The organism is Pseudomonas atagonensis, assembly GCF_011369485.1.
Taxonomy (GTDB): domain Bacteria; phylum Pseudomonadota; class Gammaproteobacteria; order Pseudomonadales; family Pseudomonadaceae; genus Aquipseudomonas; species Aquipseudomonas atagonensis.
Genome location: NZ_VXCA01000025.1, coordinates 336,592 through 394,262, shown reverse-complemented (window position 1 = coordinate 394,262; position 57,671 = coordinate 336,592). Strand labels below are relative to the sequence as shown.

General features: G+C 59.4%; 52 protein-coding genes (2 of these 52 only partly in view). 32 read left to right on the top strand and 20 right to left on the bottom strand.

Annotation, left to right across the window (positions count from 1 at the left end):
• The 8 genes from F2P67_RS17395 to aspA form a co-directional block, all read right to left on the bottom strand.
• Positions 1-3,087: the 5' portion of a dermonecrotic toxin domain-containing protein gene (locus tag F2P67_RS17395; protein WP_166221961.1), read on the bottom strand. 1,485 nt of this gene lie to the left of the window's left edge; 3,087 of the gene's 4,572 nt are visible here — the first part of the coding sequence; it begins with the start codon at positions 3,085-3,087; its stop codon lies off the left edge, out of view.
• Positions 3,088-3,243: 156 nt separating this feature from the next.
• Positions 3,244-3,396: a hypothetical protein gene (locus F2P67_RS17390; protein WP_166221959.1), complete on the bottom strand. Its 153-nt coding sequence runs from the start codon at positions 3,394-3,396 to the stop codon at positions 3,244-3,246.
• Positions 3,397-3,444: 48 nt separating this feature from the next.
• Positions 3,445-4,545 (bottom strand): polyamine ABC transporter substrate-binding protein, encoded by a 1,101-nt coding sequence (locus F2P67_RS17385; RefSeq protein ID WP_166221957.1) that lies wholly within the window; start codon positions 4,543-4,545, stop codon positions 3,445-3,447.
• Positions 4,542-5,567 (bottom strand): histone deacetylase family protein, encoded by a 1,026-nt coding sequence (locus tag F2P67_RS17380; protein WP_166221955.1) that lies wholly within the window; start codon positions 5,565-5,567, stop codon positions 4,542-4,544. Before F2P67_RS17380 ends, F2P67_RS17385 begins: the two co-directional genes overlap by 4 nt.
• 259 nt (positions 5,568-5,826) lie before the next feature.
• Entirely contained in the window at positions 5,827-6,822 is a 996-nt protein-coding gene (locus F2P67_RS17375) for an AraC family transcriptional regulator (protein ID WP_166221953.1), read from the bottom strand.
• Positions 6,823-6,989: 167 nt separating this feature from the next.
• Positions 6,990-7,994 carry an asparaginase gene (locus F2P67_RS17370; RefSeq protein ID WP_166221951.1) on the bottom strand — a complete coding sequence of 335 codons (1,005 nt, stop codon included), beginning with the start codon at positions 7,992-7,994 and terminating at the stop codon, positions 6,990-6,992.
• Positions 7,995-8,164: 170 nt separating this feature from the next.
• Positions 8,165-9,610 carry an alanine/glycine:cation symporter family protein gene (locus F2P67_RS17365; protein WP_166221949.1) on the bottom strand — a complete coding sequence of 482 codons (1,446 nt, stop codon included), beginning with the start codon at positions 9,608-9,610 and terminating at the stop codon, positions 8,165-8,167.
• A gap of 606 nt (positions 9,611-10,216) precedes the next feature.
• Complete coding sequence (gene aspA, locus F2P67_RS17360; RefSeq protein WP_166221947.1) at positions 10,217-11,641, bottom strand: aspartate ammonia-lyase; 1,425 nt, start codon at positions 11,639-11,641, stop codon at positions 10,217-10,219.
• Positions 11,642-11,821: 180 nt separating this feature from the next.
• On the opposite strand from aspA, the gene F2P67_RS17355 reads away from it, so the two are divergent.
• The 5 genes from F2P67_RS17355 to F2P67_RS17335 all read left to right on the top strand — a co-directional run bounded on the left by F2P67_RS17355 (position 11,822) and on the right by F2P67_RS17335 (position 15,644).
• The gene (locus F2P67_RS17355; RefSeq protein ID WP_038359390.1) at positions 11,822-12,730 is read left to right on the top strand and encodes a LysR substrate-binding domain-containing protein; all 909 of its coding nucleotides are present in this window, start codon (positions 11,822-11,824) and stop codon (positions 12,728-12,730) included.
• A gap of 330 nt (positions 12,731-13,060) precedes the next feature.
• Positions 13,061-13,552, top strand: a complete 492-nt coding sequence (gene purE / locus F2P67_RS17350) for a 5-(carboxyamino)imidazole ribonucleotide mutase (protein WP_007954291.1) — start codon at positions 13,061-13,063, stop codon at positions 13,550-13,552.
• A 10-nt stretch (positions 13,553-13,562) separates the two neighbouring features.
• Entirely contained in the window at positions 13,563-14,645 is a 1,083-nt protein-coding gene (locus F2P67_RS17345) for a 5-(carboxyamino)imidazole ribonucleotide synthase (RefSeq protein WP_166221945.1), read from the top strand.
• A 123-nt stretch (positions 14,646-14,768) separates the two neighbouring features.
• On the top strand, positions 14,769-15,014 hold the full coding sequence (locus tag F2P67_RS17340) for a GlsB/YeaQ/YmgE family stress response membrane protein (protein ID WP_003229635.1): 246 nt from the start codon (positions 14,769-14,771) through the stop codon (positions 15,012-15,014).
• Positions 15,015-15,107: 93 nt separating this feature from the next.
• Positions 15,108-15,644, top strand: a complete 537-nt coding sequence (locus tag F2P67_RS17335) for a DUF3299 domain-containing protein (RefSeq protein ID WP_166221943.1) — start codon at positions 15,108-15,110, stop codon at positions 15,642-15,644.
• A gap of 126 nt (positions 15,645-15,770) precedes the next feature.
• On the opposite strand, the gene F2P67_RS17330 is transcribed toward F2P67_RS17335, so the two are convergent.
• Positions 15,771-16,670, bottom strand: a complete 900-nt coding sequence (locus tag F2P67_RS17330) for a D-hexose-6-phosphate mutarotase (protein ID WP_166221941.1) — start codon at positions 16,668-16,670, stop codon at positions 15,771-15,773.
• A 58-nt stretch (positions 16,671-16,728) separates the two neighbouring features.
• Positions 16,729-17,133 carry an acyl-CoA thioesterase gene (locus F2P67_RS17325; RefSeq protein ID WP_003229628.1) on the bottom strand — a complete coding sequence of 135 codons (405 nt, stop codon included), beginning with the start codon at positions 17,131-17,133 and terminating at the stop codon, positions 16,729-16,731.
• Between the two features lie 377 nt (positions 17,134-17,510).
• Between F2P67_RS17325 and F2P67_RS17320 the strand changes: the two genes are divergently transcribed.
• Entirely contained in the window at positions 17,511-18,809 is a 1,299-nt protein-coding gene (locus F2P67_RS17320) for an MFS transporter (RefSeq protein WP_166221939.1), read from the top strand.
• A gap of 14 nt (positions 18,810-18,823) precedes the next feature.
• Here F2P67_RS17320 and F2P67_RS17315 read toward each other — a convergent pair whose 3' ends face one another.
• Positions 18,824-19,315, bottom strand: a complete 492-nt coding sequence (locus tag F2P67_RS17315) for a PIN domain-containing protein (protein WP_166221937.1) — start codon at positions 19,313-19,315, stop codon at positions 18,824-18,826.
• Positions 19,312-20,370 (bottom strand): helix-turn-helix domain-containing protein, encoded by a 1,059-nt coding sequence (locus F2P67_RS17310; protein ID WP_166221935.1) that lies wholly within the window; start codon positions 20,368-20,370, stop codon positions 19,312-19,314. Before F2P67_RS17310 ends, F2P67_RS17315 begins: the two co-directional genes overlap by 4 nt.
• A 187-nt stretch (positions 20,371-20,557) precedes the next feature.
• Between F2P67_RS17310 and F2P67_RS17305 the strand changes: the two genes are divergently transcribed.
• The 7 genes from F2P67_RS17305 (at position 20,558) to F2P67_RS17275 (ending at position 29,710) form a co-directional block, all read left to right on the top strand.
• The gene (locus F2P67_RS17305) at positions 20,558-21,559 is read left to right on the top strand and encodes a phosphate ABC transporter substrate-binding protein PstS (protein ID WP_011336616.1); all 1,002 of its coding nucleotides are present in this window, start codon (positions 20,558-20,560) and stop codon (positions 21,557-21,559) included.
• Between the two features lie 423 nt (positions 21,560-21,982).
• The gene (locus F2P67_RS17300) at positions 21,983-24,016 is read left to right on the top strand and encodes an ABC transporter permease subunit (protein ID WP_178120940.1); all 2,034 of its coding nucleotides are present in this window, start codon (positions 21,983-21,985) and stop codon (positions 24,014-24,016) included.
• A gap of 16 nt (positions 24,017-24,032) precedes the next feature.
• Complete coding sequence (pstA, locus tag F2P67_RS17295) at positions 24,033-25,703, top strand: phosphate ABC transporter permease PstA (protein WP_166221931.1); 1,671 nt, start codon at positions 24,033-24,035, stop codon at positions 25,701-25,703.
• Positions 25,704-25,785: 82 nt separating this feature from the next.
• Positions 25,786-26,619, top strand: coding sequence for a phosphate ABC transporter ATP-binding protein PstB (pstB, locus tag F2P67_RS17290; protein ID WP_166221929.1), 834 nt, complete (start codon positions 25,786-25,788; stop codon positions 26,617-26,619).
• A gap of 71 nt (positions 26,620-26,690) precedes the next feature.
• Entirely contained in the window at positions 26,691-27,452 is a 762-nt protein-coding gene (gene phoU, locus F2P67_RS17285; protein ID WP_007954334.1) for a phosphate signaling complex protein PhoU, read from the top strand.
• 177 nt (positions 27,453-27,629) lie between these two features.
• Complete coding sequence (locus tag F2P67_RS17280) at positions 27,630-28,586, top strand: response regulator (RefSeq protein WP_166221927.1); 957 nt, start codon at positions 27,630-27,632, stop codon at positions 28,584-28,586.
• A gap of 227 nt (positions 28,587-28,813) precedes the next feature.
• Positions 28,814-29,710: a peptidoglycan DD-metalloendopeptidase family protein gene (locus F2P67_RS17275; RefSeq protein ID WP_166221925.1), complete on the top strand. Its 897-nt coding sequence runs from the start codon at positions 28,814-28,816 to the stop codon at positions 29,708-29,710.
• A 198-nt stretch (positions 29,711-29,908) separates the two neighbouring features.
• Here F2P67_RS17275 and F2P67_RS17270 read toward each other — a convergent pair whose 3' ends face one another.
• The 3 genes from F2P67_RS17270 to phoB form a co-directional block, all read right to left on the bottom strand.
• Positions 29,909-31,249, bottom strand: coding sequence for a hemolysin family protein (locus F2P67_RS17270; protein WP_166221923.1), 1,341 nt, complete (start codon positions 31,247-31,249; stop codon positions 29,909-29,911).
• A 122-nt stretch (positions 31,250-31,371) separates the two neighbouring features.
• On the bottom strand, positions 31,372-32,658 hold the full coding sequence (gene phoR, locus F2P67_RS17265) for a phosphate regulon sensor histidine kinase PhoR (protein ID WP_218583328.1): 1,287 nt from the start codon (positions 32,656-32,658) through the stop codon (positions 31,372-31,374).
• A 137-nt stretch (positions 32,659-32,795) separates the two neighbouring features.
• A complete protein-coding gene (gene phoB / locus F2P67_RS17260) occupies positions 32,796-33,485 on the bottom strand; it encodes a phosphate regulon transcriptional regulator PhoB (RefSeq protein WP_003229608.1) in 690 nt (229 codons plus the stop codon).
• Positions 33,486-33,636: 151 nt separating this feature from the next.
• Between phoB and F2P67_RS17255 the strand changes: the two genes are divergently transcribed.
• Positions 33,637-34,020: a COG4315 family predicted lipoprotein gene (locus F2P67_RS17255; protein ID WP_166221919.1), complete on the top strand. Its 384-nt coding sequence runs from the start codon at positions 33,637-33,639 to the stop codon at positions 34,018-34,020.
• A 111-nt stretch (positions 34,021-34,131) separates the two neighbouring features.
• Here the strand turns inward: F2P67_RS17255 and ubiA are convergent, their stop codons facing one another.
• Positions 34,132-35,022: a 4-hydroxybenzoate octaprenyltransferase gene (gene ubiA, locus F2P67_RS17250; protein ID WP_166221917.1), complete on the bottom strand. Its 891-nt coding sequence runs from the start codon at positions 35,020-35,022 to the stop codon at positions 34,132-34,134.
• Complete coding sequence (locus F2P67_RS17245) at positions 35,022-35,582, bottom strand: chorismate lyase (RefSeq protein WP_166221915.1); 561 nt, start codon at positions 35,580-35,582, stop codon at positions 35,022-35,024. The genes ubiA and F2P67_RS17245 overlap by 1 nt, the downstream gene beginning before the upstream one ends.
• Before the next feature lie 201 nt (positions 35,583-35,783).
• On the opposite strand from F2P67_RS17245, the gene F2P67_RS17240 reads away from it, so the two are divergent.
• The 3 genes from F2P67_RS17240 (at position 35,784) to F2P67_RS17230 (ending at position 37,587) form a co-directional block, all read left to right on the top strand.
• Complete coding sequence (locus F2P67_RS17240; protein WP_007954349.1) at positions 35,784-35,951, top strand: rubredoxin; 168 nt, start codon at positions 35,784-35,786, stop codon at positions 35,949-35,951.
• Between the two features lie 21 nt (positions 35,952-35,972).
• Positions 35,973-37,121: an NAD(P)/FAD-dependent oxidoreductase gene (locus tag F2P67_RS17235; RefSeq protein ID WP_166221913.1), complete on the top strand. Its 1,149-nt coding sequence runs from the start codon at positions 35,973-35,975 to the stop codon at positions 37,119-37,121.
• Between the two features lie 190 nt (positions 37,122-37,311).
• Entirely contained in the window at positions 37,312-37,587 is a 276-nt protein-coding gene (locus F2P67_RS17230) for an HU family DNA-binding protein (protein WP_003213368.1), read from the top strand.
• 95 nt (positions 37,588-37,682) lie between these two features.
• On the opposite strand, the gene F2P67_RS17225 is transcribed toward F2P67_RS17230, so the two are convergent.
• Genes F2P67_RS17225 through tssI form a run of 3 tightly spaced genes read right to left on the bottom strand, consistent with a single transcriptional unit; the run spans position 37,683 to position 42,775 of the window.
• Positions 37,683-38,750 carry a hypothetical protein gene (locus tag F2P67_RS17225; RefSeq protein WP_166221413.1) on the bottom strand — a complete coding sequence of 356 codons (1,068 nt, stop codon included), beginning with the start codon at positions 38,748-38,750 and terminating at the stop codon, positions 37,683-37,685.
• Between the two features lie 13 nt (positions 38,751-38,763).
• The gene (locus tag F2P67_RS17220; protein WP_166221911.1) at positions 38,764-39,429 is read right to left on the bottom strand and encodes a DUF2931 family protein; all 666 of its coding nucleotides are present in this window, start codon (positions 39,427-39,429) and stop codon (positions 38,764-38,766) included.
• A complete protein-coding gene (tssI, locus tag F2P67_RS17215) occupies positions 39,422-42,775 on the bottom strand; it encodes a type VI secretion system tip protein TssI/VgrG (protein WP_166221909.1) in 3,354 nt (1,117 codons plus the stop codon). Before tssI ends, F2P67_RS17220 begins: the two co-directional genes overlap by 8 nt.
• A 714-nt stretch (positions 42,776-43,489) precedes the next feature.
• Here tssI and tssA point away from each other — a divergent pair.
• The 15 genes from tssA to tagH all read left to right on the top strand — a co-directional run.
• Positions 43,490-45,052, top strand: a complete 1,563-nt coding sequence (gene tssA / locus F2P67_RS17210) for a type VI secretion system protein TssA (RefSeq protein WP_166221907.1) — start codon at positions 43,490-43,492, stop codon at positions 45,050-45,052.
• Positions 45,053-45,084: 32 nt separating this feature from the next.
• A complete protein-coding gene (tssB, locus tag F2P67_RS17205) occupies positions 45,085-45,588 on the top strand; it encodes a type VI secretion system contractile sheath small subunit (RefSeq protein ID WP_003229587.1) in 504 nt (167 codons plus the stop codon).
• Positions 45,589-45,613: 25 nt separating this feature from the next.
• Complete coding sequence (gene tssC, locus F2P67_RS17200) at positions 45,614-47,089, top strand: type VI secretion system contractile sheath large subunit (RefSeq protein WP_102356313.1); 1,476 nt, start codon at positions 45,614-45,616, stop codon at positions 47,087-47,089.
• Positions 47,090-47,098: 9 nt separating this feature from the next.
• On the top strand, positions 47,099-47,506 hold the full coding sequence (tssE, locus tag F2P67_RS17195; protein WP_166221905.1) for a type VI secretion system baseplate subunit TssE: 408 nt from the start codon (positions 47,099-47,101) through the stop codon (positions 47,504-47,506).
• Positions 47,507-47,517: 11 nt separating this feature from the next.
• Positions 47,518-48,018 (top strand): PAAR domain-containing protein, encoded by a 501-nt coding sequence (locus F2P67_RS17190; protein WP_166221903.1) that lies wholly within the window; start codon positions 47,518-47,520, stop codon positions 48,016-48,018.
• Positions 48,019-48,032: 14 nt separating this feature from the next.
• A complete protein-coding gene (locus F2P67_RS17185; protein WP_166221901.1) occupies positions 48,033-48,857 on the top strand; it encodes a hypothetical protein in 825 nt (274 codons plus the stop codon).
• Positions 48,847-49,191, top strand: a complete 345-nt coding sequence (locus F2P67_RS17180) for a hypothetical protein (protein WP_246226517.1) — start codon at positions 48,847-48,849, stop codon at positions 49,189-49,191. Before F2P67_RS17185 ends, F2P67_RS17180 begins: the two co-directional genes overlap by 11 nt.
• A gap of 25 nt (positions 49,192-49,216) precedes the next feature.
• A complete protein-coding gene (locus F2P67_RS17175) occupies positions 49,217-49,618 on the top strand; it encodes a hypothetical protein (protein ID WP_246226516.1) in 402 nt (133 codons plus the stop codon).
• Positions 49,615-50,049: a hypothetical protein gene (locus F2P67_RS17170; protein ID WP_166221899.1), complete on the top strand. Its 435-nt coding sequence runs from the start codon at positions 49,615-49,617 to the stop codon at positions 50,047-50,049. The genes F2P67_RS17175 and F2P67_RS17170 overlap by 4 nt, the downstream gene beginning before the upstream one ends.
• Positions 50,050-50,103: 54 nt before the next feature.
• Entirely contained in the window at positions 50,104-51,891 is a 1,788-nt protein-coding gene (tssF, locus tag F2P67_RS17165; RefSeq protein WP_166221897.1) for a type VI secretion system baseplate subunit TssF, read from the top strand.
• The gene (tssG, locus tag F2P67_RS17160; RefSeq protein WP_166221895.1) at positions 51,855-52,862 is read left to right on the top strand and encodes a type VI secretion system baseplate subunit TssG; all 1,008 of its coding nucleotides are present in this window, start codon (positions 51,855-51,857) and stop codon (positions 52,860-52,862) included. The genes tssF and tssG overlap by 37 nt, the downstream gene beginning before the upstream one ends.
• Positions 52,863-52,873: 11 nt before the next feature.
• On the top strand, positions 52,874-55,531 hold the full coding sequence (gene tssH, locus F2P67_RS17155; protein WP_166221894.1) for a type VI secretion system ATPase TssH: 2,658 nt from the start codon (positions 52,874-52,876) through the stop codon (positions 55,529-55,531).
• Between the two features lie 10 nt (positions 55,532-55,541).
• Entirely contained in the window at positions 55,542-57,062 is a 1,521-nt protein-coding gene (locus F2P67_RS17150) for a sigma-54 interaction domain-containing protein (protein WP_166221892.1), read from the top strand.
• A gap of 159 nt (positions 57,063-57,221) precedes the next feature.
• A complete protein-coding gene (locus F2P67_RS17145) occupies positions 57,222-57,362 on the top strand; it encodes a hypothetical protein (protein ID WP_003229566.1) in 141 nt (46 codons plus the stop codon).
• Between the two features lie 18 nt (positions 57,363-57,380).
• Positions 57,381-57,671, top strand: the beginning of a protein-coding gene (tagH, locus tag F2P67_RS17140; protein ID WP_166221890.1) for a type VI secretion system-associated FHA domain protein TagH. It continues 906 nt past the right edge of the window; only the first 291 of its 1,197 coding nucleotides appear in the window; it begins with the start codon at positions 57,381-57,383; the stop codon falls past the right edge of the window.

Here is a 57,671-nt window from a genome sequence, read left to right as displayed (position 1 = left end):
GGATATATGTTTCTGCAGTTCGGTATTCAACCGCAGCATGTTGTAGACATACCCGGTGGTGCCGTCATTGGCGCGATATTCCTTGAGGTTCTTTAGTGCCTGTTCGTAGTCGAGCATTCGCACTTCGAGTGCGGCAGCGTAAAGGTCGATCATTGCCGCCAGTGTCTGTGGTGTGGCCGTTTTGATATTGGCCTGTGCCAGTAGCAGTTCCTGCTTTTTGTTCACTTCGTCGGCTTTGAAAGTCTCGAATTCTTTTTCCAGTTCGAGCCTGCGTTTGGCTTTCTCTTTTTTCTTCACCTCGCGGCGACTTTTCGGGCCTCCGCCACGCAGGCGCAAGCGTAAATCAACATCCCAGAGACCATGAGCCGCCCGTTTGAGCGAGGGGCCGCTGCGTGCGGGATCGCCGGGATAGTTGATGGTGATCTGCTCATCCGCGTCCACGCTGACTTCGAACCAGCGCTCACCGACGCTGGCATAGGTCTTGTCATCAAGCTGGTATAGGTAAGGCGGCTGCTCGTTGATGCGCGAGAGGTTTTCACTGGCGAGATCGGGTTTGTCTACTTCGAGCGTGTCCAGAAAGGCGCCCATGGCGGTAGGCGCGCGACGGGGCACCGAGCCGGCCACTTCAATCGAGGAGCAATGCTCGGGCTTCAATTCGGCACGTAGCGACGCCTTGTCGAAGGTGACAGTGACAGACACTGCTTCGGGTTTGACCGGGGTCTCGACCTCCACCGAGCGGCGCGGGGCTTTCCCTGAGGCCGCCTGCCGACGCATGACCGCGTGATGTGTGAGGATGATTCCCAACGTAAGCAACATGTCGCCCAGCGATGTCCATTCGGCAAAACGGTCACCGCGCTCGTGGGCATCCAGCGCCTGCTGAAGTGCGTCGATACTCTGCCACACCCATACCGCCGTCCCGAGCGCACCGCTGAGAAAGTTCGAGGCCACATTGAACAATGCCCAGCCGCTGTCCCTGAGCAACGCCCAGCGTTGTTCGGCATTGGACTGCGACTCACGGTCAGCCAGGGCGACGAGTGCTTCGGCATTGTTGTCGAACAGCGCGCGCAGGCGATCGCCGTCGATGGCTTCGTTGCCAAGCGTCACACGGCCCAGGCCATTGAGGCTGAGCAGCGGGTCGTTGAGTTGCTGGGTGATCAGCCACGGAGAGGGCAGGCCAACAGGAAATACGTATTGCGCGTATTCGAAACTCATTGCCTTGTCGGGTAGCCATGCCAGCACCGAGTCGCGCAGCTCGCCGGGCTGGTGCAGGGCGTAGAGCAGATTCTGCCGGGAAGGGAATTGCATCAACGGACGTTCGGACAACGGTCGATAGAGCAGGCACGGTCCGTTGGCGGGATCGGTCGGCCCGATGATGAACATGTTGGTGACCGTGTCTTTACTGCTGATCACCCGATGCTGGGGGATCAGTGTCAGCGGGCAGATGCTCAACGCTTGCAAGTCGCTGGCAATCTCGTCCATCAATTGGACGATGTAGTTGTAGCCGGTTTCATCGACGCCGTTCTCGTGTCTGACCTTGCATTCCAGCGCGGCGAGGGGCAACAGCAGGCGCAACTGCTTTTCGTACAAACGGGCCTGGCGCTTCACCTCCACCGGGTCATCGATCAATTTGCGTTTGAGCATCTGCGGATAGGTTTTGCCGACATCGATCTGCCTCGACAGGCGTAGCAGCAAGTCGGCCGTCAGCCACTCGGGCACTGTTGTGGCATCTTTGAAGCGCAGGCTGGTGAGGTAGGGCGCCGCATTTTCCAGAGCAAATTCGGCGAGGGTTTCGGTGTGCGTATCCAGTGGGTTGGGCAAGGTCAGATTGCCGCCGGTGAAGCTGTTGGTGATGGTGATTTCCAGCTCATCCAGCGGCAATGCGGCGGCACCTTCGGCCTGTTTGTCCTTGACGATTGCTTCGCGCATTTCGCGCTGAGCGTATTGGCTGATCGATTCGATTTCGTCCTTGGCGCTTTTTTGAGTGGGCTCCTGATACAGCTGACCCAGCCGGGTGATGTATTGACCGTAAGCGGCGATATCTGCGGGCGAGGCGCTGAGCAGCCATTCGGGAATGGCCGCTTCCAGCGAGTCCAGACGCACCTGTTCGTCAACTGGAGCCTTCGGCGCGAGCCCCGGAGCGGCCGCCGAAACGGGCGCTGTGTCGATGCGCCTGAGCGCATCGATGCTGTCGAGCTGAGACGCCACGAGAGCCCAGGCCATGTGATCGAAAACATTGCCGTCCGGCTCGAACAGTCGCCACTGCATGGCTCGCCCTGCCAGCTGACCTGTGATACGTGCCGGCAGCGATTCGCCAAGCTTTTCCAGCGATTCGAAGGACTCGTAACCGCTCTCGATGGTGAACATGGTGATCAGCTCACGGCTTTGATGAGTCGCCCGCAAAACCAGCGCACCGCCGATCATCAAATGCTGGCTGATGCCGTCTTCGACGGTATCGATGTCGATCAGGCAGGCCTGCAGGTTGGTAAATGCATCATCGGAGCGTTCGGACTTGTCCGGTTTCAGGAACACCTGTTGCGCCATTGCGCACTCATCGGCGTTCCAGCCCTGCACCTGCTTGACGTTCAAGGCTTTGCGCAACGACTCTGCAAGCTCCTGCCAGCGCGGCAGGCGCTTGCCGGTCTGGTTCCAGAAGTCCAGCTGACGCGCCTGATATTCGACAAACAGTAACGGTGCGTAGTCGTTGAGCAGCGCGGCGATGTCTTCGATGTCCACGGCCAGTTGCAGCGGTGTAGGCGCATCCGGTTCGGTGGTCAGAAAGTGCTCGCCAGCGATGAAGTTGGCGGTTTCATCGAACAGACTCAGTCGCACCAGTGTATGGCTCAGGGATTCGAAGCGACTGACGCCGGGGACCAGATCGTTCTGCACAATCAGCCACTGCGGAGTGGCGATCATGCTGCGGTCGGGGTCGATGGTCAGATCCGGGTACATCTCTTTGAGGGCGTCGCTCAATACTTGCGAGGCAACAGTGCCGAGAGTCGGGCCGTGGCTGGTCTGGCTGACCAGTTCGCTTTTTCCGAGCAATGCAGTGGAGGGCGGGAGGACGGCTGGCGCCGCATCATCGGTCATGGTCATTCCTTTGGCGCAGGGTGGGAGGCGGCTTGTGCCGGCCTCGTCGATGCGTCAAAAGTTAAAGAAGGGCGGCCCGAGGCGTGCGGTAGATATGTATCGCAGAGAAGAAAAACATACCTGCCAAAAGGGCACGGGTCTGCGCCTGAAGTCAGGTCAGCAGTCGGTTTCGGGAGCCGGTGCCAGCGTCGGGAAAAACAGGGCTCTGGCCGTCTGCTCTTGCAGGTAATCCTTCTTTGGGCCATTGAGTGGACGGCGCTCGTCGAGCCATTTCACGCGTGCGGCGGTCGGCAGTTGTCGCTGGCTCAATAAAAAGACCCGCACAGGCGGGTCTTGAGTGTTGCGACGTCGGGTCTGTCAGGTGCCCGACTTGATCTTCGTCCAGGCTCGGGTTCGCGCGCGTTCGGCGTCGCGCGGCAGGGGTTGCAAGGTGTACAGCGTGCCCATCGCCGTATCGGTCGGGTACAGATTGGGGTTGTTGCGAATTGCCGGGTCGACCCGTTCGGTGGCGTCCTTGTTCGGGTTCGGATAGCCGACAAAGTCGCTGACCGGTGCGATGACCGCCGGTTGCAGCAGGTAATTGATGAAGGTGTAAGCGTCCTCGGTGTTCTTCGCGCCCTTGGGAATGGCAAGCATGTCGAACCAGATCGGCGCGCCTTCCTTCGGCAGACGCATGTCGACCACCACGCCGTTCTTCGCTTCCTTCGCGCGGTTGGCCGCTTGCGAGAAGCTGCCCGAGTAACCGACGGCGACGCAGATGTCACCGTTGGCGATGTCGGCCATGTACTTCGAGGAATGGAAGTAGGTCACGTACGGGCGGATCTTCATCAGCAGCGCTTCGGCCTTGGCGTAGTCCGCCGGGTTTTTGCTGTTTGGATCGAGCTTCAGGTGCTGCAGGGCCAGCGGCAGAATCTCCGAGGGCGAGTCGAGCAGGGCGACACCGCACTGCTTGAGCTTGCTGATGTTCTCTTCCTTGAAGATCAGGTCCCAGCTGTCCACCGGCGCGTTTTCGCCCAAAGCGGCTTTGACCTTGGCCGGGTTAAAGCCGATCAGGATCGTGCCGTACATGTACGGCACGGCAAACTTGTTGCCCGGATCGTTGGCTTCGATCAGCTTCATCAGTTTCGGGTCGAGGTGGTTCCAGTTCGGCAATTTGCTGCGATCCAGCGGCTGAAACACGCCGGCCTCGATCTGTTTGGCGAGGAACACGTTGGACGGCACCACGACGTCGTAACCGGAGTTGCCGGTGAGCAGCTTGGCTTCGAGCGCTTCGTTGGTGTCGAAGATGTCGTAGACCAGTTTGGTTTGAGTGTTCTGCGCCTTGAAGTCCTCCAGCGCCTTGGGCGTGATGTAGTCGAACCAGTTGTAGACGCGCAACGTGCGTTCTTCCGCGTGGACGACACCGCTGAGCAGCGCCGCGCAGAGGGCCGGCGCGATGACTTGCCTGAGGGTTTTCATCGTTCGAAACCTTCCAGCACGTTCACCGCGTTGATGCCGATTTCTTCCACCGCGTAGCCACCCTCCATGACGAACAGGGTCGGTTTGCCGAGGGCGGCAATGCGCTTGCCCATGGCCAGATAGTCCGGGCTGTCGAGCTTGAACTGCGAGATCGGATCGTCCTTGAACGTATCGACACCCAGCGACACAACGACGATGTCGGCGCCGTAGCTGTCGATCTCGTTACAGGCCTGATCCAGCGCGGCACTCCACACGTCCCAGCCGGAACCGGCCGGCAGCGGATAGTTGAAGTTGAAGCCCTCACCGGCGCCTTCGCCGCGCTCATCGTCATAGCCGAGGAAGAACGGGAATTCCGCTTCCGGGTGGCCGTGGATCGAGGTGAACAACACGTCGCTGCGCTCGTAGAAAATCGACTGCGTGCCGTTGCCGTGGTGGTAGTCGACATCGAGGATCGCGACTTTCTTGTGGCCCTGATCGAGGAAGGCCTGCGCGGCAATCGCGGCGTTATTGAGGTAGCAATAACCGCCCATTAAATCGCCGGCAGCGTGGTGTCCCGGTGGACGACACAGAGCGAACGCACCGCGTGCACCGCGCTGGATTTCCGCTTGTGCCGTCAGGGCGACTTGCGCTGCGCTGTACGCCGCTTGCCAGGTGCCGGCGGTGATCGGTGCGCCGCCGTCGAAGCTGTAATAGCCGAGCTGGCCATGCAGGCTGGTCGGTTTGATTGCGCGCAGGGTGCGCGCCGGCCAGGTGTACGGCAGCAGATCGCCGTCGGTGTTGAATTCGGTCCAGCGCTCCCACGCGCCTTTGAAGAAGTCGAGGTAGTCGCGGCTGTGGATGCGTGCGATCGGCTCCAGGCCGAAATCCTTCGGCGCTTCAACCGGGCCGAGGTTTTGATTCTGTACGCGTTGCAGCACGTGGTCGGCGCGCGAAGGCATCTCGAAGCACGGTTTGAGCTGGCCATCGATGAGTTCGCAGCGGCCGTGGTGCAGGTGGTGATCATCTGAGTAGATCGTCAGCATTTGTTGTTCTCCGCAGGGCTGATTCGGTTGCCCCCAGTGTTGCGGCACGGAGCGCATCGGAGAACGGCAGGAAAGGCCAAAAGGGGATCGATATGGCCAAAAGAACTGACCGAAATTCGCCCCTTAACGGCGCGGATCCGGGCATGAAATACAAGTGCATTTGTGGGCGCGGGCTTGCTCGCGAATGCGGTTTGTCAGTGGATGAATCCGGTGACTGACACTCCCTCTTCGTGAGCCCGCCCGCTCCCACCTTTGAACTTCAATGTGGGCGGAATTGGCTGGGGGCCACGCCGCTCCAGCGTACAAAGGCATGGCGAAAACTCGCGGTCTCGCTGAAACCGAGGGTTTCGGCGATGCGGTAAATCGGCAACTGATCCTCACACAGCATCTGCTTGGCCCGCTCGAAGCGCAGCTCGTCGAGCAGTTCCTGATAGCTGCTGCCCATGTCTTTGAGGTGCCGGCGCAGGGTGCGCGGGGAGCACTTCATCTGCTGCGCCAGTCCTTCCAGCCCCGGCGCCGCGTTCAGTTGGGCGCTGAGCAATTGGCGGATTCGTCCCAGCCATGCCTGGCGCCCGGTGAACTCGAGGTTCTGCTTGCGGCAGCGTTCGGCCATTGCCTGATGCGTAATGACGTCGGCCAGCGGCAGCGGTTGATCGAGCCAGCGGCGGTCGAAGGCGAAAGCGTTGTCCTTGGCATTGAAATGCAACGGGCTGTCGAAGTGTTCGGCGTAACGGTCGCGGTAGTCTGGCGCGGCATGTTCGAAGCGTGTCGCGAGCAGCGGCAGCGGATGCCCGAGCAAGTCGTCGCAGATGACTTTCAATGACACCAGACAGAACTCGGCGTTGAACACCGCCATCGCCGGGCTCTCGCGATAGTCGGCGGCAACAAACCAGACGCGCTCGCCGTCGTCTTCCAGACTCAGCTCGAAAAGTGTTCCCAACAGCGCCGGATAGCGGATCGCCAGTCGCAAAGCGTCACCGAAGGTGGCACAGGTCAGCAGCGCATAACCGAGGATGCCGTAGCAGGAAACGTGCATGCGCCGGCCCAGTTCCAGGCCGATGTCATGTTTGAGCGCGACCGCGTTGGCGCAGACCTGCATCTCCTGATTGGTGGTGATGCGGGTATCGGCACGGTTCAGATCCGCCGCGCTGATGCCACTGCCCGACAGCAAGGCGTCACTGGACAGACCCTGATCCTTGAAGGTGTTGAGCACCAGAGAGACGGCATTGAGGGTGGTGAGGTGGGAGTGCAGCATAGGATCTTCCAGCCTTGAGATAGCTGGAACGCAGCAAGTTGCATGCCGGGCGAAGATCCCATTGTGGGAGCGGGCTTGCTCGCGAAAGTGTCATGTCAGTCGACATCAGCCTGTCTGACATGCCGCCTTCGCGAGCAAGCCCGCTCCCACAGGGGGAATGTGTGGTGTCAGGTCAACTCGCCGCACAGGTCGAGTTCGATCAGTCGGCGCACTTCAGCCGATTCCAGGCCAGCACCCAGCAACGCCTGCAACTTGCCGAACGCCGCCTCACGGGTCATGCCACCTCCGGACAACACGCCAACGCCACGCAAGCGGCTACCCGCCTCGTACACATCCAGCTCGACGCCGCCTTCATGGCACTGCGTCACCGCGACCACGACCACGCCGTTGTCCCGCGCCCGGGCAAGGCTGGCGAGAAACTTTGGATTGTCGCTCGGCCCGGTGCCGCTGCCGTAGCATTCCAGCACCAGACCCTGAATGCCGCTGTCGAGCAGGCCGTCGATGATCTCGGCGCCAATGCCCGGGAATAGCGGCAACACGGCAACTTTTGCCAGTTGCTTCGGTTGGTTGTAGTTCAGCGCGGCTGAAATCGAAGGCGCTTTCACGCCGCCGCCCTGACGCTCCAGACGCTTGAACGGATGGCGACCGAAGCTGCGCACTTTCGCGCAACGAGTCGGCGGCAGCAGTTCACCGTGGAAGTACAGGTGCACGCCTGGTGCCAGGCCTTGGCCCAAAGCAACCAGCGCACCGCTGAGGTTTTCCCACGCGTCACTGTCGGTGACGCCGGCCGGCAGCATCGAGCCGGTGAAGCATACGCGGGCCTGCAGGCCGAGCAACTGGAAGCTCATGGCGGCGGCGCTGTAGGCCAAAGTGTCGGTGCCGTGCAGGATCAGCACGCTGTCGCAGCCTTGCACATCGACGGCGTCGACCACGGCTTCGCGCAATTGCTGCCAGTAGGCCGGGGTCATGTTGGCGCTGTCGATCAGCGGCGCCATCTCGCGAAAGCGCCACTGCGGCACGACCAGTTCTGGCTGGCTGTGCAGGTACTCGCGCATCCGTGCTTCGAAACCGGACGCCGGGGCCAGGCCATTGGCGCTGGCCTGCATGCCGATGGTGCCACCGGTGTAGAGCACCATGATGTGCTGGGCAGCGGGGTAGGAATTGGCAATCATCTGAAGGTCTCCACAAGAGATGACATTGTAGGAGTGAGCCTGCTCGCGATGGCGTTCATTCATTCAACATCGATGTTGATTGATAGATGGCTATCGCGAGCAGGCTCACTCCTACAGGTATTGCATCACAATAACTGACGGGCGCAGGGGATGCGCCCGTCATTCACCTGTCAGCGTTGCGCTGCAGGCACGCCTTGCGGCTGAGCATCGGTTTGAGGGGCGGACGACGGGTTGGTCGGCCAGGCCTTCAGATCCAGATCCAGATCGGCAAATTTGCTGGAATCGAACACCGGCTGTTTGACGCCGGCACGACGTTGCTCGTCGTAGTCGCGCATCACACGCATGCCGACCTTGAACAGCAGGGCCAGGGCCATCAGGTTGACGAAGGCCAGGCAGGTCATGGTGATGTCGGCGAAGGCGAACACGGTCGACAGATCCTGCATCGAACCCCATACCACCAGTGCCAGCACCAGGCCGCGGAAAGTCATCAGCGCAGCGCGGTTGCGGGTGAGGAACTGCAGGCTGTTTTCGCCCAGGTAGTAGTTGTAGAGGATGCAGGTGAAGACGAACAGCGACAGCGCGACGCTGACGAACATGCGGCCCCAGTCACCGACCACGGCGGCCAGCGAGTTCTGGGTCAGGACGATGCCGTCACCTTCGAAGCCCGGGGTGTAGAAGCCCGACAGCAGGATCAGCAGCGCGGTGCAGGTGCAGATCACGAAGGTGTCGAGGAACACGCTGAACGCCTGAACCACGCCCTGAGCGCCCGGGTGCTTCACGGCGGCCACGGCGGCGACGTTTGGCGCACTGCCCAGGCCCGCTTCGTTGGCGAACACGCCACGCTTCACGCCCATGACGATGGCGCTGCCGAGCAGGCCGCCAAAGGCCGGGTCGAGACCGAAGGCGCTCTTGAAGATGGTTTCCAGCATGGCTGGCACGTGTTCGATCTGGGTGCCGATCACGTACAGGGTCACGCCGATATAGGCCAGAGTCTTGATCGGTACCAGCAGGTCGGACACCGAAGCAATACGCTTGATACCGCCGATGAAGGTGATGGCCAGCAGCACTGCCAGGACGATACCGGTGTGTTGCGGGTCAAAGGCAAAGGCGTTCTGCAGCGAGTGAGTCACGGTGTAGGACTGCAGGCCGATGAAGGCGAAGCCGTAGGTGACCAGCAGCAGGATCGAGAACACCACCGCCATGCCTTTAAGCTTCAGGCCGTGCTGGATGTAGTAAGCCGGACCGCCACGGTACAGGCCATCGCCATCGGCGCGCTTGTAGACCTGGGCCAGGGTGCATTCGAAGAAGCTGCTGGACATGCCGACCAGAGCGGTCACCCACATCCAGAACACCGCACCCGGACCACCGAGGGTCACGGCGATGCCAACACCGGCGATGTTGCCTGCACCGACGCGGCCGGCAAGGCTGAGCATCAGGGCCTGGAACGAGCTGAGTTGCCCGGCGCTGCCTTTGAGGCTGTCGCGGAATACCGCGAACATGTGGAAGAAGTGGCGCAATTGAACGAAACGCGAGCGAATCGTGAAGTAGCTACCGAGCCCGACAATGAGCACGATCAGTACTTTCCCTGAGAGGAAGTCGTTGATGACTTCGAGCATGGATTTTTCCTCGCTGTTTATTGTGTAAGCAAATGCTGGATGTTCAGAAACATCGCGTTACACCGGTCTGCGCACGGCACGACAGGCGAGGCGAGGGTTTCGTCCCGGTCCATTTCGCGGGTTTGTTATTAGTTCGGGTTTCGCATGGGTTATGGCCTCGTTACCGACGACCGCTCACGCGAAGAGGGGCGGCACTATACCGATCAGTGACGCGCCCGTCTGCACGGTAGTGGTGCAAGCGACGAAACGAGGCTTTGAAACACCCGACGTTACCGGCGTCGGGTTTGTGCAGGGACTGCCTCTCTGCTGAAGCAAACCCCGTGGCGAGGGGATTTATCCCCGTTCGGCTGCGAAGCAGTCGCAAAACCATTACACGCGTTGTGCCTGATACACGCGGTTGCAGGTATTGGGGCCGCTTCGCGACCCAACGGGGATAAATCCCCTCGCCACAAGGGCTGACCTCCACATAAAGCAATCCCCAGACATACGGGTCTCAGGATCAGAAAGTTAAAAAAAAGGGCTTGGGGACGGATCCCCAAGCCCTCAAAAGGTGAGAGGTGTCTAGTCCCTCGACCTGGTGAGCGGTGCTACAAGTAATGCGTCGGCTCAGGCTTTGAGCGGAACCAGACGCGGAGCAATCATGTTTTCCGGGCGCAGGATGTCGGCAAGACTCTCTTCATCGAGCAGACCTTCTTCGCGCACCAGTTCCAGCACGCCGCGGCCGCTTTCAAGAGCAATACGGGCGATGCGGGTGGCGTTTTTGTAGCCGATGTACGGGTTCAGCGCGGTGACCAGGCCGATCGAGTGTTCGACCAGTTCGCGGCAGCGCGCTTCGTTGGCGGTGATGCCGACGATGCAGTGCTCGCGCAGCATGTCCATGGCACGTTGCAGCAGACGGATCGAGTCGAAGATCTTGAAGGCGATCAAAGGCTCCATCACGTTCAGTTGCAGTTGACCGCCTTCGGCTGCCATGGTCAGTGCCAGGTCGTTACCGATGACCTGGAACGCCACCTGGTTCACGGCTTCCGGGATTACCGGGTTGACCTTGCCGGGCATGATCGAGCTGCCTGGCTGACGCGCTGGCAGGTTGATTTCGTTGATGCCGGTGCGTGGGCCGCTGGACAGCAGGCGCAGGTCGTTGCAGATCTTCGACAGCTTGACCGCAGTGCGCTTGAGCATGCCGGAGAACAGCACGAAGGCGCCCATGTCGGAAGTTGCTTCAATCAGGTCGGCAGCCGGCACAACCGGTTGGCCGCTGATCAGCGCCAGACGCTGTACGGCCAGAGCCTGGTAGCGCGGGTCGGCGTTGATGCCGGTGCCGATCGCGGTGCCGCCCAGGTTTACTTCAGTCAGCAGTTCCGGGGCCAGCGTCTTCAGACGGGCCAGGTCTTCGCCCATGGTGGTGGCGAAAGCACGGAATTCTTGACCGAGAGTCATCGGCACGGCGTCTTGCAGTTGGGTACGGCCCATTTTCAGGACGTGATTGAATTCTTCACCCTTGGCCGCGAACGCCTGAATCAGGCTGTCGAGGCTGGCCAGCAACGTGTCGTGACCCAGCAGCAGACCCAGGCGGATCGCGGTCGGGTAGGCGTCGTTGGTCGACTGCGCCATGTTCACGTCGTCGTTCGGGTGCAGGTACTGGTACTCGCCTTTCTGGTGACCCATTGCTTCAAGAGCAATGTTGGCGATCACTTCGTTGGCGTTCATGTTGGTGGAAGTACCGGCGCCACCTTGAATCATGTCGACCACGAACTCTTCGTGGAAATCACCGCGGATCAATCGTGCACAGGCTTCGCTGATGGCAGCGTGCTTGGCTTCGCTCAGATGACCCAACTCGCGGTTGGCGTCAGCAGCGGCCTGTTTGACCATTGCCAGACCGACAACCAGTTTCGGGTAGTGCGAAATCGGAACACCCGAGAGACGGAAGTTATTCACCGCTCGCAGGGTCTGGATGCCGTAATACGCTTGAGCCGGTACGTCGAGGGCGCCAAGCAGGTCGTTTTCTGTGCGGAAAGATGCAGCGGAGGACATGATAGAAATCATCTCGATATGGACCCGGTCTATGCCGGAACGCTGCGAATGCTAGGCTTGTGGGAAATTTTGGGCCAATGCTGTTCAGCACTGCCCTATGCACATTCGGCATAATGCCCGTGTGACGCCGCGTGCGCGGCAGACGTGTGACCTGTTTTGGTGCGTGTCCGGGAGGACGTGATGAATCTGGAAAGCAAATGGCTCGAGGACTTCAGTGCTCTGGCCGCCACCCGCAGCTTCTCGCAAGCCGCTGAACGACGCTTCGTGACCCAGCCGGCCTTCAGCCGGCGGATCCGCAGCCTCGAGGCGGCGCTGGGGCTGACGCTGGTCAACCGCTCGCGCACGCCGGTCGAGCTGACGGCGGCGGGGCAACTGTTTCTGGTGACTGCACGTACCGTGGTCGAACAGCTCGGCGAAGTGCTGCGCCATCTGCATCATCTGGAAGGCGGGCAGGGCGAAGTGATGCAGGTGGCCGCCGCTCACTCCCTGGCGCTGGGCTTCTTCCCGCGCTGGATCGCGCAACTGCGCAATGAGGGTTTGAACATTGCCACGCGGCTGGTCGCCACCAACGTCGGGGACGCCGTGCATGCCTTGCGTGAGGGCGGCTGCGATCTGATGCTGGCGTTCTACGACCCCGACGCGGCCATGCAGATGGACCCGGAAATCTTCCCGTCGCTGCATCTGGGCCAGACTGAAATGTTGCCAGTGTGCGCGGCGGATGCTGACGGCAAGCCGCTGTTCGATCTCGAAGGCGAGGCCAGTGTGCCGCTGCTGGCCTATAGCGCCGGGGCCTTTCTCGGGCGTTCGGTGAACGGCTTGTTGCGTCAGCGTCAGCTGCGCTTCACCACCATCTACGAAACGGCGATGGCCGACAGCCTGAAAAGCATGGCGCTGGAAGGGCTGGGAATTGCCTGGGTGCCGCAGTTGAGCGTGCGCGCCGAACTGGCGCGGGGCGAACTGGTGGTCTGCGGCGGCCCGCAATGGCATGTGCCGCTCGAGATCCGCCTGTATCGCTGCGCACTGGTGCGCAAGGCCAACGTGCGGCTTCTGTGGCGCAAGCTCGAAGGCGGCGCCGCCCAAAACTCTTGAACCTGTCCGCAGACCCAATGTAGGAGTGAGCCCGCTCGCGATAGCGTCAGCACATTCAGCGACGATGTGACCGACCCACCGCCATCGCGAGCAGACTCACTCCTACAGGGGATTTGTGGCGACTTTCGGCTGACCTTGAAGTCAATAAAAACGGGCATTTGCGGCAGATGACAGATGGTCGTGCAGGGGGCTGTTTATTGCTTTCTTTGCGGTATACTGCGCGGCCTTCGGCCGGTTCGTCCGGCCATTTTTCCTACAACAAGCCACGCATCCTGCGTGGCTTGTTGTTTTTGACGCGCCTGCGGGCGCCCAGAGAGAAGAGGCGCGACGATGAGTGCACTGGTTGGCGTGATCATGGGCTCCAAGTCCGATTGGTCCACCCTTAGCCACACCGCCGATATGCTGGAAAAGCTCGGCATCCCGTACGAGGTCAAGGTGGTTTCTGCCCACCGCACCCCGGATCTGCTGTTCCAGTACGCCGAAGAGGCTGAAGGCCGCGGCATCGAGGTGATTATCGCCGGTGCCGGTGGCGCGGCTCACCTGCCTGGCATGTGTGCGGCCAAGACCCACCTGCCGGTGCTGGGTGTTCCGGTTCAGTCGGCCATGCTCTCGGGCGTCGACTCGCTGCTGTCGATCGTGCAAATGCCAGCGGGCATTCCAGTTGCCACTCTGGCCATCGGCAAGGCCGGCGCGATCAACGCGGCCCTGCTCTCGGCGAGCATCCTGGGCGCCAAGCATCCACAGTTCCACGCGGTACTGAAAACCTTCCGTGCCGAGCAGACAGACAGCGTCCTGGACAATCCAGACCCACGTATTGCCTGAGGTTGTTGAGATGAAGATCGGTGTAATCGGTGGCGGCCAGTTGGGTCGCATGTTGGCTCTGGCGGGCACTCCGCTGGGCATGAACTTCGCTTTCCTCGACCCTGCGCCGGACGCTTGTGCCGCTGCGTTGGGCGAACACCTGCGGGCCGATTACGGCGATCAGGATCACCTGCGCCAATTAGCCGATGAAGTCGATCTGGTGACCTTCGAGTTCGAAAGCGTCCCGGCTGAAACCGTGGCGTTCCTGTCGCAGTTCGTGCCGGTCTACCCGAGTGCCGAAGCCCTGCGCATCGCTCGTGATCGCTGGTTCGAAAAGAGCATGTTCAAGGATCTGGGCATTCCGACCCCGGCCTTCGCCGACATCCAGTCGCAAGCCGATCTGGATGCCGCTGTCGCTTCGATCGGTCTGCCGGCCGTGTTGAAAACCCGCACCCTGGGTTACGACGGCAAGGGCCAGAAAGTCCTGCGCAAGCCTGAAGACGTGGTCGGCACGTTCGCCGAACTGGGCAGCGTGGCCTGCCTGCTGGAAGGTTTCGTGCCGTTCACCGGTGAAGTTTCGTTGATCGCCGTGCGTGCCCGCGATGGCGAGACGAAGTTCTATCCATTGGTGCACAACACCCACGACAGCGGCATTCTCAAGCTGTCGATCGCCAGCACCGATCACCCGCTGCAGGCGTTGGCCGAAGACTACTCCAGCCGTGTGCTCAAGCAGCTGGATTATGTCGGCGTGATGGCGTTCGAGTTCTTTGAAGTTGACGGTGGCCTGAAAGCCAACGAAATCGCCCCGCGCGTGCACAACTCCGGGCACTGGACCACCGAAGGCGCCGAGTGCAGCCAGTTCGAAAACCATCTGCGCGCCGTTGCCGGCCTGCCGCTGGGTTCGACGGCCAAGGTCGGCGAGAGTGCGATGCTCAATTTCATCGGCGTTGTTCCGCCGGTGGAAAAGGTCATCGCCATCGAAGATTGCCACCTGCACCACTACGGTAAAGCCTTCAAGGCCGGGCGCAAGGTCGGTCATGCCAACCTGCGTTGCGCCGACAAGGCCACGCTCGAAGCGCAGATCCTCAAGGTCGAAGCGCTGATCGCCGAGTAGCATTGCCAAGTAAATCCGGTTTCATGTGGCAACGGCGGAACCATTCAGGGGCCGCCGTTCTCTCATGGCAGGATGCCAAAGTCTGACTAGGCTTCGCATATCTACTACTGAGAGGGAATTGCCATGGGAATTATCGGAACCATCTTTATCGGCTTGATCGTCGGCCTGCTGGCGCGGTTCCTGAAACCGGGCGATGACAGCATGGGCTGGATCATGACCATCCTGCTCGGTATCGGCGGTTCGCTGGCAGCCACCTACGGCGGCCAGGCTCTGGGCATCTATCAGGCCGGTCAAGGCGCAGGTTTCATCGGCGCGCTGGTTGGCGCAATCGTGCTGCTGGTGATCTACGGCCTGATCAAAAAGAACTGATCCAAAGCGACAAAGCCCTCTCTGCCAAACCGGCCGGGAGGGCTAGAATGCTCGGCGATTCAACGTTCCCTCCTTTCTTTACCGAGCACCTTCATGCGCCGTCTTCTGTTGACTCTCCTTTTTCTGGGCAGCGGTTTGGCCCACGCCGGCGAACTGCCGGAAACCGACTGGCTCGAACTGATGCCCAAGTCGGATCAAAAGGCCCTCGAGGCCATGCCCGAAATTGACCACAACTCTCCGGAAGCCACCGGCACCTTCACCGAGAAGGGCGGGATGAAGCAGGCCAAAGGTCTGCCGGCGGTGATGTATTCGACCAAAACCGTGGCGTCGATGAACGACAAACACATCCGCATCGGTGGTTATCCGGTGCCACTGGAGTCCGACGCCATGGGCCGCAGCACGCTGTTTTTCCTCGTGCCGTACCCGGGCGCGTGCATCCACGTGCCGCCACCGCCGCCGAATCAATTGGTGCTGGTGCGTTATCCGAAGGGATTGAAGCTGGATGACATCTACACGCCGCTGTGGGTGACCGGCACGCTGAAGATCGAGAAGGTCAGCAATGATCTGGCAGACGCTGCGTATGCGCTGGAAGCGGACAAGGTGCGAGTGGTGAAAGAGTCCGATCTCTGACACCTGTGCAAAACAACTGTGGGAGGGGGCTTGCTCCCGAAGGTGGTGTGTCAGTCAATGGATTAGTTGACTGACACATCGCCTTCGGGAGCAAGCCCCCTCCCACAGTTCGTTCTGCTGTGTGTCTTAGAGCGGCTTGCTGGCGACGCTGACGCCCATGGTGTGGCTCGCCCCCGGCGCCAGGGTGACTACGTCATCCATCACATTCGCCGTCTCGATGCACAACATGCGTTGCCAGCCATCGTTATCCATATCGGCCAGCGCAGCTGCGCGGTCGATCCACGGATTCCAGATCACTGCCGTGCGCGACCCGGTGGCGGTCAGCACGATGCGTCGCTCCCATGCCGAATCAACGATGCTCAGTTGTGGTGGGGCGTCGAGGTAGATGCGGTCGGTTTCCCCGGCGAAACCCAGGTCACCTTGCTGCTGGTGGGTGTTCCAGTTGTCCAGGGTTTCGATGTAATTCAGGCCCGCCACGCCGTCGACATGCACATTGCGCACATCACTGACCGCGTAGTACGTGTGCAGCGCCTGACTCAGGCTGACGGTGTCACGGCCACGGTTGTGGCTGGTCAGGCTGAAGCTCAGTTGTTCGGACAAATGCAGGGTCAGGGTCAGATCGACTTCGTGCGGCCAGCCCGGCAGGCCACCTTCGGGGTAGGGCAGTTTGAATTCGACCTTGACGCCGTCAGCCTCTGATTCGATCCCGCCCAGCTCCCAATCCATCGCCCGCACCAGCCCGTGAGCGGGTGACGGTTGCTCACCGGTGTACATGGCCTGCACGCTCTGCGGATTGCGTTCGAACTTGCCGAACCACGGCCAGCACACCGGCACGCCAGCACGGATGCTTTTGCCGGTCTTGAACTCGGCCTTGTCATTGAGCCAGATGATCGGCTGCTGCCCATCGATCTGATAACTGAGGATGTGCGCGCCTTGCTGGGCCACCAGCACTTCGGCCTGACCGTGGCGGATGCGCCAGCAGTTCAGTTCATCCAGTTTCACGGCTTCAACGTTGGGCGTGTTCATGGGGCAACTCTCGATCAGGCACTTGGGACGACTATCGACCGCAAAACGGTCGCGAGGTTTAACGCGCGCGTGGCGGCACCGAACGCGTGCGGCCGCTGCCGTCGATGGCAACGAAGACGAATACCGCTTCGGTGACTTTACGCCACTCGCTGGACAGCGGGTCGTCGCTCCACACTTCGACCATCATCTGGATCGAGCTGCGGCCGATTTCCAGGGTCTGGGTATAAAAGGACAGTTGCGCGCCGACGGCGACCGGCACAAGGAACGCCATACGGTCGATGGCCACAGTGGCAACGCGGCCACCGGCGACACGGCTGGCCATGGCGGTGCCGGCCAAATCCATCTGCGCCACCAGCCAGCCGCCAAAAATATCGCCAAAGCCGTTGGTTTCGCGTGGAAGTGCGGTGATTTGCAGGGCCAGGTCGCCTTGCGGGATCGGATCTTCTTGTTCGAGCTCTATCATGCCGGGGGTGCCTCTGACCCGTGACTCTTCGTTGGTATTGCTGGTGGTAGCCGTCTTCGGGAAAAACGATTCAGCACCGAACATACTACGTTCGTCACGTTTTCCATCAGGCGCCTAAGGAGAAACTCTGCGAAACCGGCTAATCCCGAGCAAAGGCCGGGCCAACGACGTTTTCGCACAGCAACCCCCTACAAACCGGAGCAAGGTTGCGAGTATATCGGTCGGTAGACTCCGCGACGACCATCCGGTTCTCATTTCGACCGTCAAATACGCGCCTCTATGTGCTTTTTCGAACAATTTGCTATGGTGCCGAACCTGCCCAAGTCACAGCCAGCGTTGTTGTGGCGGTAGATCCGACTATAAGAGAAGCCCTTGCCATGACCACAGCGCCTTCGAGCCTCGCGCAGCCCGAGCAACCCGCACGACCGTTGACCCGCAATGACTACAAGACCCTGTCGCTGTCCGCCCTTGGCGGTGCGCTGGAATTCTACGATTTCATCATCTTCGTATTCTTCGCCACCGTGGTCGGCAAGCTGTTCTTCCCGGCCGACATGCCCGAGTGGCTGCGCTTGATGCAGACCTTCGGCATCTTCGCCGCTGGTTACCTCGCGCGGCCGCTGGGCGGCATCGTCATGGCGCACTTCGGCGACCTGCTGGGGCGCAAGAAGATGTTCACTCTGAGCATTTTCATGATGGCGGTACCGACCCTGATCATGGGTCTGCTGCCGACGTATGCGCAGATCGGCATGTGGGCGCCGATCCTGCTCCTATTGATGCGCGTCATTCAGGGTGCGGCAATCGGCGGCGAAGTGCCGGGGGCGTGGGTCTTCGTTTCCGAACACGTGCCCGGGAAGCACATTGGTTACGCCTGCGGCACCCTGACCAGCGGCCTGACCGCCGGCATCCTGCTGGGCTCGCTGGTTGCCACCGCGATCAACAGCATCTACACGCCGGTGGAAGTCTCGGATTACGCGTGGCGGATTCCGTTCCTGCTCGGCGGTGTATTCGGCCTGTTCTCGGTCTACCTGCGCCGCTGGCTGCACGAAACCCCGGTGTTCGCCGAACTGCAACAACGCAAGGCGCTGGCCGAAGAAGTGCCGCTGCGCGCGGTGCTGCGTGACCATCGCGGTGCGATTGCGATCTCGATGCTGCTGACCTGGTTGCTGTCCGCCGGCATTGTAGTGGTGATCCTGATGACCCCGACCGTGCTGCAAACGGTCTATCACTTCTCGCCGACCACCGCGCTGCAATCCAACAGCCTGGCGATCGTGTTCCTGAGCCTGGGCTGCATCATCTCTGGTGCGCTGGCCGATCGTTTCGGTGCCGGCCGGGTGTTCGTGTTCGGCTGCCTGGGTTTGCTGATCAGCTCGTGGACGTTCTATCACAGCCTCGCCGATCACCCGAACTGGCTGTTCCCGCTGTATGCGCTGACCGGTTTTCTGGTCGGCACCATCGGCGCGGTGCCGTACGTGATGGTCAAGGCGTTCCCGCCGGTGGTGCGTTTCAGTGGTCTGTCCTTCTCTTATAACGTCGCCTACGCGATCTTCGGCGGCCTGACGCCAATGGTGGTCAGCCTGCTGCTGAAAGAAAGCGCGATGGGGCCGGCCTACTATGTGGCGGTGCTGTGCGCGATGGGGACTCTGGTAGGGGCGTGGTTGTGGAGCAAGGGACGCTGATTCAGTTCCGGAACTCAGGGCTTTCGCCAGCGCGAAAGCCTTGTTTCACACTCGCCAACCGGCAGGCGAGCCCCGTGCTCAAGCATATGAGCCAAAGCATTTGCGGCTTCTGTTTCGTCGATGACTTGATGTTCAACCATTAAATCGAGCAACCATAGCGCGCCGTGTACCTGTAGCCCGTCTCTTTGGGCCTGACGGCGCAACCTGCCATCTCCGGTGAGTAAAGGACGGCCCGTTTCCTGCGCAAGCAAGTAGCAGGAGACGTCGGCTAAAGAGCTGTTGTTGTGCTCGATCCTCAGCCCCGACAATCGTATTACACCTTCCTCATCGAACGATTCGACAATCAACCCTCGGTCGAGCAGTTCGTCATGAGAAAAGTCGTCGAGTTCGTACATTACGAAGTCAGTGCAACACAGCGTAAACGGCAAGCTGAACATCTGCTCCAGTAATCCGGCATTTCTGAAGTCGATCCAGATATTCGTATCACTGATATAGATCAGACTCATGCACTCTCCAGTGAGCCCAGGAAATTGGGATCAAGTGCGCTCACCGGTTTGCGCAGGAGTTCAGCAGCCCGCGACTTGGTGATCAATCCTTCCGCCAATCCCCAGAACACCAGCGAATCAAAGCGCTGGGGTGGTTTGCACGGCATAGGTTCAGGCTCTGCTTTGCGCCAGCCGTTGGCACTGAATTGAATAGTGAGGGATTTGTAGCCACTTTCGCTAAGTAGCTTCAGATCCTTCAGCCGTCTCAACGCAGCGTGCATTGATATTCCGTATTGGCGTTTGGCGATCAGTAGCTCTCGTGGGTGGACTCTGGACCGGGGATGGCTGCCGAAATCGCCGGTTACGCTTTTGGCGGGGTAGAGAAATGCACCGGCAAAACGGTGACAACAGTTTTCTTTGTCTTTCTCCGGCATGTCTTCAGGCAACGCCATAACCCAATGGCCGAGCTCATGAGCTGCCGTAAATCTGATTCGCTCACCCGGACGGTCAGCATTCAAAGCAATCAATACATGGTCGCCGTCACCAGTAGCAGCGCAAGCTCCATCGAAATCATCTGGGCCGTTTAGCATTGCAACCTTGATGCTGTGCTCTTCCAATTGTTCAGTCAGATTGGCGATGGGATCGCTACCGATCCCCCAAAACTGGCGAAGCTTTTCGGCTGCTAGCTCGGCCTCTTCGAGGGTTGAAACCGGGAGCATCTGCGCTGGGGTGGCAGGGGTCTGGATATCTGCCGGGTCGAAACATTGCTCAAGTGAAATGTAGCGTTCGAGATGTTCCCGAATTTTTTCTTCAACCTGAGCTTGGCGAAACTTGGGCATTCTGGCCAGCTTTCGAAACTCAAGAGGTGCCAGAGGAATAACCTCCGCGCGGAAAAAATATTCGGGACTGACCTGAAGTGCTTTGGCCAGTTGCAGCAGGCGAGAAGAGTTTGGAGTACTTAACCCTTTCTCATATTTGCTTAACGCTTGTTTGGTGATGTCGCCAAGCTGGGCCGCCAGACCCTCTAGGGTGAGGCCTCTCTGCAGGCGGGCGCGGCGAATTCGGTCGTTTATCATGAGTTCCTCTCGTGGTTGACAAGCCTATCTTTTGCATTTGATTTGTCAACCTGCTGCGGAATTCATTTTTTGTGACACCTCGAATGCTGGCCTTTCATCCAATTGTCATATTTCAGCCATAGAGTGTTCACACGGCCTGCTGATACTTGGCCCCGACTTAACACACCCTATCTGCTAGGAGTAAGGCATGAAACTGAAGCGTTTGATGGCGGCAATGACTTTTGTCGCTGCTGGCGTTGCGACTGCCAACGCGGTTGCCGCTGTTGACCCTGCTATCCCGAGCTACACCAAGACCACTGGTGTGTCGGGCAACCTGTCCAGCGTCGGCTCCGATACTCTGGCCAACCTCATGACCCTCTGGGCTGAGAACTACAAAAAAGAATACCCGAACGTAAACATCCAGATTCAGGCTGCTGGCTCTGCCACTGCGCCACCTGCGCTGACTGAAGGCACCTCCAACCTGGGCCCGATGAGCCGCAAGATGAAGGACACCGAACTGGCGGCCTTCGAACAGAAATACGGCTACAAGCCAACCGCCATCCCGGTTGCCGTGGACGCCCTGGCTGTCTTCGTTCACAAAGACAACCCGATCCAGCACCTGACCATGGAACAGGTTGACGCGATCTTCTCGTCGACCCGTCTGTGCGGCGCCAAAGCCGACGTGAAAACCTGGGGCGACCTGGGCGTGACCGGCGACCTGGCCAACAAGCCAGTACAACTGTTCGGCCGTAACTCGGTATCCGGCACCTACGGCTACTTCAAAGAAGAAGCCCTGTGCAAAGGCGACTACAAGCCAAACGTCAACGAACAACCAGGCTCGGCTTCGGTCGTGCAGTCGATCAGCTCCTCGCTGAACGGCATCGGTTACTCGGGCATCGGCTACAAGACCGCCAGCGTGAAGACTGTTGCCCTGTCGAAGAAAGGCAGCACTGACTTCATCGAAGACACCGAAGAAAACGCCCTGAACGGCAAGTACCCACTGTCGCGTTTCCTCTACGTGTACGTGAACAAAGCCCCGAACAAGCCTCTGGCTCCGCTGGAAGCTGAGTTCGTGAAACTGGTTCTGTCCAAACAGGGCCAGGAAGTTGTAGTGAAAGACGGCTACATCCCACTGCCGGCCAAGGTTGCTGCAAAAGCACTGGCTGATCTGGGGCTGCAGGAAGGCGGCGCTGAAGTCGCAAAAAAGTAACAAATTGAGTCCGGGGTGAACCCCGCCGGACTCAAGGAAAAAGGCCGGATCTGCTTGCAGGCCGGCCTTTTCCACACCTCAAATTTTCGATCCTCTGCCAGTCCTGCTGGCGGTGGATTTGCTGCGTCACTGCACTGTCATCTTTCTGTCATACAGGATCGCTAGGGTGAGCGCATGAATGATCTGGCCAATTCCCACATGACTACTAATCCTCCCAAGCGCATTGATTTCAATACGCCTGAGCTGCAACGCAAGCGCCGCATTCGCGCGCTCAAGGATCGCTTCACCCGCTGGTACGTCCTCGTTGGCGGTCTGGCGGTACTGGCAGCCATCACCCTGATCTTTTTCTTTCTCGCCTACGTGGTTGCGCCGCTGTTCAAAGGTGCCGACCTGACCGCGAAAGATGCCATTACCCCGGCCTGGATGCAGGACGCCGGCAAGCCGCTGATGATCTCGCTCGAAGAGCAGAATCAGGTGGCCATGCGCGTTTCCGACAAGGGCCAGGCGCTGTTTTTCGATCTCGACAGTGGCGCTGAATTGAAGCGCGTCGATCTGCCGGTTCCGGCCGGCGCTACCGTGACCTCCATCGGTGAGGACCAGCCAGGTCATCCGCTGGTTGCCGTGGGTCTGTCCAACGGTCAGGCGCTGGTGTTCCGTCACACCTATAAAGTCAGCTATCCCGATGGCAAGAAAACCATCACCCCGGCCATCGAATACCCGTATGGCAATACGCCGATTGCGTTGAATGAAAGCGGTGGTGCTCTGGAGCACGTCAGCCTCAATGCCACCGATACGACCCTGATGCTGGTGGGTTCGACCGGTTCGCAACTCAATGTTTTGTCGCTGACCAGCGAAGAAAACATGATGACCGGCGAAGTCACCAACGAGCAGAAGCGTATCGATCTGCCACAGATGACTGAGCCGGTGAAAAACATCTTCGTCGACCCGCGCCAGCAATGGCTGTACGTGGTCAACGGGCGTGCTCAGGCCGACGTGTTCAGTCTGCGCGACAAGAGCCTTAACGGCCGCTACAAACTGCTGGAAAACGCCGACGCCGAAGTCACTGCCTCGACGCAACTGGTCGGTGGTATCTCGCTGATCATCGGTGATTCCAAGGGCGGTCTGGCCCAGTGGTTCATGGCCCGCGACACCGATGGCGAGCTGCGCCTGAAACAGATCCGCACCTTCCAGATGGGCACCACGCCGATCGTTGAAATCACTGCCGAAGAGCGTCGCAAAGGCTTCCTTGCGCTGGATGCCAGCGGCAAGCTCGGCGTGTTCCACAGCACCGCGCACCGAACTTTGCTGGTCGATCAGGTGGTCGAAGGCCAGGGCCTGTTCGGCCTGTCGCCACGCGCCAACCGGGTGATCGTCGAAGCCGGCGGCAAGCTGCAACCGCTGCTGCTCGACAACCCACACCCGGAAGTGTCGTGGAGCGCGCTGTGGAGCAAGGTCTGGTACGAGAACTACGACGAGCCTAAATACGTCTGGCAATCGACCGCCGCCAACACCGATTTCGAACCGAAACTGAGCCTCTCGCCACTGACCTTCGGCACCCTGAAAGCGGCGTTCTACGCGATGCTGCTGGCTGCACCGCTGGCCGTTGCCGCTGCGATCTATACCGCGTACTTCATGGCCCCGGGCATGCGCCGCAAGGTCAAACCGGTGATCGAGCTGATGGAAGCGATGCCGACGGTGATCCTCGGTTTCTTCGCCGGCCTGTTCCTCGCACCGTATGTAGAAGGGCACCTGCCGGGCATCTTCAGCCTGCTGATGTTGCTGCCGATCGGCATTCTGATCGCCGGTTTCACCTTCAGCCGCCTGCCTGAGTCGATCCGCCTGAAAGTCCCGGATGGCTGGGAAAGTGCACTGTTGATCCCGGTGATCCTGTTCGTGGGCTGGTTGTCGCTGTACATGAGCCCGTTCATGGAGAACTGGTTCTTCGGCGGTGACATGCGCATGTGGATCTCCCACGACCTGGGCATCACCTACGACCAGCGCAACGCACTGGTGGTCGGTCTGGCGATGGGTTTTGCGGTGATTCCGAACATCTACTCGATCGCCGAAGACGCCGTATTCAGCGTGCCACGCGGCCTGACCCTGGGTTCGCTGGCGCTGGGTGCCACGCCGTGGCAAACCATGACTCGCGTGGTCATTCTGACCGCCAGCCCGGGCATCTTCTCGGCGCTGATGATCGGCATGGGCCGTGCGGTCGGCGAGACGATGATCGTGCTGATGGCCACCGGTAATACCCCGGTCATGGAAATGAACCTGTTCGAAGGCCTGCGCACCCTGGCCGCCAACGTCGCGGTGGAAATGCCGGAGTCGGAAGTCGGCGGCAGCCACTACCGCGTGCTGTTCCTCTCGGCGCTGGTGCTGCTGTTGTTCACCTTCGTCATGAACACCCTCGCGGAACTGATTCGTCAGCGTCTGCGCAAGAAATACTCGTCGCTTTAAGCAAAGGTAGAAGTCTGTGAAACAGAACTCCCTGAAAGGATGGTTCAAGAGCGGCGCCCCGGGCGTCTGGATCAGCGGTGGCGCGGTGTCCATCGCGGTCATCATGACCATTGGCCTGCTGGCGGTGATCGCCGTGCGCGGTCTGGGTCACTTCTGGCCGGCGGATCTGATCCACGCCAGCTATGACGTACCGGGCCAGGGCCAGCATCTGGTCGTGGGCGAAGTGGTGCAAAAAGAAGAAGTGCCGCGTGCACGTCTGAAGAGCGCCGGTTTGCCGGTGCCGGATGCAGGCCCGGAATTCATGACCCGCGAGCTGATCAAGGTCGGTAACCGTGACTTGAACGGCAACGACTTCACCTGGATCGTCGGCGAGTGGCTGACCAACCAGAAAAACCCGCCGGAACTGATGGCGCTGGAGCGTCGCGAGTGGGGCAACTTCTACGGCTATCTGGTCAACGTCAAACAGGATGGCAAGGTCATCGCCGAAGGCGAGGCTGCCTGGCCTGAGTTGCAGGCGCGAATCAACCGTGTGAACGGTCTCGCCGCGCAGCTCAAGTCGCTGGAAAAGACTGACATCGGTGCGATCAACGCAGGTCTGGAGCGCATCCGTCTGCATGGGCGCAAGCTGGAACTGGAAGGCAAACTCGACGCCACCGCGCAAGCGGACATGGAGTCGGAGCGCGCCGAGCTGAACGCGCGTTATCAGGACATCGAAGCACGTCTGGCCGATCTGCATGCGCAGTTCAATCGTGATGCGTTGACTGCCCGCGATGCCAACGGTAAAGAGATCGAAATCGGTCTGGGCAAAGTGGTTCACGCCTACCAGCCAAACGCCATGGGCACCTTCACCAAGATCGGTTTCTACTTCAGCAAGGTCTGGGAGTTCCTGTCCGACGACCCGCGTGAAGCGAACACCGAAGGCGGGATTTTCCCGGCGATCTTCGGCACCGTGATGATGACCCTGATCATGGCGATGATCGTCACCCCGTTCGGCGTACTGGCGGCGGTGTACCTGCGCGAATACGCCAAGCAGAACGCCCTGACCCGGATCATCCGCATCGCAGTGAACAACCTCGCCGGTGTTCCGGCGATCGTTTACGGCGTGTTCGGTCTGGGCTTTTTCGTCTACGTGCTGGGTGGTTCGCTCGACCGGCTGTTCTTCCCTGAAGCACTGCCGGCGCCGACCTTTGGTACACCGGGGCTGCTCTGGGCTTCGTTGACTCTGGCGCTGCTGGCGGTACCGGTGGTGATCGTGGCCACGGAAGAAGGTCTGGCGCGGATTCCTCGCACTGTGCGCGAAGGTTCGCTGGCGCTGGGCGCGACCAAGGCTGAAACCCTGTGGAAGATCGTTCTGCCCATGGCCAGCCCGGCGATGATGACCGGCATGATCCTCGCGGTGGCTCGTGCCGCCGGTGAAGTGGCACCGCTGATGCTGGTGGGTGTGGTGAAACTGGCGCCGTCGCTGCCGGTGGACGGTAACTACCCGTACCTGCACCTGGACCAGAAGATCATGCACCTGGGCTTCCATATTTATGACGTCGGCTTCCAGAGCCCGAACGTCGAAGCGGCCCGTCCGCTGGTGTATGCCACGGCGCTGTTGCTGGTGCTGGTGATCGCCACGTTGAACCTGTCGGCGGTGTACATCCGTAACCACCTGCGCGAGAAGTACAAGGCGCTGGACAGCTGATCGCCGCCACAAGAATTGAAGGGTTGCCGGTCTAGATTCCGGCAGCCAACCGAACCGAATTTGTTAGCACAGGGGATCTCCCATGCAGCACGAAACACATACCCACGGCATCAACATGTCTGCCCTGGGCCGCGACAAGCAGAGCCTGAACCTCGAACAGGAAACCGTGGCCATCGAAGTGCCGGGGCTGAGCCTGTTCTACGGCGAGAAACAAGCACTGTTCGACGTCAGCATGAACATCCCGAAACAGCGCGTGACCGCGTTCATCGGCCCGTCCGGCTGCGGCAAGTCCACGCTGCTGCGTACCTTCAACCGCATGAACGACCTGGTGGACGGTTGCCGCGTCGAAGGCGCGATCAACCTGTACGGCAACAACATCTATCGCAAGGGCGAGGACGTTGCCGAGCTGCGTCGCCGGGTCGGCATGGTGTTCCAGAAGCCTAACCCGTTCCCCAAGACCATCTACGAAAACGTGGTTTACGGCTTGCGCATCCAGGGCATCAACAAGAAGCGCATCCTCGACGAAGCCGTTGAGTGGGCACTGAAAGGCGCGGCGCTGTGGGACGAAGTCAAAGACCGTCTGCACGACTCGGCACTCGGCCTGTCCGGCGGTCAGCAGCAACGTCTGGTGATCGCCCGTACCATCGCCGTGGAGCCGGAAGTGCTGCTGCTCGACGAACCGTGCTCGGCCCTCGACCCGATCTCGACGCTGAAAGTCGAAGAGCTGATCTACGAGCTGAAATCCAAGTTCACCATCGTCATCGTGACCCACAACATGCAACAGGCCGCGCGGGTGTCCGACTACACGGCGTTCATGTACATGGGCAAACTGGTGGAGTTCGGCGACACCGATACCCTGTTCACCAATCCGGCGAAGAAGCAGACCGAAGACTACATCACCGGTCGTTATGGCTGACAGTTGCGGGTTATTCACAGAATTGACGCTGCGGCCCACCGCACCTTACCGGACGCTCCAAGGACGCCAACATGATTAGTAAAGAAGGCCTTACCCACCACATCTCAGCGCAGTTCAACGCCGAGCTCGAGGAAGTGCGCAGCCACCTCCTGGCCATGGGCGGGCTGGTCGAGAAGCAGGTCAACGACGCGGTGACCGCGCTGATCGAGGCCGACTCCGGCCTGGCTCAGCAAGTGCGCGAGATCGATGACCAGATCAACCAGATGGAACGCAACATCGACGAAGAATGCCTGCGCATTCTCGCCCGTCGTCAGCCGGCGGCCTCCGACCTGCGTCTGATCATCAGCATCTCCAAGTCGGTGATCGACCTTGAGCGCATCGGTGACGAAGCGACCAAGATCGCCCGTCGTGCCATCCAGTTGTGCGAGGAAGGCGAAGCGCCGCGCGGTTACGTCGAGGTTCGCCACATCGGCGACCAGGTGCGCAACATGGTGCGCGATGCGCTGGACGCGTTTGCCCGCTTCGACGCCGATCTGGCGTTGTCGGTGGCGCAGTACGACAAGATCATCGACCGCGAATACAAGACCGCCCTGCGCGAGCTGGCAACCTACATGATGGAAGACCCGCGCTCTATCTCGCGGGTCTTGAGCATTATCTGGGTGCTGCGTTCGCTGGAGCGGATCGGCGACCACGCACGCAACATCTCGGAACTGGTGATCTACCTGGTGCGCGGTACCGATGTGCGCCACATGGGCCTCAAGCGCATGAAGGAAGAAGTTGAAGGCACAAGCGGTGAAACCGCTAATGTTCCGGGCGATGCTGACGATAAGTAAGATTGCCTGAGAAAAGCGCCCGGCCCTTTGGCCGGGCGTTTTTGTTTCTGCTTTTCGTAGGCAGAAGCGAGTTAAAAAGCAGCACCCGCGAACGAAAAGTCCCGGCGTGACTGAAGAGTTTTGGCAATGTGCCATCAGCCAGCGTTATGCTTGCCGGGATTTTAATAGGGGTGTTGGATGAGCAAGATCAGTGTGTTGGTCGTGGACGATGCATCGTTCATTCGTGACCTGGTGAAAAAGTGCCTGCGTAATTACTTCCCGGGGATCCGCACCGAGGACGCCATCAACGGCAAAAAGGCCCAGGCCATGCTGGCCAAAGAGGCATTCGACCTGGTCTTGTGCGACTGGGAGATGCCGGAAATGTCCGGCCTGGAACTGCTGACCTGGTGCCGCCAGCAAGACAACCTCAAAACCATGCCGTTCATCATGGTCACCAGCCGTGGCGACAAGGAAAACGTGGTGCAAGCTATTCAGGCCGGCGTTTCCGGCTACGTCAGCAAGCCGTTCACCAACGAACAACTGCTGACCAAGGTCAAGCAGGCGCTGAACAAGGTCGGCAAGCTCGACACGCTGATGAACAGTGCGCCGACCAAGATGAACTCGGCGTTTGGCAACGATTCCCTGAGCGCTTTGACTGGCGGCAAGGCTGCCGTGGTGGGTGGCGCTCCGGTCGCAGCGGCAGCCAATCCGTTCGCCAAGCCTGCTGCCGCTGCCCCGGCACCGGCCGCTGCGCCGTCGCGCGGTCTGCTTAACAGTCCACCGGTCAAGGCACCTGCCGCTGCAGCAGCGCCGGCCAGTGGTCGCGGTCAAGGCCAGCTGCGCTTGCCAAGTGGCAACCAGCAATGCGTGATCAAAGCCCTGAGCATCAAGGAAGCGCTGCTGGTGATCAAACGCACCGACAGTCTGCCGCAGATCCTCGACAGCGCCGTGCTCGATCTGGAGCAGGGCGACAACGCCGAAATCGCCCGCCTTAATGGTTACCTGCACGCCATCGTTGCCCACGAGCAGAAAGCCGACAGTGACTGGCTGCAACTGACTTTCCGCTTCGTTGACCAGGATGCGCAGAAACTCGATTACATCTCCCGTCTGATCGCCCGTGGCACGGCGCAGAAGCACTTCGTACCCGGCGCGTGATCTTCGTTGCCTGACAGCTGATCGTTCCCACGCTCTGCGTGGGAATGCCTCAACCGGACGCTCCGCGTCCTCTCGCATGGGACGCGGAGCGTCCCGGGCTGCATCCCCACGCAGAGCGTGGGGACGATCATCTCCTGCACCTGCCAATTTGAAACATCTGTCGACTAGCCTGGTCTGCTTCAGCTGCTAGGCTCATTCCCAGGCCTTACTCGACAGAATTTTTGCCCATGCCCCTGCGCCTGCTGTTTTTCTGTGGTCTGTTCATGGCCTCCACCTCGACTGTGGCCATGACGATCTACAAATCCACCGATGCCAACGGAGTGGTTTCGTATAGCGACCGTCCGAGCAAAGGCTCTCAGGTGTTCGTGTTTCAGGACCGGATGGTCGAGCGCCTCGAGCGCCAGGTCTATCTCGACATCAAGAAGCAGAAGGGCGCGGACGTGGTGTTCGTGCGCAACGACCTGTACGCGCCAGTCGAGGTTGCACTGGCGTTTACCGGGATGAGCAACGTGCGCGGCGCTCCCGCTCAAACGATCCGTCGGGTGTTGCCGGCGCGCAGCAATACGCGGCTGGCGCTGCTGACGGCGGTGTCCGGTGGCAAACCGCTGGTGTATACGCCGCAGTTCCATTATTCCCTTGGTGACCCGGCTGGCGCGGCTCAGGGCTATCGCTATCCGTTTCCGTGGCGTGGCGGGCCGTTCCGCCTCAGCCAGGGCGCCAATGGCGATTACAGCCACTTCGGGCCGAAGAACAAATACGCGATGGACATCGCCATGCCGGTCGGCACGCCGATCATTGCCGCGCGGGCGGGGGTGGTGGTGAAAACCGAGAATTCGCAGAGTGGCCGCGGCACCGATCCTTCCGGCAACTTCGTGCGGGTGTTGCACGATGACGGCACGATGGGCGTGTATCTGCACCTCAAGCAGGGCTCGGTGAGTGTACGCGAAGGGCAGAGGGTGACGGTGGGCAGTCCGCTGGCGCTGTCGGGCAACACCGGCAACAGCAGCGGCCCGCACTTGCACTTTGTGGTGCAACGCAACAGCGGGGCGGGTCTGGTATCGATTCCGTATCAGTTCAACCAGCCGCTGGGGGCGTTGCCCAACTTTGCGTTGGGCAAGCGATGAAAACTGTGGAGATCAATTGTGGCGAGGGGATTTATCCCCGTTGGACGGCGCAGCCGTCCCAAAAACATTCTGCGCGGTGCGTCAGTCAATACTGGGATTAGGGATTAGGGATTAGGGGCTAGGGCCGCTTCGCAGCCCAACGGGGATAAATCCCCTCGCCACAAAATCCCTTTCCACAAAAGATCCCGGCGCCGTCAATCAATCCAGCATCAACACCTTCGCCAGCACAATCTTCGGGCCTTTCATCTTTTTGATGATGATCCGCAGGCCTTCGACTTCCAGCACTTCTTCCTCTTCCGGCACCCGCTTGAGGGTTTCGTAGATCAGCCCGGCGAGGGTTTCGGCTTCGATGTGGTCCAGGTCGATCCCCAGAAGGCGCTCGACCTTGAACAGCGGCGTATCACCCCGTACCAGCAACTTGCCCGGCTGATAGGCGAGGATGCCGCGCTCGGCCTTGCGGTGTTCGTCCTGGATGTCGCCGACCAGCACTTCGAGCACGTCTTCCATGGTCAGGTAGCCGATGATGTTGCCGTCAGCCTCTTCGACCACGGCGAAGTGCGAGCCGCCCTTGCGGAACTGCTCCAGCAGCTGCGACAGCGGCATGTGCCGTGACACGCGCTCCAGCGGACGGGTCAGCTCCGCCAGGTTGAACGACTCGGGAATGTGATCAAGGGCGGCCAGCTCCAGCAGCAGATCCTTGATGTGCAGCAGACCGACGAACTCCTGACGCTCGCTGTCGTACACCGGATAACGGCTGAACTTGTGGCGACGGAACATCGCGAGGATTTCTTTCAGCGGCGCGTTGAATTCCAGGGTGATCAGGTCTTCGCGGGAGTTGGCCCAGTCGACCACTTCCAGCTCGCCCATTTCCACCGCCGAGGCCAATACACGCATGCCCTGGTCGCTCGGATCCTGGCCACGGCTGGAGTGCAGGATCAGTTTCAATTCTTCGCGGCTGTAATGGTGTTCGTGGTGCGGGCCGGGTTCGCCTTGGCCGGCAATCCGCAGTATCGCGTTGGCGCTGGCGTTGAGCAGGTAGATCGCCGGGTACATCGCCCAGTAGAACAGGTACAGCGGCACCGCCGTCCACAGCGACAGCAGCTCGGGTTTGCGGATCGCCCACGACTTCGGGGCCAGCTCGCCGACGACGATGTGCAGGTAGGAAATGATGAAGAACGCGGTAAAGAACGAAATGCCTTTGACCACTTCTGGCGACTGCACGCCGACCGCGCTCAGCAGCGGTTCGAGGATATGCGCAAACGCCGGTTCACCGACCCAGCCCAGGCCAAGGGAGGCGAGGGTGATGCCGAGCTGGCACGCCGAGAGGTACGCATCGAGCTGACTGTGTACGGTGCGCAGGATGTGCCCGCGCCAGCCGTTCTGATCGGCGATGGCCTCGACCCGGGTCGAGCGCAGCTTGACCATGGCGAACTCCGCCGCAACGAAAAAGCCGTTGAGCAAAACCAGGATCAGAGCGAAAAGAATCATGCCGAAATCGGCGAATATTGTTGCGAGGGACAAGCCAGGGGAAGGGTCCATGATGGAGTTTTGCGGGTTCCGTGTGATTCGAAAGAATTAAAAGTCGCGCCTGAAAGGCAGGCACAAGTCAGCCAATGTAGCGGCTGACATGGCGATTGCCTAGTGGTGAGTGCCGGTCGGTCTTACTCGGCGGCGCTGATCGCCCGCACTTGAGCCACTTGAGCCGGGGCGAAGTGACAGGTGAACGTGCTGCCATGACCGGGCACGCTGCTGATCTCCATGCGTGCGCGGTGACGCAGCAGCACGTGTTTGACGATGGCCAGGCCAAGGCCGGTGCCGCCGGTGTTGGAGTTGCGGCTGGAGTCAACGCGGTAGAAGCGTTCGGTCAGGCGCGGCAGGTGTTTGCTGTCGATGCCGATCCCGGAATCCTGCACGCTCAGGTGCGCGCCCTGATCGTCGCCCCACCAGCGAATGCGGATGTTGCCCTCGGCCGGGGTGTACTTCACTGCGTTGAACACCAGATTGGAAAACGCACTGCGCAATTCTGCTTCGCTGCCCTTGAGCCACAGGCTGACGTCAGCTTCCAGAGTGATGCGCTGGTTCTTCGTGCCGGACAATTGCAGCGCATCGCTCTTGATCGATTGCAGCAGCGTATCGACCTGTATCGGCTGGTTGTCCGACGGGTAATCGGTGGCTTCCAGCTTCGCCAGCAGCAGCAAGTCATTAAGCAGCGTCTGCATGCGCCCGCCCTGTTGCTGCATTTGCTGCAGGGCACGGCTCCAGCGCGGGTTCACTTCCTCGACGTTGTCGAGCAGGGTTTCCAGGTAGCCGCAGATCACCGTCAGCGGTGTGCGCAGTTCGTGGGAGACGTTGGCGATGAAGTCTTTGCGCATCTGTTCCAGCTGATGAATACGCGTGACGTCGCGCACCAGCATCAAGTGTTCGTTGTTGCCGTAACGGGTCAGGTACAGCTGAATGCGCACGCGATCATTGGTCGGCGAGGGGATTTCCAGCGGTTCGGCGTAGCTTTCCTGCTCGAAGTATTCCTTGAAGCGCGGATGCCGCACCAGGTTGGTCACCGGTTGGCCGCTGTCTTGTGGGGTCTTGAGGCCGAGCAGGGTTTCGGCGGCGCGGTTCCACCATTCGAGGTTGCCGTCGCTGTCGAGCATGATCACCGCGTCTTTCAGCGCGGCGGTGGACTCCTGCACCCGGTCGATCACCGCTTGCAGGCGCCCGCGCACGCGTTGGTCGCGGCGCTGCAGGTGGTAGATGCTGTCGAATACTTCGCCCCACAGGCCATAGCCATCGGGCGGAGCTTCATCGGGTTGGTGCAGGCGCAGCCATTCGTGCAGACGCAGCAATTGCTTGAGCGTCCAGGCCAGATAAATACCCAGGCCTGCGGCGAGGCTCCAGCCGTAGTAGCCGGTGATCAGGCCGATCACCAGGCAGCCGGTGACCAGCAACAGCATGTGGCGAATCAGGGTGCCATGCCAGTTTTGATTCACGGAGCGTCCTTAGCCGCAGCTTCAAGTTTCAAGCTGCAAGCTACAAGTCAGAGCGGCTCAGGGTTTCTTGCCGCTTGTAGCTAGAAGCTTGCAGCCGTTTTTTATGCTTTTGTGGAAAACCGGTAGCCAGTGCCGCGCACGGTTTGTACCAGATTTTCGTAGGCGTCGCCGAGTGCCTTGCGCAGACGCCGAATGTGCACGTCGACGGTGCGTTCTTCAACGTAGACGTTGCCGCCCCAGACCTGATCCAGCAACTGGCCACGGGTGTAGGCGCGTTCCTGGTGAGTCATGAAGAATTGCAGCAGACGGTATTCGGTCGGGCCCATCTCGGCCGGACGACCATCGATGGTCACGCGGTGACTGATCGGGTCGAGCAGCAGGCCACCGACTTCGATTGGCGCTTCGCCATCGGTCGGGCCGGCGCGGCGCAGCACGGCTTTGAGGCGTGCGACCAGTTCACGTGGGGAAAACGGTTTGGTGATGTAATCGTCGGCGCCGACTTCCAGGCCCTGGATCTTGTTGTCCTCTTCGCCCTTGGCGGTGAGCATGATGATCGGGATGTCCCCGGTCAGCTCGTCACGCTTGAGGCGGCGGGCCAGTTCGATGCCCGAGGTGCCGGGCAGCATCCAGTCGAGCAGGATCAAATCCGGTTTGCGGTCGACGATGATGGCGTGTGCCTGCTGCGAGTTCTCTGCCTCGAGGCAGTCATAGCCGGCCATTTCCAACGCAACGGCGATCATTTCGCGAATGGGCGCTTCGTCGTCGACGATCAGAATGCTCCTGCCAACCATGCCTTAATCCTCTTGTCATTTAACTGTCTTGCGCCGCATTAGATAACGGAATTATTGCAGTCGTGTGACAGTATTTTAGTCCGGCGGCGATTGTGCAAATCCTGAACTAAGCTCTAAGTCCGAATCCTGACAACCACAAAAGAAGGTTTCCATGACTCAAATGACTGCTTCTTTCAAAGCGCTGCTGATGGCCGCTGCCCTGACTCTGCCTGGATTTGCGCTGGCTGCCGAGCCGGCCATGATGAAGGACGGCATGATGGTCGATCACAAAGGCATGACCGTTTATACGTTCGACAAGGACGCTGGCGGCAAGTCGATGTGCAATGGCGATTGCGCCAAGAACTGGCCACCGATGATGGCGCCGGCGGGTGCCAAGGCTGAAGGCAAATGGACGGTCATCAAGCGCGATGACGGCATGATGCAGTACGCCTACGACGGCAAGCCGTTGTACACCTTCATGAAGGACGAAAAACCTGGAGAAATGAAGGGCGATGGCATGAAGGAAATGTGGCACGTCGTGCACGAACACAAGTAAACGCAAACCTATTGTAGGAGTGAGCCTGCTCGCGATAGCGCTTTGTCAGCCAATATTGTTTTCCACTGACACACCGCTATCGCGAGCAGGCTCACTCCTACAGGTGTGTGTTCAGCGCAACGCGTAATCCAGAACGATCCCGACAAAAATCGCCAACCCGGCCCAATGGTTGTGCAAAAACGCCTGGAAGCAGCGCATCCGGTCTTTGCTGCGGGTGTACCAGAACTCCCACGCGTAGCAGCCGGCAGCCACCAGCAGGCCGAGGTGGAACCAGACACCCAATTCGAATTTCGACCCCGCCAGCAACAGGCAGCCCAACGACAGTGCCTGCAAGCTCAGGATGATCACCCGGTCCGCCTCACCGAACAGGATCGCTGTGGATTTCACGCCGATCTTCAAGTCGTCATCCCGATCAGTCATCGCGTAATAAGTGTCGTAACCCACCGTCCACAGCAGGTTGGCAATCCACAGCAGCCACGCCGCTGCCGGCAGTTCGCCGGTCTCGGCCGTGAAAGCCATCGGCATGCCCCAGGAGAACGCCGCGCCCAGCACCACTTGCGGGTAATAGGTGTAGCGCTTCATGAACGGATAGGTGAACGCCAGCGCCAGACCGCCCAGCGACAACCAGATCGTCGGCGCATTGGTGCACAGCACCAGCAGAAAGCTCACACCCATCAGCAGGGCGAAGAAGATCAGTGCCTCTTTCGAGCTGATCTTGCCGGCAGCAATAGGTCGCTGCGCAGTGCGTTTGACGTGGCCGTCGACCTTGCGATCGGCCCAGTCGTTGATCACGCAACCGCCGGCGCGGGTCAGCACCACGCCGAGGACGAAAATCACGATGTTGGCCAGCGATGGTGAGCCTTTACCGGCAATCCACAGCGCCCACAGCGTCGGCCACAACAGCAGATAGATGCCGATCGGCTTGTCCATGCGCGTCAATTGAATGAAATCCCAGGCGCGTGGGTTCAAGCGATTCAGGGACTTGAGCAGGCTCTGGTACATCAGCAGTTCTCCGGATGGGCGAGGGCGGCGCGCCACAGGCTCGGCAGGAAAATTTCGGCGACCAGCACGCTGAGCGCGCCACGGTCGAAACGCGAGCGCCGGCCCCACAGCTCAAGCGCTTTCACATCTGGCGGTAACCATTTTTCAGGGTAGTGGCAAACCTCAATGGCGCGGCGCTGAAAGGCGTGATCGCAAAACAGCAGTTCGCCGAGTGAACGGCTGCCCAATTCGTCCATGTGCAAACCGTCGCCCTGCAGGGCAGCGCGCGAGGCGACGCTGCGAGCGAACACCCAGGCCTCGCCGTGACCACGCAAATACACCTCGCGCACCCAGCCTTCGCTGCCTTCGGGCAGATCCAGCGCCGCGCATTCATCGGTACGCAGGGTGTCCCAGCCTTCAAACAACGGCGTGACGCTGAAGCCATCGTTGGACAGGCGCGTCAGTCGGCGGGTCAGTGAGCCTTCGTCGAACAGCCAGTCGAGGGTCAACGGATCGGGGAGGGGCGTCAGTAGGCTTTGAGTCAGCCAGAGCGGGGCCGGGCAGGGATTTGTCTGTTGCACAATGAGTCATTATTGGCCGCAAATGAGGCGGCGAGCTTAACATGGCCGTCCGCGATATTGATTGATCCGGGTCGCCGTTGCGCCGAACAGGCTTGCATCTGCCCGGTTCGATCAGTACAAAACGCGCTGAGCCGGACGGCAGCGCAACACCCATCGACCGTCCGCGCCGGCAATGAGCCTGAACCCTGAGGAAGTACCTGAATGAAAAAGTGGCAATGTGTGGTCTGCGGCCTGATCTATAACGAAGCCGACGGCTGGCCGGATGACGGCATTGCGCCGGGCACCCTGTGGCAGGACGTGCCGGAAGACTGGCTATGCCCCGACTGTGGCGTCGGCAAGATGGACTTCGAAATGATCGAAATCAACTAAGTAAATCTAAAGGAATAAGGCATGAACGCACCTGTCGTAATCGTCGGCACCGGGCTTGCGGGCTACAACCTGGCCCGGGAGTTTCGCAAACTCGATAGCGAAACCCCGCTGCTGCTGATTACCGCCGATGACGGCCGCTCTTACTCCAAGCCGATGCTTTCCACCGGTTTCGGCAAGAACAAGGACGCCGATGGCCTGAGCATGGCCGAACCGGGCGCCATGGCCGAGCAATTGAAAGCCGAAGTGCGCACCCATACGCGCATCAGCGGCATCGACGCCGGTCACAAGCGTCTGTGGATCGGCGAAGAAGCAGTCTATTACCGCGACCTGATCCTCGCCTGGGGCGCGGAAACCGTTCGCGTGCCGATTGAAGGCAACGGCGCGGATCTGGTGTTCCCGATCAATGATCTCGAAGACTACGCACGTTTCCGTGCAGCGGCGGACGGCAAGCGTCGGGTGCTGCTGCTCGGCGCAGGCCTGATTGGCTGCGAGTTCGCCAACGACCTGATGCTGGGTGGCTATGAAGTGCAGCTGGTTGCACCGTGCGAGCAGGTCATGCCGATGTTGCTGCATCCCGCCGCTGCCGCAGCGGTACAGGCCGGGCTGGAAAGCCTTGGCGCGAAATTCCACCTCGGCCCGGTGCTGACCCGTCTGCAGAAGGTCGCCGATGGTCTGGAAGCGCACCTGTCCGACGGCCAGGTCATTGCCTGCGATGTGGTGGTCTCGGCCATCGGCCTGCGCCCGCGCATCGATCTGGCGGCGGCTGCCGGTGTGCAGGTCAATCGCGGCGTCGTGGTTGATCGGCAACTGAAGACGTCCCACGCCAATATCTACGCCTTGGGCGACTGCGCCGAGGTCGACGGGCTGAATTTGTTGTACGTGATGCCCCTCATGAGCTGTGCGCGAGCGCTTGCTCAGACCCTGGCGGGAAACCCGACGGCGGTGAGCTACGGCCCGATGCCGATCACTGTGAAAACCCCGGTGTGCCCGCTGGTGGTATCGCCGCCGCCACGGGGCAGCGAAGGCGTCTGGAGTGTCGAAGGGCAGGGCGCCGACATCAAGGCTCTGTGCCACAGCGCCGACGGGCAGTTGCTCGGTTATGCGCTGACCGGCGCGGCGGTCATGGAAAAACTCGCACTGAACAAACAGCTTCCGCCCCTGCTGGCGTAAATACCGGTCGTTCTGTCGGAATCACCCCGCTTTTGCCCCTACAAAGGTCGCGGGGAGACTGGCGCCGCCGGTATCCGCGTGCCATTCTCACTCCCGTCTGCCGCAGAGTAGAGCCTGCGGCGCCTTGGGCGCTGTTCCAACGAGAACAGCACGGACATAACAACAAAAAACCGTCAAAGGGGCTTCACTAATGCGTAAACCAGAACTCGCCGCTGCAATCGCTGAAAAAGCAGATCTGACCAAAGAACAGGCCAACCGCGTACTCAACGCCGTCCTCGAAGAAATCACCGGCGCTCTGCACCGCAAGGACAGCGTTACGCTCGTAGGCTTCGGCACCTTCCTGCAACGCCACCGCGGCGCCCGCACCGGCAAAAACCCGCAAACCGGTGAACCGGTGAAAATCAAGGCCAGCAACACCGTTGCGTTCAAGCCAGGCAAATCGTTGAAAGACAGCGTCAATCCGTAATTGCGGCAGGCTTCCTGAATCACGGGGAGCAGCGCAATAAAAAATGGGCACATCGATTGCGGTCGAGTGCCCATTTTTTGTGGTCGCTTGCCGGGTTATTTACGTCGGAAGCAGGCCTTGCCGTTGCCAAAGTCCACGGCCAGGCAGTTTGGTTCAATGGCTAGTTGCAGATCCTGGAACAACACAGAGAGATCGCCGTTGGCAGGGTCGGGATAGGCTTGCCAGTCCAGCGTCGCCCATCGAGTGTCCGGCATCACGGCCAACCATTCGAGATCGTCAGGTGAGTTTTGTGTATGCAGTCCGATTTTTGCCAATGTCTTTTTTGGGGAGAATGGCAGTCTCAGCTTGTTTTGCTGCGAGCTTGCCCAGACCTGCTTTTGCGTCGAACCATCTTCGAATTGCCAATGAACAACCACCGGCTCGATAGCGGGTGGTGAGACTGGATCAAAGTGAAATAACGTCAGCCAATAGTTATGGTCAACTCGCTCTTGCTCTTCTGCAGTCAGATATTGACGGGTAGTCGCCAGATCAAATCCTATTGGTTGTTCGAACGTTAAGGGCTGGTTTTTTCGCTTCTTCCAACCAATGTTGAAGGCTCGGCTGTCCGGCGCGACATCGAACCACTGACCATGATCTGTGCCAAAGCCAATTTTTTTCAGCGTTCTCTTGGGATCGTAAGGAAACCATAGGTCTGTTTGTTGATTCGAGCTCAAGAGCAATTGCCCTGGCGGGCCTGAATCGAATTCAAGGTTGACGATCACGGGCTTCAGGGGCGGTGGCGGAGGTTGGCGGTCGTACCGTAGCTCTAATACGTAGTTTTCTTTAGCCAACTGATTTTTTTCGTTGTCGGCATATTTCTTGAGTTCGTCCAGGGTTCTTTCACGCGAAAGTTTGTAGGAAAGCTTCTTTGCTGGTTGAGCGGCAGGCTCCTGCTCCAGCATGAGAGTATTGTCCTCGACATACCAATTTCCCTTGGTAATACCTTCAGCCGATCCATAGGCGATACCAGCAGAAAAAGTACCGTCCTTACGCAGCAGCAACTCAGCATCCATTTCCATTGCACCCTGAAGGTAATAATGGCCGTCCAGTGCGCGGACATCTGCGTAGGCTTGGGCGAAGGGGACGCTCAAGAAAGCCATCAGCAACAATGTTTTTAACTCCATGTAATTACTCTCCTTACCAGCTTCCGTAGGGGATGCCGAATTTTTCTATGTAGGTTTTTGATACGTCAGTAAGTGGTCGATGTTTACCACCTGATTTCCCTTCGTAAGGGCCTTTGGGATTGATGACTCCTTTCATTCGGGCAATTTCGATGGACTTTAAGCACGGGCCCCCCAGCCACACCTTCACAATACCGCCGGGAGCCAAGCCGATTCCGACGTCGTCTCGGTAGTCAGTGATCCATTTCCCATCGAGCCTGCAGAAAGCTTTTTCGGGCTTGCGCATTATCTCCCGAGCAGACTCGGGAATGACGATAAAGGCTTCATAGGTTTGAGGTTCAGCGAGGGACTGCCATCGTACGTAGATCAAGCGGGGCAGGTCTGCGCCTGTGACATTGCGACCAGCACCACTTCCGGGATTTTTCGGCCAGCCAGCTGGATTGCCTTTGTAGTCTGCAGGCCTTCGTACTGAAACAATGCCGGATCCGGCTCGTCGGAATACCCGCTCCCGGACATCTACGACATCGGCTGTTTCAATCCAGGCCTCCATGTAGTCTGGTGCTCCGAACCCAAGAAACCATGGCAGTTTATCCGCGGCTCGGGAAACGTCTTGTATGCAGCCAGCCAATAACAAGCCTAGGAGGCATATTCCTCTCTTGATAGATCGAGTGAGGTCAGTCATGAGGATGCACCACTCGTTTTCTGTCTTTAGTCGGTCGGTTGATGAAAACAATATCCACATCGCTGCTGTTAAGGCCCTTTGCAGCATTCCAGTGTGCGGAAATATGGATGTAACGACTCCGTAGTAGGGCTCTTTCCTTGATCGTCAGTCCTTCAACGGTGGTCTTTCCTAGTGCATATGCCTCAAGTTTTGTATGGATCTGGATCAACTCCTCAGGCAGAGACAGTTTCGGGTCATTCTCGTCAATTGCTTCAAATGGCACGTCATGCATGACTGCCAGCTCGCGCATGATGCGCAAATAAATCAGCGACAGTTCGCCGTGTACTGGTCGCTCAATACTGGCCGCAGCATAAACCTGCTTTTGCGCTTCCTGCCCGTAATTGCCCTTTTCCATTTGTGAAGTTACGGGCCTTTCCCATAAAGCCAATCGCAGTTGGCTGCCTGGTGCTTCATCCTCGATCACGCCCTTCGCATACCAGGCAAAAGCTTCTTTTTCCGCAGACACGTACGCTGCGCTGCGGGTGCTCTCCTTTTTTTGGCAGATGGTGCTGGTGATCGGGGTGCTCAGCAGAAGTTTTTCCTTGGCTCTGGGCAAATAGCCGCCGCCGAGATCCGAGTGTGAACCGGGCAAAACCAGATCAATGTCACCCAGACTGTTGAGCGCGAAATTTTCACGAAACTCATCACGTGCAACCAAATGCACCACTTTTTTTGCGCAACCGTCTGGTAGTTTCAGGTCGACGAAGGGATTTCTGTTATTGGCGCCAGTAAAGTCCAACAGCCATGGGTTGGCTATTGCCGCGACAGTATCAAACAGGCCAATGAAGTTAATGGTGATGCTCGAATTTTGGCTCCAATCAAAACTGTCGGAAAATCCGGGAGAGCCTGCTGGCAAAGCGTTCGCGAGAGAGCTGCGCTCATTTTTGAGCATCTCGTTCGCAAAGTGTCGAGCCGCTGCCGCACCCCGACTGAACCCAAAAATATCAAGCTCGATTTTTTCTATGAGCGCACTTGGGTTCGTTTCAATCAGTAACCGAAATCGATCAATGATTTTTTCCGGACTCTGCTTCACTCGGGCTGACACACCTGTATCACCTCTACCTGTTGCCTGTGCATAAAGTGAGTCGCTTCCGCCATCTGTAGTACCAATTCCTTCGATGTACACGCGCAAAGAAGCGTTTTTCGTATTCTCCGGCAGGGTTTCGAAAGCATGGTCGGTATACAAGTCATACAACCGCACAATATTGCTCACATCATTCCCATAGCTGTTATCCGGCGAGTTTCCATCCCCGTCGTAACCGTAAGCAGCGCAGTGTTTCTGTATCTCTTCGGCCGCCTCCGCGAGATTGGCATCCGGCGCGTAGCAAGCGGCGACCGTTTCGCTGTTGGCCTTATTGTTCCCTGTTCCATCGAAAAACACGCCGATGCGCAAGGTAATGCCGCTCGGCGTTTCATCCTCCAGATCGACTTCTTCCTCCTCTTCTTCGAGTTCTTCCTCGACAAGTGCATGTGCCGGCGATGACGAAGCGGGAAGTGCGCTCGCCAGCCCGGACACCCGCAAAGAACTGCCTTCGCGGTCGGCCGGCTGACGGCCCGTTACGACATCGACGCTGCTGAAGATACCGCCAGCATCAATCACGAGGTGATGCCCGCCGGCCTTCAGCGTGATGCTGGCGCCGGCATCCAGAACAACACTTGCCCCGGCCCTGAGGCGCACCTGCTGACCGGTGTCGACATCGAGGGATTTGCCAACGCTCGTGTAACTGCTCCCATTGATGGTTTCGCGGCGTTCGTTACCGACGTCCAGTCGAAGGCTGTTGCTGATTTCCTGAGTCATGTCGCGCTGGGCGCGCAGGTAAATCAGCTCCTGCCCGGCGCGATCCTCAATCGACAGTTCGTTATAGCCGCCGGTGTCGGGTGAGCTATGGCTGCGTAGCACCGTTCTGGTTTTATGGTCGGGCAAGGCGTAGGGGGGCAACGTGGCTTTGTTGGTGACGCAGCCGGTGATCAATGGCTTGTCCGGATTTCCTTCGAGGAAGGTCACCACGACTTCCATGCCGATGCGGGGCAGGGTTATTACGCCGAAATGATCCCCGGCCCAACCCGTCGCCACGCGTACCCAACAACTGCTGCGTTCACTGTTCAGCTCGGCGCGATCCCACGGTAGCTCGATCTTTACACGCCCGAATTCGTCACAGTAGATCTCTTCGCCAGCAGGCCCGGTGACCCGTGCAGTCTGCGCCACCAGCGCGGGGCGAGGTGCTGGCAGCGGCGGACGGAAAACCACATCGGCCGGAATCACGCTGAAGTGATTGCGGTAACCCTGAGTGAAACCGTCAGCGGATCTGGATTCGTTGCTGGCCGATTCCTCGAGTACTTGTGGCTGGCGGCCTTCGTGGGAAACGTGCAGTAACAGCCACAAGGCATTCGAATTTTTGCGGGGATGCTCGACCAAATCGAAGAGGTGGCCGCATCGCAGGTTTGGTTGATCGCTTTCGCCCTGGCCAAGTTCGTAGTCGGCGCGATGCCGCTCCAGCGCCTGACGCGCCCGTTGCTTGCCAAGCTTCTCGTTCTCCATTGACAGCGGGTAGCGATAGTCTTCCAGCGACGGGGTGAACTCGGCAGTGAAACGACTTTCGAGTAACAGGTGCGGACGCTTCAAGTCATAGTCGCGGCGGGTAACCGAGCTTGTGCGTGTGCTGGTCCGCATGCTGAACCGGCGCACCACCGGGTGGTCGGCGACCATGCCGGATTCTTGCTGATAAGGTGTCGCGCCGAGTTTTGGGAAAAATACCTGGTCATCGGTGAACACCAACAGGTGCCCGTCCCGCGAATGCTGGTGGTGCCAGGCGATACCGTCCTCGGCGCACAGGCGCTGGATGAATTGGTAATCACTTTCCGAATACTGGGTGCAGTAGTCACGGGGCGGCTTTGCAGTGACGTGGAACAGATAAGCATCACCCTGGATGCCGTGCCGCTTGAATACCTGCGCGATGATCTGCGGCACCGTGCTTTGCTGGAAAATCCGTTGCTCGTGGCTGAACTGCAAGTAATACAGCGCAGGCACCAGCATCAACTGATAGTGCGTCAGGCGTCTGCCTGGCTCACCGACCTGTATATCTTCAATGCGGCCATGAAGGCCTTCGCCGTTAAGGCCGAACTGCAGAAATGCCGGGCGACTGAGCAGGGTTTCCTGGTCGATATCGAGATGCTCACTCACAAGCTCGATGTTGATCGAATAAAGCTGACTGATCCCTTCAGTGCCCTCGAATGCAAGCACCTTGAAGTCGTGACGAACTCCGTGGATTTCCAGAGTAAAAGGCGCGCCGTTGCCCGTGCTGAACATACGCTTGTCCTTAAGCAAGTGAATCGATGCGCGGTGTTCGATCGTCCGTGATCGCCACGCGAAAAGAATTTGCCAAGGCAAGCTAACAACGCAGGAAATTAATTGATGTAAGAAGTATCCCTGACATTTGTCAGAGAATTCTCGGTGTAGAAGTGTTGGGTAAAAGGTAGGAAAAGCCTGTAGGAAGGCACTTCGATAATTATTGAGTTAGCACGGATGTGCAGTATTTGCGGGACTGTGAAGTTTCAAAGAAATAAAATGCCATCACATTGATGGCACTTTTTTTGTTGAGCGTTGTCTCCGCCGAATTGTTAATGGAACCCTGTCTAATTTCGGAAGAGTCCTACTTCTATTTTTTTCAAGTGTTGTCATGCTTGTCGCCGGGTAATGGAACGGGCGTTCTGAGTGATGGTGTCGAGTCTGAGCCAGGCGCTCTGGATCAATGGTTTCGAAGCGGCGAGGCAAATGTATGCAATATAAGCCGACATCAGGGAAACCCCTGTCACATATAGGGCGATCTCCTACAGGCATCAATGAACACTTCGTCTTGTTGTTTAATCAGATGCTTGCTAGTGGCCATCATAGTGATTACGATGCGCGCACTTGAAAGAGCACACACTCAATTGGATGAGTCGCTTCTCCGCTCTTCGATACTGTCCCGCGCCGCCGCAACTCCAATAGGCGCAAGACTGTAATCCTTAATAAAGGCCATGGATGTCCTACTCAAGCAAACTTTCCGCCCATTACCTCGAACTCGCAAAAGCCTCTGTTTCCAAAGAGAATTTCGCGGGCGAAGACGTTCGTTTTTCGAGCGAGTTCGAGGCGCTGGAAAGTGAGCTGTCCAAAGCCTCTTCGATGCACGAAAGCGGGCAGATCGACTGGCTGAAAATTCGCGAAAACAGCGAAAATCTTCTGCGTACCCAATCCAAGGATTTGCGTGTCGGCGCCTGGCTGACCTGGTCGCTGTACCAGCGCGAATCCTTCCCCGGGCTGCTGGCCGGCCTCGGCTTACTGCACCATCTGTCGGAAAACAACTGGGCCGACGTTCACCCGCTCAAACCTCGCACCCGTGCCGCCGCCATTGGCTGGCTGGTGCCACGCCTTGAGCAGGTCATCACCGAAAACATCGCGATCAAAGAGCAGCTGCCCATGTTCCGGCAGCTCTCCGAGTACTTGTCCGGACTTGAGGCGGCGTGTGCCGAGCATTTGGGTGATGACTCGCCGCTGTTGCTGCCGATTTCCCGTCGCCTGAAAACCATGATTCAGCGCGCCGCCGACAACCAGCCCGCACCGGGTGTGGTCGGCGCAGCGGTGGCGCAGGTCAAGCAGGCCGCGAGCCAGTTGCTCACCCCCGGCGCACCGATCGACAACGAACGAGACGCGCACAAAGCCCTGCGCGCCCAGCAGGAAAGCGCCCGTCCACTGTGCGCCTGGTGGCTCAAGCAGAAAGCCACCGACCTGCGCGCCTTGCGCCTGAACCGCACGCTGTTGTGGATGACCATCGATGCGGTGCCCGAGCGTAACGCCGAGCAGATCACCGTCCTGCGTGGCCTGCCGCTGGAAAAACTCAAGCTCTATCAGGACCGTTTCGATCAGGGCAAATACGCCGATCTCCTCGTGGAACTGGAGGCGAGCCTGGCGAAGGCGCCGTTCTGGTTCGATGGCCAACGAATGGTCTGGGAATGCCTCCAGAACCTCAACGCCGAGCTGGCCATGCGCGAAGTGGAAATCCACTTCGCGCTTTTGATTCAACGCCTGCCGGGCATTGTCGAGTTGCGCTTCCATGACGGCGCGCCCTTTGCCGATCCGTCCACCCGAGCGTGGATCGCCGCCAACGTCATGCCGCATCTGCAAAGCGCCAGTGCGCCACGCAAGGTCGAAAGCGAAAACGTCGAAACCCAGCCCGCCTGGGAAAAGGCCCTTGAAGAAGTCCTGCCGCTGCTGCGCAAGGAAGGCCTGAAGCCTGCCGTGCAGATTCTCAAGCAAGGCTTGCAGGCCGCCCATGGCGGGCGCGAACGCTTCTTCTGGCAGTTCGCCCTCGCGCGGCTGTGCTTCATGGCCAAGAAATACGAACTGGCCAAGAACCAGCTCGAAACCCTCGATCAGACATTACAGGACTCAGGCCTGCACGCCTGGGAGCCCGATCTTGCATTGGAAGTGCTGCACCTGCTGCACAGTTGCTGCGAGTTGTTGCCGCAGAACCATGCCGTACGTGAACGCAAGGAAGAGATTTATCGCAGGCTGTGCCACCTCGATCTCGAAGTGGTACTCGAATAGGCCCCAGGGCCACAACCGCAAGGAGAAAAGCCATGGCCAAAGAAGGCTCGGTAGCCCCCAAGGAACGCATCAACGTCACCTTCAAACCCGCCACCGGCGGTGCTCAGGAAGAGATTGAACTGCCGCTGAAGCTGCTGGCAATCGGTGACTACACCCACCGCAAGGACGATCGCAAAATCGAAGATCGCAAGCCGATCAGCATCGACAAGATGACCTTCGACGAAGTGTTGGCCAAGCAAGAACTGGGTCTGACGCTGAGCGTGCCGAACCGTCTGCAGGAAGATGGCGAGGCCGACGAGCTGGCTGTGCAACTGCGCGTCAATTCGATGAAGGACTTCAACCCGGCCAGCCTGGTCGAGCAAGTGCCTGAGCTGAAAAAACTGATGGAACTGCGCGATGCGCTGGTGGCCCTCAAAGGCCCGCTGGGTAACGCACCTGCGTTCCGTAAAGCGATCGAAGGCGTGCTCGCCGACGACGAATCCCGCGGTCGCGTACTCGGTGAGCTGGGCCTGAACGCCGCAGCCCCGGACGCCTGAGACTCCAGCCAAGGAAGCCAACACAATGAGCACTAGCGCAGCACAAGAGAAGAGCGCCGATAACGGCGAGTACAGCATTCTCGACAGCATCATCGCCGAAACCCGTCTGACGCCGGACGACGAAGCCTACGACATCGCCAAGCGCGGTGTGTCGGCGTTCATCGAAGAACTGCTCAAGCCGCAGAACAACGGTGAGCCGGTCAAGAAAGCCATGGTTGACCGCATGATCGCCGAGATCGATGCCAAGCTCAGCCGTCAGATGGACGAAATCCTGCACCACCCGGATTTCCAGGCGCTGGAATCGTCGTGGCGTGGCCTGCAGTTGCTGGTCGACCGCACCAACTTCCGCGAAAACATCAAGATCGAAATCCTCAACGTCTCGAAAGAAGACCTGCTGGACGATTTCGAAGATTCGCCGGAAGTCATGCAGTCGGGCCTGTACAAGCACATCTACACCGCTGAATACGGCCAGTTCGGTGGTCAGCCGGTTGGCGCGATCATCGCCAACTACTACATGTCGCCAAGCTCGCCAGACGTGAAGCTGATGCAGTACGTAGCCAGCGTTTCGTGCATGTCTCACGCGCCGTTCATCGCGGCTGCCGGCCCGAAATTCTTCGGCCTGGAAAGCTTCACCGGCCTGCCGGATCTGAAAGATCTGAAAGACCACTTCGAAGGCCCGCAATTCGCCAAATGGCAGAGCTTCCGTACTTCGGAAGACTCCCGTTACGTTGGCCTGACCGTGCCGCGTTTCCTGCTGCGTAACCCGTACGATCCGGAAGAAAACCCGGTCAAATCGTTCGTGTACAAGGAAACCGTTGCCAACAGCCACGAGCACTACCTGTGGGGCAACACCGCTTACGCGTTCGGTACCAAACTGACCGACAGCTTCGCCAAATTCCGCTGGTGCCCGAACATCATCGGCCCACAGAGCGGCGGTGCGGTTGAGGACCTGCCTCTGCACCACTTCGAAAGCATGGGCGAAATCGAAACCAAGATTCCTACGGAAGTACTGGTCAGCGACCGTCGTGAATACGAACTGGCCGAGGAAGGCTTCATCTCCCTGACCATGCGTAAAGGCTCCGACAACGCGGCGTTCTTCTCCGCCAGCTCGGTGCAGAAGCCGAAGTTCTTCGGCATCAGCGCAGAAGGCAAGGCAGCAGAGCTGAACTACAAGCTCGGCACCCAACTGCCGTACATGATGATCGTCAACCGCCTGGCTCACTACTTGAAAGTGCTGCAGCGCGAGCAACTCGGTTCGTGGAAAGAGCGTACCGACCTCGAGCTGGAACTGAACAAGTGGATCCGCCAGTACGTCGCCGACCAGGAAAACCCGAGCGCCGAAGTACGTGGCCGTCGTCCTCTGCGCGCAGCGCAAGTGATCGTCAGCGACGTTGAAGGCGAGCCGGGCTGGTACCGCGTGAGCTTGAACGTGCGTCCGCACTTCAAGTACATGGGTGCCGATTTCACCCTGTCGCTGGTTGGCAAGCTGGACAAAGAGTAAGAGCGACTCATGGACGGATACGGCAGCCTGTTCGAACGCCTCAACGGCGACGCGCAACTACGCAATGGCAAGAGCCTCGAGGTTTGTGCCATGGCGTCGGTGGCTGCCCATCTGGCCAAAATGCTCAGCACCCGGGCCGGCAGCGTGCAAACGCTGTCCGACTACGGGTTGCCCGATCTCAATGACATGCGCCTGAGCCTGCACGACTCCCTGAGTCAGGCCCGCCTGGCCATCGAAAGCTTCATCGAAGCCTACGAACCGCGCCTGAGCAACGTGCGTGTCATCTCCCTGCCGCGTGACCACGATCAGCTTCGCCTGGCCTTCAGCATTGAAGGCTTGCTGGAAGTTGAAGGATTCAAGCGTCAGGTCAGTTTTTCCGCGCGCCTGGATGGCAGCGGTCAAGTGAAGGTCACCTAAGGAGAACCCCGATGTCTGGCAAACCAGCAGCACGCGTATCCGACCCCACCGCTTGCCCACTACCAGGCCACGGTACCAACCCGATTGCCGCCGGTTCCGGCGACGTGTTCTTCGACGGCCTCGCGGCGGCCCGTGAAGGCGATGCCTCGGCGTGTGGTGGTGCGTTGGTCGGCGATCTGGCGACCACCGTTCTGATCAACGGCAAACCAGCCGCAACCGTAGGTTCGGTCGGAGCCCATGGCAACAAGGTCACTGCCGGGTCCGGGACGGTAATCATCGGGAACTCGCATACGCCTGTACCGTTTGTACCGCCATTGCCGTTGATCATTCCGGGCTTTGATGCTCAGTTCCAGCTCAAAAATGGCTTGGGTAATCCGCTTGCGGATACCAGATACCTACTCCGTCGAGCGGATGGTTCCGTCGAAAGTGGAGTCACCAACGAATTGGGTCTCACTCATCGAGTGTCGGCACACACGGCTTCCGAAAAAATCGAAGTCTTTATTGAGAGCTGAGGGAGTAGTCGTATATGGCCGAGCCTGAAAAGATCATTAAAGACGGACAGGAATATGTTCCTGCCGGGACAGCTACGAGCACAGAAACCTCTGATGTTGCGCCCGTCGAATTAAAAGTGTGTCGTTGCAATGGGAAGGAAATTACGACGGTAGCCGGGTACGACAGTGTCCCGAGCTACACCGGAGAGCTCCCTTCACCCCTGCAAATAATGTGGTATGTACCCCAAACGAAAGAACTGCTCAAAGCAAGTTTTTCCGATACGGAGATTCGTGTCTGGATAAAGCAGGCGGCTGAATATTACGGGATCCCACATATCTTGCTCGCGGTTATCTTGCAGCAAGAGAATGGACCAAAAGGCAGCAAGTTTCTTCAGGCGATGCAATTCGGCGAGCGTTCTTTAACTACGCTGTTGGCAATTGTCGACAATGTGGCCTTTGATGCTGTGCCGGACAAGTTGGCTGGCGGTTCCAGTGGTTTTGCCAATATGAGCCGCGCAACATTGCAAAAATCCGTTCAATACACGGAAAACTATTACTGCAAGAAACCATTGCCTGAAGACGTTCAGTACCGGATTTTTGGTTGGAACCAGGACACGCGAATCCCGGGTGATGATTGGAAGGCAGACCTCTATTATTGCTCCGGCCATCTACGTGAGCTGATTGACCGGGTTACCGGGACTCGCTGTCACTCCGGGACGTTGACCGCCGATCAGCTGAAAAAGGTGATTGCATCCTATAACGGCTCGGGGCCGCTTGCAGAAAAGTATTCAAGCGATGCGATGACGTTGTTGGAGGCAGCGAAAGCCGGTACTGCGTGGTTATACTTTTATGAAAAATAAATTGTCGATATCTACCACCCTTGCACTGGTTGCTGGAACTTTGGCTTTGGTGGCGGGCGTGTGGACTAATATTTTCTCGAATTCACTGATGCTGCTGATGGACGGCGTTAATTTTATTCCATCAGAGTCTTCAATTCTCACCTTTGAACCCTATGAGATAAATCAAGGGTCGTCGTCTTACTGGATCTATGGCAAGGACGGCGAGAATTATTATTATTTTTCTTATGACGCGGTGGCGCCGTACATATTTATTTCCAAAACAAATGTATGTCAGGGATTTGATCCCTCGAATTTCAATACATGGTGCAGTGCGAAACAAGGTGCGAAGAAATGATCAGGGCAGATGGTTCTTTCTGCCCATGAATTTTTTCCAGACTGGCTCGATGAAGCTCAGAGTGTGGCAGTGCCTTGTCGCTTTTCTGTGCGCGGTTGGTTTGCTGACGATTCTGGTTGGCTTCACGCTGCTGCTGCGAATGGAAAGTTCGACGAAGCCGAAGCTGTTCGCGCATCCAAATGCGTTGTGGGTGGGTGCCGAGGACGGCGGGGTATTCGTTGAAGTTACCAGGAGTGAGGCGCCGGATTATTACGTGGAGATTCGTCACGAGAGTGGCGGTATGTGGACTGAAGGCTGGGTTCGGTACGGCACCCGAGACAGTTATCCTCTCAGCGCCGCAGCTGTCGGCGGCTACGATGGCGTCGAGCTCTATCTGTACACGGGCGTCGCGATCACGCCGCAAAAACAGGGAATTGCGCAGCAATGAATATCTACGTGCGCCTTGCTCTGTGTCTGGTGATTCACGCGGTGGGATGCGTGGCCTACGTATTTCTGAACAACGCAGTCGTTGTGGCCTACAAGGCGTTTAACGGCGGATTTACTACCCGTGGGGTGGCGATCGGTATTGCTCACTACATGTTCATTTACATCTTTTTCGGGGTGAACGCGCTGGCCGCAATTATCCCGAAACTATGGGCCAAGCTCGGCCTGCTCACACTAATGGTTGCCTGGATTCTGTTCATGATGGTGCCTGACAACCCACTACGAGCGCTGTTCTACACCGTAGCCCAGGGCGGGGTGACGTTGCTGGCGATTCTAACCACGCAGGTCGTTGAGCTGCGCTGGGAAAGGCGATCGTTCATTCGGCAATCGACATCCGTCACCGCTTCGCAAAGAGCTGACGTATGTGCGCAATGACGATTGTGCCCTACAGGATGTTTTTCATGAGTTCCACTACCAGGCAGGTAACCCGTGTCCTTTAACCACTACTACCAAAGCGAACTCACCGCACTGCGCCAGCTCGGTCGCCGTTTCGCCGAGCGTAGTCCGGCGCTGGCGCCGTATCTGGGGCAGGCCGGGCGGGATCCGGACGTGGAGCGGTTGCTCGAAGGCTTTGCGTTCCTGACCGGGCGTCTGCGCCAGAAACTCGATGACGAGTTGCCGGAGCTCAGCCATTCCCTGATGCAATTGCTGTGGCCGAACTACATGCGCCCGCTGCCGGCGTTCAGCATTTTGCAGTTCGATCCGCTCAAGCGTTCCGGGCCTGCATTGCGGGTCGAGCGTGATACGCCGATTGAAAGCAAGCCGATCGAAGACGTGCGTTGCCGCTTCCGCACCTGCTACCCGACCGAAGTGTTGCCGCTGGATCTGGCGGCGTTGAATTACTCGGTAAAGGGCGACGGTTCGCTGCTCAGCCTGCGTCTGGAAATGAGCGCCGACGGCCACCTCGGCGAGCTGGAACTGAGCAAGCTGCGCCTGCACTTTGCCGGTGAGCGCTACATCAGCCAGATGTTGTATTTGAGCCTGCTGCGCAACCTCGAAGGCATCGAACTGATCCCGCTCGACGGCGCCGGCAAGCCCATCGATGGTGTCAGCGGCAAGCCGATGGCGTTCAAGATTCCCGGTGACCGGGTCAAACCGGTGGGCTTTGCCGAAGAAGAGGCGTTGATCCCGTATCCGCTGAACACCTTCCGGGGCTATCGCTACCTGCAGGAATACTTCGCCTTCCAGGACAAGTTCCTGTTCGTCGACGTCCACGGCCTCGACATTCTCAAGGCGTTGCCGGAAGACACGCTCAAGCAGATGCGCGGCCTCGAATTGCGCTTCGATATTCGCAAGAGCGGCATCATGCGCATGCGTCCGACCCTGGACAACGTGAAGCTGTTCTGCACGCCGATTGCCAACCTGTTCGCCCACGATGCACTGCCGATTCGCCTCGACGGCAAACAGGACGAATACCTGCTACTGCCGGCGGAATTCGATCTGGAGAACTGCGGTGTGTTCTCGGTGGAAACCGTGACGGGCTGGAAGCCCGGCGGCCTCGGCTATCAGGAGTACGTGCCGTTCGAATCGTTCGAGCACGACCCGAGTTTCGACGTGCCCAACAGCCGTCCGCATTACAGCATTCGTCAGCGTTCATCGCTGCTGCACGACGGCCTCGACACTTACCTTAGCTTCGGCATCCGCCACACGGAAGCTCACGAGACCCTGTCGATCGAGCTGATCTGCACCAACCAGAACCTGCCGCGCAAGCTCAAGCTAGGTGACATCTGCATGGCCTGCGAAGAGACGCCGGAGTTCTTGAGCTTCCGCAACATCACCCCGGCGACTTCCAGTTTTGCGCCGCCGCTGAACCGTGACTTCCTGTGGAAGCTGATCAGCAACATGTCGCTCAACTATCTGTCGCTGGCCGACGTCAATGCGTTGAAGGTGATTCTCGAAACATACGACTTGCCGCGCTATTACGACCAGCACGCGGAGAAGGTCAGCAAACGCCTGCTCGGCGGCCTCAAGCACATCAAGCATCACCACGTTGACCGCTTGCACCGCGGCTTGCCGGTGCGTGGTTTGCGCACCGAACTGACCATCGACCCGGAAGGGTATATCGGCGAAGGCGACTTGTTCGTTTTCGCTTCGGTTCTTAACGAGTTTTTCGCGCTTTACGCCAGTCTCAATTCATTCCATGAGCTGCGCGTAAAAAGCACACAGGGAGAGGTGTACCAATGGACACCACGTATGGGCCTGCAGCCCCTGCTTTAAGCGGGCTGACGAAGGTAATACGCGAGTACTCGCTGTTTCAGGCCGTGCTGCTGGTGATCGACCGGCTGCGCGAGGCGCACCCGTACCTGAGCGAAGACGATTTGTACGACCACGTGGAGTTTCAGGCCAACCCGAGCCTGGGCTTTCCGCGCAGCGATGTCGATCGCGTCGAGTTTTTCGAAGAACACGGGCAGATGCGCGCGCGCATGCGTTTCAACCTGATCGGTCTGGTCGGTTCTGGCTCGCCGCTGCCGGCGTTCTACGGCGAACAGGCGTTGGGTGACAGCGAGGACGGCAACCCGACGCGTAACTTCCTCGACCTGTTCCACCATCGCCTGCAGCGACTGATGCTGCCGATCTGGCGCAAATACCGCTATCGCGCAAGCTTCCAGAGCGGCGCGCTCGACCCGTTCTCGTCGCAGCTGTTCGCACTGATCGGTCTGGGTGGCGACGAGATCCGCAAGGCCAAGGAACTCAACTGGAAACGCCTGCTGCCGTACCTCGGCCTGCTCAGTTTGCGGGCGCACTCGGCGGCGCTGATCGAAGCCGTGCTGCGTTACTACTTCAAACATGAAGACCTGGTCATCGAGCAGTGCATCGAGCGCCGCGTGGAAATCCTTGAGGAGCAGCGCAACCGCCTCGGCCGCGCCAACAGCCTGCTCGGTGAGGACCTGGTGCTCGGCGAGCACGTGCGCGACCGCAGCGGCAAATTCCGCATTCACATCACCGAACTCGACTGGCAGCGATTCCATGAATTCCTGCCCATCGGTTTCGGCTACCAGCCGCTTTGCGCGCTGGTGCGATTCACCTTGCGTGACCCGCTCGATTACGACATTCGCCTGGTCCTGCGCCAGGAAGAAATCCGCGAACTGCGCATCGGTGAGCAGAACGCCTGTCGCCTCGGTTGGACCAGTTGGCTGGGCCGCGAAAAAGCGGACGGCGTGGTAACCCTGGGCAGCAAAATTCATTAAGGACGTGAGCCATGATCAACGTAGACCTGCAACAACTCATCCAGGCGCTGGACGCCGAAACCCGTCGTGATCTGGAGCGTTCCGCCGAGCGTTGCGTGGCCCGTGGCGGCAGCAAAATCCTCGTCGAAGACTTGCTGCTCGGCTTGCTGGAGCGCCCGAACGGCCTGCTCACGCGCGCACTGCAGGATGCTGACGTCGACGCCGGCGAGCTGAGCGCCGCACTGCAATCACGGGTTGAACACAGCGCTTCGCGCAACCCGGTGTTTGCCCCGGAACTGGTGCAGTGGCTGCAAGATGCGCTGCTGGTGGCCAACCTCGAACTGGGCCAGACCTCGGTCGAAGACGCCGCGCTGATTCTTGCGTTGCTGCGCAATCCGATGCGCTACGCTGGCAGTCGTTATCAGCCGCTGCTCGCCAAACTGAACATTGATCGCCTGAAGGAGTTTGCCCTGTCGCAACAGGAGCAACCGGCGGCCAATGGCAAACCGGCCGCGCAGGGCGAATCGCTGTTGCAGCGCTTCACTCACAACCTGACCCAACAGGCCCGTGACGGCAAACTCGACCCGGTGCTGTGCCGTGACGGCGCGATTCGACAGATGGTGGACATCCTCGCCCGTCGGCGCAAGAACAACCCGATCGTGGTCGGCGAGGCCGGTGTCGGCAAGACCGCCATCGTCGAAGGCCTGGCCTCGCGCATCGCCGCCGGTGAAGTGCCGCAAGTGCTCAAGGGCGTTGAGCTGCTGTCGCTGGACATGGGCCTGCTGCAGGCTGGCGCCAGCGTCAAAGGTGAATTCGAGCGTCGTCTCAAAGGCGTGATCGATGAAGTCAAAGCGTCGCCTAAACCGATCATCCTGTTCATCGACGAAGCCCACACCCTGATCGGCGCGGGCGGCAATGCCGGCGGTTCCGATGCCGCCAACCTGCTGAAACCGGCACTGGCCCGTGGCGAACTGCGCACCATCGCCGCCACCACTTGGGCCGAGTACAAGAAATACTTCGAGAAAGACCCGGCGCTGGCCCGTCGTTTCCAACCGGTGCAATTGCACGAACCGACCGTGAATGAAGCGGTGACCATCCTCCGAGGTCTGGCGCAGGTTTACGAGAAGAGCCACGGCATCTACCTGCGCGATGACGCGGTGGTGTCGGCGGCTGAATTGTCCGCGCGTTATCTGGCCGGCCGGCAACTGCCGGACAAAGCCGTTGATGTGCTCGACACCGCGTGTGCCCGCGTGCGCATCAGCCTCGCCGCTGCCCCGGAAAGCCTGGAGCGTCTGCGTGGCGAACTGGCGGAAGGTGGCCGTCAGCGTCAGGCGCTGCGCCGCGATGCCGAAGCCGGTCTGCTGATTGACCACGAAGCACTGGATGCACTGGAAGCGCGCCTGGACGAAGCCGAAAGCGAGATGGTCGCGCTGGAAACCCTGTGGACTGAACAGAAAGCGCTGGCCGAGCGCCTGCTGGAGCTGCGTCAGCAACTGGCCAAGGCCCGCGAGGCTGCTGCCGTCGAGCCGACGGTGACCGTTGAAGAAGACGCCGAAGGCACCGTGATCGAAAACGTCGTTGCTGAAGTCGAAGAAGGCCAAAGCGTCGAAGCGCTGGAAGCCGAATTGAACAAGACACACAGCGAGTTGACTGCTGCTCAGGTCAAGGAGCGTCTGGTCAGCTTCGAAGTCTGCCCGCGTCTGGTGGCCGAAGTGATCAGCGCCTGGACAGGCGTGCCGCTGGCGCAACTGGCCCGCGAGCACAACGCCAAGGTCGCCAGTTTCGCCACCGACCTGCGCACCCGCATCCGTGGTCAGGAACAAGCCGTGCACGCGCTGGATCGCTCGATGCGCGCCACAGCGGCTGGCTTGAACAAGCCTGACGCGCCGGTCGGTGTGTTCCTGCTGGTCGGCCCGAGCGGCGTCGGCAAGACCGAAACCGCACTGGCACTCGCCGATCTGTTGTACGGCGGCGACCGTTTCATCACCACCATCAACATGTCCGAGTTCCAAGAGAAGCACACGGTCTCCCGCCTCATTGGTGCGCCACCGGGCTACGTCGGCTACGGCGAGGGCGGCATGCTCACCGAAGCCGTGCGGCAGAAGCCGTACTCGGTGGTGCTGCTCGATGAAGTCGAAAAGGCTGATCCGGACGTGCTCAACCTGTTCTACCAAATCTTCGACAAAGGCGTGGCCAACGACGGCGAGGGTCGCGAGATCGACTTCCGCAACACACTGATCCTGATGACCTCGAACCTGGGCAGCGACAAGATCAGCGACCTCTGCGAAGACGGCGCGCGTCCGACCGCCGAAGTGCTGGAAGAAACCATTCGCCCGGTGCTCAGCAAACACTTCAAACCGGCGCTGCTGGCGCGGATGAAAGTGGTGCCGTACTACCCGGTCGGTGGCCCGGTGCTGCGCGAGCTGATCGAGATCAAGCTCGGCCGTCTCGGCGAGCGCCTCAACCGTCGTCAGCTGGATTTCAGCTGGTGCCAGAACCTCGTCGATCACCTGTCCGAACGGTGCACGCAGAGCGAAAGCGGCGCGCGTCTGATCGACCACTTGCTCGATCAGCACGTGCTGCCGCTGGTGGCGGATCGTCTGCTCGACGCGATGGCGACCGGTGAAAGCCTCAAACGTGTGCATGCCACGCTCGACGGCAACGCCAGCGTGATGTGCGAGTTCGCCTGAGGTGGGTGTGATGTTCACTCAAGTGCCGCAGCCACTGGTTTACGCCGAAGCGTTGCTGGCGCAGTTCGCCAGTCTGTCGCGCGCGGCGGACGGTGCTGCGTTGCTGGGTGACTTCGTGCGTGGGCTGGCCGAGCTGAGCGGTTGCGAACTGACGCAGCTGTATCTGCTCGACGCCACTCACACGTGCCTGGGTATGAATGCCGAATGCCTCGACGGCACGCTGCAACCGCGTCAGGCAGCGAGCCTGCCGGCGGATTACAACGGCGAGCAACTGCTGCAGTTCGCCCTGTGCCAGAACCGCGTGGTGAGCTTCGACGACCTGGGCGGCAGCCTGCACGAAACCAGTTTTCTGCCGGCGTCGTCCGCGCCGTGGCAGTCGCTGTTGTGTGTCCCGCTGGTCAATCAGCAGAAGGCTGTCGAAGGCCTGTTGCTTTGCGCCAGCCGTCGTCGCATCAATCTGCAAGGCTTCGCCGATTCCCTCGGCCAGCTCGGCTCGTTCGTACTCGGCCAGTTGCACTTACTGCAACGTCTGCGTCAGCCGCTGGACGCTGCCGCGCCGGCCGTCCGCACTTTGCCGAGTGCCAGCGGTTATGGCCTGATCGGCAAAAGCGCTGCGATGCGCCAGACCTACTCGTTGATCAGCAAAGTCCTGCACAGCCCGTACACGGTGCTGTTGCGCGGTGAAACCGGCACCGGCAAGGAAGTCGTGGCGCGGGCGATTCACGATTGCGGCCCGCGCCGTTCCCAGGCGTTCATCGTGCAGAACTGCGCGGCGTTCCCCGAGAACCTGCTTGAAAGCGAATTGTTCGGTTACCGCAAAGGCGCGTTCACCGGCGCTGACCGTGACCGCGCCGGGCTGTTCGATGCGGCCAATGGCGGCACCCTGTTGCTGGATGAAATCGGTGACATGCCGCTGTCGCTGCAAGCGAAGATTCTGCGTGTGTTGCAGGAAGGCGAGATTCGCCCCTTGGGTTCCAACGACACGCACAAGATCGATGTGCGCATCATTGCCGCCACTCACCGTGATCTGTCGGTGCTGGTCAGCGAAGGCAAGTTCCGCGAGGACTTGTACTACCGCCTCGCGCAATTCCCGATCGAACTGCCAGCCTTGCGTCAGCGCGAAGGCGACATCCTCGATCTGGCCCGGCACTTTGCCGAGAAAACCTGCACCTTCCTGCAGCGTGATCCGGTGCGCTGGTCGGAGGCGGCGCTCGAACACCTGTGCGGTTACACCTTTCCCGGCAATGTCCGCGAACTGAAAGCGCTGGTCGAGCGCGCGGTGCTGTTGTGCGAGGGCGGCGAGTTGCTGGCCGAGCATTTCGCCCTGCGCATGGAGCCGATGCCCGAAGACAACAGCAGCCTGAATCTGCGCGAACGTCTGGAGCAGGTCGAACGCACGTTATTGCTCGATTGCCTGCGCAAGAACGACGGCAACCAGACCCTTGCCGCCCGCGAACTGGGCCTGCCCCGGCGCACGCTGCTGTACCGCCTCGGCCGGTTGAACATCAACCTGGGTGATTTCGATGGTTGATCTGAAGAATTTTCTTGAGCTGCAAAATTCCCCTGTGGCACCTCCCTGGATCGGCTCCAAGCCACGGTTTAGAGCCTTCCAAAATAACGAATTCGCTTATAACAGCGCCGCCCGCAAGGGTCGGCGCTTTGTGCTTTGTCTACCCCTGGAGACCCTCTGATGTCTGTTCGTCACTGGCACGCCGTCCTGCTGACCCTCGTCGTTCTATGCGGCCTTGGCGGCTGTAGCGGCAATTACAAATTCAACGACAACGACTATCGCCCGTTGGGTGATCCGCAAGCGGTCAATCGCGGCAAGTGACCGCAAGGAGCATCAAACATGGAATTGGTTTTCGAAATGCTGAACACCAAGCAGTTCGTGCCCACGGAGTTGTGCCAGAGGACCTTCAAACAGGCCGGCGGCGTGATCGGGCGGGGCGAGGACTGCGACTGGATCATCCCTGACCGCAAGCGTCATCTGTCCAATCACCACGCGATTGTCAGCTACCGCGAAGGCACGTTTTTCCTCACCGACACCAGCAGCAACGGTGTCCAGGACGGCAGCAACGGCGCACGCCTGAACAAGGGTGAACCGGTGCGCATCGAACACGGCAGCACCTACGTGCTGGGC

Bases quoted from the DNA above. Each gene is read 5' to 3' on its own strand.
- F2P67_RS17385 (WP_166221957.1), bottom strand. From the start codon at position 4,545: ATGAAAACCCTCAGGCAAGTCATCGCGCCGGCCCTCTGCGCGGCGCTG.
- F2P67_RS17380 (WP_166221955.1), bottom strand. From the start codon at position 5,567: ATGCTGACGATCTACTCAGATGATCACCACCTGCACCACGGCCGCTGC.
- F2P67_RS17375 (WP_166221953.1), bottom strand. From the start codon at position 6,822: ATGCTGCACTCCCACCTCACCACCCTCAATGCCGTCTCTCTGGTGCTC.
- F2P67_RS17370 (WP_166221951.1), bottom strand. From the start codon at position 7,994: ATGATTGCCAATTCCTACCCCGCTGCCCAGCACATCATGGTGCTCTAC.
- F2P67_RS17365 (WP_166221949.1), bottom strand. From the start codon at position 9,610: ATGCTCGAAGTCATCAACGACTTCCTCTCAGGGAAAGTACTGATCGTG.
- aspA (WP_166221947.1), bottom strand. From the start codon at position 11,641: ATGTCCTCCGCTGCATCTTTCCGCACAGAAAACGACCTGCTTGGCGCC.
- F2P67_RS17355 (WP_038359390.1), top strand. From the start codon at position 11,822: ATGAATCTGGAAAGCAAATGGCTCGAGGACTTCAGTGCTCTGGCCGCC.
- purE (WP_007954291.1), top strand. From the start codon at position 13,061: ATGAGTGCACTGGTTGGCGTGATCATGGGCTCCAAGTCCGATTGGTCC.
- F2P67_RS17345 (WP_166221945.1), top strand. From the start codon at position 13,563: ATGAAGATCGGTGTAATCGGTGGCGGCCAGTTGGGTCGCATGTTGGCT.
- F2P67_RS17340 (WP_003229635.1), top strand. From the start codon at position 14,769: ATGGGAATTATCGGAACCATCTTTATCGGCTTGATCGTCGGCCTGCTG.
- F2P67_RS17335 (WP_166221943.1), top strand. From the start codon at position 15,108: ATGCGCCGTCTTCTGTTGACTCTCCTTTTTCTGGGCAGCGGTTTGGCC.
- F2P67_RS17330 (WP_166221941.1), bottom strand. From the start codon at position 16,670: ATGAACACGCCCAACGTTGAAGCCGTGAAACTGGATGAACTGAACTGC.
- F2P67_RS17325 (WP_003229628.1), bottom strand. From the start codon at position 17,133: ATGATAGAGCTCGAACAAGAAGATCCGATCCCGCAAGGCGACCTGGCC.
- F2P67_RS17320 (WP_166221939.1), top strand. From the start codon at position 17,511: ATGACCACAGCGCCTTCGAGCCTCGCGCAGCCCGAGCAACCCGCACGA.
- F2P67_RS17315 (WP_166221937.1), bottom strand. From the start codon at position 19,315: ATGAGTCTGATCTATATCAGTGATACGAATATCTGGATCGACTTCAGA.
- F2P67_RS17310 (WP_166221935.1), bottom strand. From the start codon at position 20,370: ATGATAAACGACCGAATTCGCCGCGCCCGCCTGCAGAGAGGCCTCACC.
- F2P67_RS17305 (WP_011336616.1), top strand. From the start codon at position 20,558: ATGAAACTGAAGCGTTTGATGGCGGCAATGACTTTTGTCGCTGCTGGC.
- F2P67_RS17300 (WP_178120940.1), top strand. From the start codon at position 21,983: ATGCAGGACGCCGGCAAGCCGCTGATGATCTCGCTCGAAGAGCAGAAT.
- pstB (WP_166221929.1), top strand. From the start codon at position 25,786: ATGCAGCACGAAACACATACCCACGGCATCAACATGTCTGCCCTGGGC.
- phoU (WP_007954334.1), top strand. From the start codon at position 26,691: ATGATTAGTAAAGAAGGCCTTACCCACCACATCTCAGCGCAGTTCAAC.
- F2P67_RS17280 (WP_166221927.1), top strand. From the start codon at position 27,630: ATGAGCAAGATCAGTGTGTTGGTCGTGGACGATGCATCGTTCATTCGT.
- F2P67_RS17275 (WP_166221925.1), top strand. From the start codon at position 28,814: ATGCCCCTGCGCCTGCTGTTTTTCTGTGGTCTGTTCATGGCCTCCACC.
- F2P67_RS17270 (WP_166221923.1), bottom strand. From the start codon at position 31,249: ATGGACCCTTCCCCTGGCTTGTCCCTCGCAACAATATTCGCCGATTTC.
- phoR (WP_218583328.1), bottom strand. From the start codon at position 32,658: ATGCTGTTGCTGGTCACCGGCTGCCTGGTGATCGGCCTGATCACCGGC.
- phoB (WP_003229608.1), bottom strand. From the start codon at position 33,485: ATGGTTGGCAGGAGCATTCTGATCGTCGACGACGAAGCGCCCATTCGC.
- F2P67_RS17255 (WP_166221919.1), top strand. From the start codon at position 33,637: ATGACTCAAATGACTGCTTCTTTCAAAGCGCTGCTGATGGCCGCTGCC.
- ubiA (WP_166221917.1), bottom strand. From the start codon at position 35,022: ATGTACCAGAGCCTGCTCAAGTCCCTGAATCGCTTGAACCCACGCGCC.
- F2P67_RS17240 (WP_007954349.1), top strand. From the start codon at position 35,784: ATGAAAAAGTGGCAATGTGTGGTCTGCGGCCTGATCTATAACGAAGCC.
- F2P67_RS17235 (WP_166221913.1), top strand. From the start codon at position 35,973: ATGAACGCACCTGTCGTAATCGTCGGCACCGGGCTTGCGGGCTACAAC.
- F2P67_RS17230 (WP_003213368.1), top strand. From the start codon at position 37,312: ATGCGTAAACCAGAACTCGCCGCTGCAATCGCTGAAAAAGCAGATCTG.
- F2P67_RS17225 (WP_166221413.1), bottom strand. From the start codon at position 38,750: ATGGAGTTAAAAACATTGTTGCTGATGGCTTTCTTGAGCGTCCCCTTC.
- F2P67_RS17220 (WP_166221911.1), bottom strand. From the start codon at position 39,429: ATGACTGACCTCACTCGATCTATCAAGAGAGGAATATGCCTCCTAGGC.
- tssI (WP_166221909.1), bottom strand. From the start codon at position 42,775: ATGTTCAGCACGGGCAACGGCGCGCCTTTTACTCTGGAAATCCACGGA.
- tssA (WP_166221907.1), top strand. From the start codon at position 43,490: ATGTCCTACTCAAGCAAACTTTCCGCCCATTACCTCGAACTCGCAAAA.
- tssB (WP_003229587.1), top strand. From the start codon at position 45,085: ATGGCCAAAGAAGGCTCGGTAGCCCCCAAGGAACGCATCAACGTCACC.
- tssC (WP_102356313.1), top strand. From the start codon at position 45,614: ATGAGCACTAGCGCAGCACAAGAGAAGAGCGCCGATAACGGCGAGTAC.
- tssE (WP_166221905.1), top strand. From the start codon at position 47,099: ATGGACGGATACGGCAGCCTGTTCGAACGCCTCAACGGCGACGCGCAA.
- F2P67_RS17190 (WP_166221903.1), top strand. From the start codon at position 47,518: ATGTCTGGCAAACCAGCAGCACGCGTATCCGACCCCACCGCTTGCCCA.
- F2P67_RS17185 (WP_166221901.1), top strand. From the start codon at position 48,033: ATGGCCGAGCCTGAAAAGATCATTAAAGACGGACAGGAATATGTTCCT.
- F2P67_RS17180 (WP_246226517.1), top strand. From the start codon at position 48,847: ATGAAAAATAAATTGTCGATATCTACCACCCTTGCACTGGTTGCTGGA.
- F2P67_RS17175 (WP_246226516.1), top strand. From the start codon at position 49,217: ATGAATTTTTTCCAGACTGGCTCGATGAAGCTCAGAGTGTGGCAGTGC.
- F2P67_RS17170 (WP_166221899.1), top strand. From the start codon at position 49,615: ATGAATATCTACGTGCGCCTTGCTCTGTGTCTGGTGATTCACGCGGTG.
- tssG (WP_166221895.1), top strand. From the start codon at position 51,855: ATGGACACCACGTATGGGCCTGCAGCCCCTGCTTTAAGCGGGCTGACG.
- tssH (WP_166221894.1), top strand. From the start codon at position 52,874: ATGATCAACGTAGACCTGCAACAACTCATCCAGGCGCTGGACGCCGAA.
- F2P67_RS17150 (WP_166221892.1), top strand. From the start codon at position 55,542: ATGTTCACTCAAGTGCCGCAGCCACTGGTTTACGCCGAAGCGTTGCTG.
- F2P67_RS17145 (WP_003229566.1), top strand. From the start codon at position 57,222: ATGTCTGTTCGTCACTGGCACGCCGTCCTGCTGACCCTCGTCGTTCTA.